Here is a 57671-nt window from a genome sequence, read left to right on the forward strand (position 1 = left end):
TTCGAACCCCTGTTACCTCCGTGAAAGGGAGGTGTCTTAACCCCTTGACCAACGGGCCTTATAAACAAGTTGTCTTTCTTGGCGACAAGAATGAGTATATCATAGGCGAACTGAAATGTGCAACACTTTTTTTATATTTATTTCTCAGCTATTCTTTGCCCTATTTTTCAAGCCTCTCTCCCCCTTAATATTGATGATTTTCCCTTTCACATATTTATCACCGTTATCATCGTAAATTGTAAAATCAAGATAAAAAAACTTATATTCACTTATATTAACTTACAATATTGCATATTTCATTATTACTACTTATAATTGAATAATCAGTAAGTAAATAATAAGCACGGTTAGATATGAACAAGGAGGCGTCACGTTTGTTCCAGGAAGAACGAATGCAGCTGATCATCGAACATCTGCGCAAGCACGGTCGCATCTCGGCTGATGATATTGTATCCCTGTTTGATGTGTCCCGGGATACGGCCCGCAGAGATTTGATCAAACTTGAAGAACAAGATGCGATAATCCGAACCCGTGGCGGCGCCATTCTCCCCGTTCCACCCGTTGAGCATAGATCGTACAAAGATCGCCTGCTCCAGATTTCAGACGAAAAGAGAGCCATTGGCAAGCTAGCCGCCGCTATCGTCCGCCAAGGCGAACACATCATTCTGGATTCTTCCACTACAGTGCAGACATGTGCAGAAAATCTGAACGGCAAGTCCTGTACGGTCATCACCAATTCCATTTATTCCGCTGAACTTCTCTCCAATCACACAACTGTCGAGATTCGTTTGCTTGGTGGTAAAGTCGATAAGGAGCAGCGTTACGTCTACGGTACCTCTGTTATTGAAACGCTCTCCCATTATTATGTAGATAAAGCATTCATCGGCATTGGTGGAACTACAATGGACGGCTTCAGTGCCTCTGAAGAAGAAGGAAAGATTAAACACAAGATGATGCAGGCCGCCAAACAGGTTATCGTGCTTGCGGACCATTCCAAGTTTGATAAGCGTTATGGCTATCGTTTTGCCGACTGGTCACTCGTTGATGTGTTAATTACGGATCAGTGGCCTTCCCCCGATTGGCGAACCTTTCTAGCCGAGCAACAAGTCGAGATTCTCATCCCTGAACCTACAATCGATAAGGAGTTGTAATGATATGAAATTATTTGCTACGGATTTGGACGGAACGTTATTGAACAGAGACAGCCAGATCAGCCCGGAAAATGCAGCCGCCATCCATAAGGCACAACAAGAAGGATTGATGGTTACGATTGCTACTGGACGCGTCTATTCGGACGTATTAACGATAAGCAGCGAGGGCGGGATTAACACGCCCGTCATCGGCTCCAACGGCGCTACCATCCATAATGCCAACGGTGAACGCCTATTCCACCTTCCCCTTGAGCGTGAAACGGCTGCATCGGTAATGCAGTGGCTGGAAGATCATCATTGTTACTACGAAGCCTCTACACAACAGGGGATATATGCCCCGATCGGCAGCCATGACTCCATGCTCGCCGAGATGGACCGGATTCTTGGCTCAAGTCCTGGTGAGGACATTGAACGTCTCATACGAGCCGTTAAAAAGCACTATGAGAAGAAAGATTATCACCGCGTGAATTCCCATCAGGAAATCCCTTCCGAAGCTTACATTTACAATATTATGGCTTTTTCATTGAACCCGGATCAATTGCAACAAGGGCGTGAATACTTTGCCTCTCGCTCCGATGTAGCCATGGTGGTATCCTCTGAACACAACTTCGAGATGCAGCATCCTGATGTATCCAAAGGAAACGCCTTAACCAGATTGGCAGCTCATCTGAACATATCCATGGAAGATACAGCAGCCATTGGTGATAATTTCAACGATGTATCCATGCTCCAAATGGCAGGACTCGGCATTGCCATGGGCAATGCTGAACCGGAGATTAAGGCGATTGCCAAGGCTGTGTCATTGACCAATGTGGAACATGGTGTCGCACATGCCATTCATTGTGTTCTTGAAGGAAAGCCTGTTTCCCGTCCTGAGACCGTCAGTGAAGGCAATCAATAATCCTTTTCGTGCCGGTTCATCATTGTGGCATAGCCAAACGTTAATATCACCTCATTTCAACGGAACGAACATGAGGAATATCCTGCAATAAAAGTATCAATTGCTCTCCCCGGTATGAACCCGGCAGCTGCAACGTGAATTCGAGCACAGTCTCCTCTCCGAAGTCTGTGCTTATTTGCTGTTCCGTTTTGAAACCGATCACCGAGATTTTTTCCTGTCCAAGCAAAGCCAAAACGGTTTTCAGCGTATCTCCCTCCTGCAGCAAACGAATCGTCAACGTCTCTGTTCTCGCGGATACAAGCCAGCGTGTCGGCCGATGCAGCAGCATCTGTGCCAGAACAATAAGAAGCGTCACTCCCGCACCTGTCCAATACAATCCGGAACCAACGGCCAGTCCCATTCCGGCAGTCGCCCAGATCCCCGCAGCTGTCGTCAATCCACGAACGGTATGGCGCTGTGTGAAGATCATCCCGGCTCCAATGAAACCGACCCCACTGACCACCTGTGCAGCAATCCTGGAGGGGTCAAGCGACAGATTAGCCCAGCCTGCCTGATCCTGAAAGCCATACTTGGAAACAATCATCATCAACGCTGCACCCACAGCGACGACAAAATGAGTACGAATCCCTGCTTCCTTCATTCGGTTCTTGCGCTCATATCCGATCAACACGCCGCATATGCCAGCTATGAGTACACGCATCAAGTATTCCATCTCCATGTTCATCACCTCTCTTATGTATATGCTTACATGTATCTTTCTTTACTATTTACCCATTCTTTAACTAATACAATAATCATTCGTGGCATTCTTTCATCCATTTCAAAAGTACATGAAAAAAGTGAAGACCCAATGGCCCCCACTTATATATTCTGGATTACATAGGATGTATCTATGCTTTTAACTTATACTTATACTTATACCTATCCCTATTCAGCGCGGAAGTTCTCCCCTTGTCTCTCCCCCAATCCATAATAATGCCGAAAATTATAGATTAACGGGTGCCACTTCGCCGGATCAATTTTGTTCAATCCAGATATAAGCGTCTTATGTGCATGTACCTTCAGCGCTTTCACCTCAACAACAGCCATAAAAGGCGTATGCTCCGGTGTGCGGATGTGCTGCACGGAAGCCTCGATCTGAAGCGGACACTCCGCTATTTTCTCAGGTTGAACCAGAGCCGAACTTTGAGCTGTCAACCCAGCGGCTTCAAATTTTTCGGAACAAAATTTGTAGCCCATCTGTCTTTTCTCCTCGGGAACCGGATATGTACCCGTATAACGTCCCAAGGATTCCACCTGCCTCCACATGGAAGCGTCCGGCAAATTAATAACACATTCGGGGTGTCGGCTCAGATTCTCATAAGCCTTGCCCTGAACACCCAACCCAAGCACAAGACAATCTCCCAGCGCCCACGACGAGGACAATGGGGACAAGTTGGTCGATCCGTCTTCATTTAATGTGCTCAGTAACAATACGGGGGTGCCGTAATATAAAATACTTGGATTAATCGTTTCATGTTGATTCATCTCTTGCCCCTTGGCAGATCGTTCTCTACTGTGTTCGTGCTTCATGATTTGCTCCATCTCCTGTTTCCATTCATTCGGCTCCACAACTTGAATCTGACCCATGCGGATTAGCCTGACTCGATTGTAATATACTAATAGTTCAGGTATCATCGAAGTATGAATGCATATCCGAATATATCTGTTATTGCGTCGTTAATCGCTGATCCGAGTCGTGCTGTTTTTCTCGAAGCCCTACTAGATGGAAGAGCGCTGCCTGCCGGTGAGCTTGCTTATATGGCTGGTGTCACACCCCAAACGGCGAGCAACCATCTTGCCAAGCTGGTCGAAGGCGGGCTGCTAGTGGTTGAACGTCAAGGCAGGCATCGGTACTACCGTCTGGCGAGCAAGGAAATTGCTTTTTTGATCGAAACGATGGGCAGTATTGCCCCACCTGTACAGGTTAGGTCTCTCAAACAATCCAACCAGCTTCAGCAACTGAGTTTCGCTCGTACCTGTTATGGTCATCTGGCCGGGAAATTGGGGATCTCTTTGTGCGAAGCCTTATTGCGGGAAGGTTACCTGGTCGACCCGGAAGATGAGCAGGCCAAGGATTACCACATTACAGAGAGAGGATATCAATGGTTCACTTCATTTGGAATTGAACTTCAGGTGAAACCCGGATCACGCCGTGCCATCGCCCGCAAATGTCTGGACTGGAGCGAACGCCGCCATCACCTCTCCGGCTTGCTTGGAGAGCAACTGGAACGCAGGCTGTCCCATCTGGAATGGACTCGCCAGAAATCGGGGAGCCGTTCGGTTGAAGTGACGGAAGCAGGCAAGAAGGGTTTGTATGAGATGCTGGGCATTTCGCTGTAGGTTATGTAGGTTAAAAGCTGTCGATAACCGAATGAGCGCACATCAAAAATCCCCTTCACAACGAACCGTTAACGATTCATGGTGAAGGGGATTACTATTTCGTCGTGTTTTCAAAACGGAGAGAGAGGTATACTCTCACTTCGTTCGAGACTGCGATGTATTCCTTTCGAAGCTTATGCTCCGACGAACATTTTCGGTTCTCATCCCTTATACAGAGAAGTATATCAGAACGGAGAGAGAGGGATTCGAACCCTCGCACCGCTTACGCAGTCTAACCCCTTAGCAGAGGGTCCCCTTATAGCCACTTGGGTATCTCTCCAAGAAATGGCTCCCCGAACAGGACTCGAACCTGTGACAACTCGATTAACAGTCGAGTGCTCTACCAACTGAGCTATCAGGGAATATTAATCTTGAATAAATTTAATTTATCATGATTAATTAGCCAAGTCAACATGCCCGAGTTACTTTCTTAGAAGCCTTGCATCTTTCATTCGAGTGCATAGAAAAGTCGGTCACGATGATTATTTTATTGCTTCTGCTGAGTGCATTTTGGAAAATGGACCGTCACTTTAAACAGATCGCCATCTATCTTGATGTTCATTCTCCCTCCATGCAGCTCAACAATGCTTTTCGCAATGGATAAACCCAATCCCGATCCTTCCGCGCTCCGGGAACGGTCGCCCCTCTTGAAACGTTCAAAAATTTCATCTGCTGCAAACTGCATTTCATATGTAGAAACGTTTTTGATACACAATATCACATACGCATCATCTTCTGACAATTCAATAAACACCCTTGATTTCTTCATTCCATATTTAATGACATTACCAAGTAAATTCTCGAATACACGCCATGTACGTTTTCCATCCAACTCAGCGTACATCGGACCATCACTCCCACTTACTCTGAAAATCAAACCGGACTGTACGATAGACTCACTATATTCCGCCAAGGCTTGATGTAATAAGGCTGCAACATCGACCTGCTCCAGATGAAGCTCCACATCTCCACTGGCCATCTTGGCCGCCTCAAATAAATCTTCAACAAGTACACTCAGCCGCTTCGTCTTGCGCTGCAGTACCTCAATATATTCTGCCTTTTCCTCGGCAGTACCTTCATTACGTTTTAACAAATCCACATAAGTCACCAGCGAGGTCAGCGGCGTTTTTAAATCATGTGAGACATTGGTAATCAGCTCCGACTTCATTCGCTCACTTTTCACTCTTTTTTCGACGGTACTCTGAATTCCTTGTTTCATGCCGTTCATATGCATCGTCAGCTGGCCCAGCATACCGTTTGTCTGCTGGGGAAGCTGAACGTCCATACGTCCCAAAGCCATGGCCGAAGCTGCTTGTGTTAAGCCTTGCAAACCATGAATGCTTCGCACGATCTGACCCAGAAGAATCACACTGCACGCCACGAACAGCAGCAAGATTGGAAATCTAAATTCCTCTACCAAGAACGCAGTGATCAACAATACGAATTGAGATACAGACCAAACGATCAGTGTTTTGATGATCCTATTTTCAGGTGGGGTCGCATGTTTTAATTCATCCCGCAGCATAAAAATCGTCGTGCGTAACCATAATTCATTGATGGTCTGACGAAGCGCGGCTCGATCCGCGATGATCCGAATCCCCGCCCTACCATACTCTCCAGTAAAACAGAGCAGCACGGATGACAAAAGAAATCCAGATATATACATAACAATATCGTTGATCCACTCTTGTTGGCTAATCCGCACGCCATTCCCCTGCATGACAAGAACCGTTCCATAGAACAACGGTAGACCGATGATCAAAGAAAGCAATATTTGTACATCCATAGCCAATCTGACCGACAACCAATTCTTCATTTTCACATATTTACTCTCCGAAGGCAGTGGAAATCGGTTTCTATACACATATAAAACAGCGATCAGGAACAAACATATGATTAAAGATGGATCACTCTGAACACCCCAGCCCCAAAAAACATAGTCAATATTCTGGAAACTTCGTGAGATGACATAAAAAAACAGGAGAGTACTGCAGCTGATCAAAACAAATCGAATCATATAAGGGATCACATTAACCTTCCATCTTGTAGCCAATGCCCCACACCACCTTTACATATTTCGGTTCTCTTGGATTAAACTCAATCTTCTCCCTGATCCGGCGAATATGTACAGCCACCGTGTTTTCTGGCTGAAAGGCCGGCTCTTTCCAAACGCGTTCATAGATTTCATCAATCGCAAAAACACGTCCCTTATTCTCCATCAACAATTTCAAAATATGAAACTCCGTTGGAGTTAATCGAATCTCTTCACCCTCCAGCGTTACTTTCTTCCTTCTATTGTTAAGCACCAGTCCCCTGACCTCAATTTCTTGTTCATCATCCCTGTCGATTTGTTGTGTTCCGAGTCCTGTATATCGACGCAACTGGGACTTCACTCTGGCTACCAGTTCCAATGGATTGAAGGGTTTGGCTATGTAATCATCAGCTCCAATATTTAAACCAAGAATTTTGTCGTAGTCCTCGGTTTTGGCAGACAAAATAATAATCGGTACATTGCAGTTCTCGCGTATTTTGGAAGTTGCCTGTATACCGTCCAGATTAGGCATCATTACATCCATTACAATGAGGTGAACTTCTTCTTCCCTGACTTTTCTTATCGCTTCCTGCCCATCCGCAGCCTTACTCACCGAGATTCCTTCAAGGCGTAAATAAATCTCAATCGCATTGCGAATATCGGGATCGTCATCCACTACAAGCACCCTATACTCTGCCAATCTTCGTTCCTCCTTACGACATTACTTTTTTTGGTGATCCAACTACACCAGCTTACTATGAAATAATGACAATAAGGTCGCCAAAAAGATTACAACTTTCTTAAGATCGATATAAACTGGATCATAGATATAAAAGAACCATTCCAACTATGGCGTCACACCATTCTAGCAGATCCCATGTCGTCCTTTAGCTGATGCTAAATGCCCCACTCTATATTTCATGCAATAGCAACTTACCCGCACAACGACCACAGCGATACCGCTTTGGATCTATTTTCCGTTTACGTAAATATTCCGTACCACAGCTCTTGCACACCAGCTTATATCGATAAGGTAGAGGTTTTCTGCCCTTTCCATCAGGAAGGGACTGACAGAACCTCGAACCACCAACCTTCTGCAGCAATGCCTTGAATTCAGGATCACGGTGGCGGTAGCCGCGTCCACGAATGTGCAGATGGTAGTGACACAATTCATGCTTGATGATTTTCTCAACTTCATCCCGCCCATATACTTCGAGCTGATGGGGATTAATTTCGATGCGGTGACTCTTGAGCATATAACGCCCACCTGTAGTGGTCAGACGGCGGTTAAACAGCGCCTCGTGAGTGAACGGAACCCCGAAATGGTCCAGTGACACCTGCTCAATCCATTGTTGCAATTCCTCATTTTCCATCGGTTTCTTTCCTTTCACACCCTTTGGGCCATTTGTTTTTCCGCCATAATACTTGAATTTTAACCGTTTCGTAGGCTACACTGTCAAGTAGAATGTATGAGGGGAGATTATTACTCGCTATGCCTACAATGCGCTACGTCATCCTGCAGCAGGAACAGCAATTACAGTTTGTGGAGATGCCTGCCGATTATGCCTACCAACTCAGTGCGCTCAACCTGCGCCTGCACAAAGAGATTGATAAACTCACCGCAGCAGATGTACCTGCTCTGCCTTGGGCCATTGCTGAATGTGACAATCTTGATCTCCTGGACGAGAAACTCTCCATCATTGGCGGTCTGGATTATATCAATGCCCTTGAACAAAGTTTTGCAGCACTGCGCGAGACACACTACCCATTAATTTCGTTGCTCACTGAGATTCGGGCACTTCAGGCCCAATTGGAGCAATGGTATGAAGAAGAGATGGAATCGTTCTAATTCTTTATAGACTTTATTGATCCCAAACGGAACCAAAGCGCATCTCCCCAATCGGAGGTTGCGCTTTTTTCTATGGGTCGAATTTTCCAGTTCCTCACAGGTTAATCCGCACAGTCCAGGCTATTGCCACATATGCTAACGTACAGATGAATTATGCAAGAGGAGGAGATACCTTTGCCTCAATGGCTCTGCAATCAACTAATGCGTGCATTTCACAAAAAGGATAGCAGACAGATCAAGCTGCTGAACGAATGCTGGTTCTTTTACCGAAACAAACCGACAAGTGGCACCCCGCGCAGCGCGGACAGCGAACTATAAGGATCTTACGCCACTCTCTCCGTCCACCTCAACCTCTCACTTCATTCATACAATTTCTTCGAAGAATACAGTACGGGCAACAGTACTATTATAGCTGACAACAAACAGCCTTCCCAATACAGGGAAGGCTGTACTCCGATTCTTTATGTTGGATCAGGAAGACTGCTGAGCAGAAGCAGGCTTCTTCATGGTAAGGCCGACACGGCCCTTTTTGGTATCCACATTCATCACCCACACCGTTACATTATCCCCGACAGATACAACATCCATCGGATGTTTGACGTAACCGTTGCTCAGCTGTGAGATGTGGACAAGTCCGTCACTCTTGATGCCGATGTCAACAAAGGCACCAAAATCAATCACGTTACGAACCGTACCTTGAAGTTCCATGCCTTCCACCAAATCTTCAATTTTGAGCACATCCGTGCGGAAGATCGGAAGCGGCATTTCTTCACGTGGGTCACGACCCGGACGCTGCAAGCTGTCCAGAATGTCGCGCAGTGTTGGCACACCTACATCCAGCTTGACAGCCAGTTGCTCCGGTTGTTGTTCAGACAGGAGCACAGACAGTTCTTTGCTGCCCAGCTTGTCCAGCTCCACCTGAAGCTCCTTAAACAGCTGGTCAACGACCTTATACGATTCAGGGTGAATCGGTGTGCGATCCAGTGGATTCTCGCCTTCACCAATTCGCATGAAGCCTACGCATTGCTCATAGGTTTTGGCGCCAAGGCGCGGCACCTTCTGCAGCTGGCGACGGTTCGTGAAGCGGCCGTTCTCTTCGCGGTATTTCACAATATTTTTGGCAATGGTAGCATTTACACCCGCAACGTAGGACAGCAATGAAGGTGAAGCCGTGTTCACATCCACGCCCACGTGGTTAACTGCGGATTCTACAACAGCCTTCAAGCTTTCTTCCAAAATCTTTTGAGATACGTCATGTTGGTATTGACCTACACCAATGGCTTTTGGATCGATCTTAACCAGCTCAGCCAGCGGGTCCTGCACCCGGCGGGCAATCGAAGCAGCACTCCGCTCCGCAACGTCCAGATCCGGGAATTCTTCCTGGGCCAGCTTGGATGCAGAATACACACTCGCCCCAGCTTCATTGACGATCAGATACACGAGACTTTCGTCCCCGTTCTCCTGAATAATCTCGGCAACAAACTGTTCTGTTTCACGGGACCCGGTACCATTACCGATGACAATCAATCCGATGTCATATTGCTTAATCATCCGATGGAAAACCTCGGCTGCTTCACGTTTCTTGTTGTGTGGTGGCGTTGGATAGGTAACAGCCACTTCCAGCAGCTTGCCCGTATCGTCAACCACAGCCAGTTTACAACCAGTACGGTAGGCAGGATCGACACCAAGCACACGTTTGCCATGAATCGGCGGCTGAAGCAACAGGTTGCGAAGATTGGCTGAGAATACGGATATCGCCTGATTTTCGCCTTTTTCCGTCAATTCTGCACGAACCTCGCGCTCAATCGAAGGGGCAATCAATCGTTTGTAAGCATCTTCAATCACAGCACGCAAAATGTCCTGCACTGCAGATGCACCCTTAATAATTTGTCCTTCCATATGACGGTGAGCCGGTTCAGGCTGAACTTCCAGACCCACTTTCAAAATGTTTTCACGCTCACCGCGGTTAATGGCGAGAATACGGTGAGGAGGCATTTTTTTGGCTAATTCACGATAATCATAGTAGTTCTCATACACTGACTCCTGTTCGGCATCCTTCGCTTCCGAAGTCAGCATGCCATGATCCAATGAATATCGGCGAATCCAGGCACGAATAGCAGCATCATCTGCAATATTCTCAGCCAGAATGTCTTTGGCTCCCTGAAGTGCAGCCTCTGTATCCTCTACCCCAAGTTCAGCATTAATATAACGCGCAGCTTCCTCTAGGGCATTCCCTTGCTTCGGTTGACCCCAGATCCATACAGCGAGTGGCTCGAGCCCTTTCTCCTTCGCTACACTGGCCCGCGTTTTCCGCTTCTGACGAAACGGACGGTACAAGTCCTCCACTTCCTGCAGCTTGACTGCCTGAGTGATCGACTGTTTCAATTCTCCGGTCAACTTGCCTTGTTCCTCTATAATACGGATGACTTCCACTTTGCGGTCTTCCAGATTGCGCAAGTAAACGATGCGTTCTTCAATGAGCCGCAGCTGGTTCTCATCCAGCTCTCCAGTCATTTCCTTACGGTAGCGGGCGATAAATGGAATCGTATTGCCTTCGTCCAGAAGCTCCGACGTGGTGCGGACCTGCTTCAAGGACAGTGACAGTTCCTTGGCTACCTGTTTGATGATTCGTTCATGGCGTTCCGCCTTTATTGTTTCTTCATTGGGTTCCAGAACCGTTTCCTGTTCAGACAAAATAAATCCCTCTTTCCTTCCTGAATCATTCGTTACAATCATTTCAGGGCAGCTTTGCTGCTGTAATTACATTTGGATTGAACCATTTGGTTCAACCACTCTACCCTATATTATCACAAAATCACGTCCAGATTTCCATCATTCCGCTGGCATACAAGTTCTGACAAAATTACGTCCCCCTCCAGCCTTCCCCATTACGTCAAAAAAAGACCGAATAACGTCATCACAACGCTCCTCGGTCCTCCTTTGTTTAAAACTTTAAATACAATAGCAATCTAATAAGTGAAACTGCTCATTTACACGATAACGGAGAGGACAGAAAAAAACCTGAAAAAGCGAAGCGTTCGGCTAAAAGCTTTCTGAAAGAAAGCTACATCGGAAGCATACGCTATCTCCGGATTTTCCCTTTGAGAAAAGGGAATCGAAAAATCTGGGGATAACAGCGATTGGAAGGTTGTTCTGTCATCGTAGTATCCGTGTAAATAAAATGTAGTTCACTTATCTAGACGCGTTCAAAGCGGAACAATTCACTCAGATAGTCTCCCGATGCACGGCCTACAGAGATCCCGCCATACATCAACGCATCCCCGGTAAATGTCTCAGAGCCGCCTTTCAGGCGGTAATCCGCATCAGGGTCCAGGCCCTTCAGCTTCAGACGCTGGAGCGGTGCATTCGGTTCGGACAGCACACGGAAGTAGAATACAACGGCTTCACTGCCATCCGGTGCAATAAACATCCACGCCGTTTCATTTCCCTCAAATGGACTTAGCAAACGACGGAACGTTCCGTATTGGATCGTTCCCCGAATTTCCTTGTACAGCTCAACCTGAGCCTTTACGAGGGCATTCTCTTCCTCGGTGAAACGGGTCAAATCCAGCTCGTATCCAAAGTTACCAGACATCGCGACATGTCCACGAATTTCGAGAGACGTTATTCGATTAACCTGATGATTTGGAACCGCAGAAATGTGTGACCCCATTGAACTTACTGGGTATACCAGACTTGTACCATACTGAATCCGCAGGCGGGATATCGCGTCCGTATTATCACTGGTCCACGTTTGCGGCATGTAGTACAGCATACCTGGATCAAAGCGACCGCCACCACCTGAACAGCTCTCGAACAGGATATTCGGGAACGCTGATGTGATACGCTCCATCACTTCGTACAATCCAAGCATATAGCGATGCGCCGTCTCACGCTGTCTGTCTGCTGGCAGCAGGGCAGAACCCACTTCCGTCATGTTTCGGTTCATATCCCATTTCACATAAGAAATCGGTGCGGAACCAAGCACGTCGCTAATCATTCGTACGATTTCATCTCGCACATCCTGACGTGAGAAATCCAGTACCAGCTGTTGTCTGCCTTCGGTCCGACGTCGATCGGGCACATGCAGGCACCAATCCGGGTGTGCACGATACAAATCACTGTCCGGCGAGATCATCTCAGGCTCGAACCATAGACCGAACTGCATGTCCAGTTTGGTTACACGGTTCGCCAGATCCTCAATACCCTGTGGCAGTTTGTTCTTGTCCACAATCCAGTCACCGAGTGATGAGTTATCGCTATCCCGGTGGCCGAACCATCCGTCATCCAGTACGAACAGTTCGATACCAAGATTCTTCCCTGCTTGAGCAATCTGTTCGATCTTATCCGCATTGAAGCCAAAATAAGTCGCTTCCCAGTTATTCACCAGCACCGGACGTTCCGCATTACGGAATGTTCCGCGTGCCAGTCGCTCCCGGTACAATTCATGATACGACTGGGACATGCCATCGAGACCTGCATCCGAATAAACCATAACCGCCTCAGGTGTCTGGAACGCTTCACCTGATTCCAGTTTCCAACTGAAATCAAACGGGTTAATCCCCAGCGAAACACGTGTGGTGTGGAACTGATCCACTTCCGCCTGTGCTGTAAAACTGCCACTGTACACAAGACTGAAGCCATAGACTTGCCCCTGATCCTCATCCGTACCTGGAGACAACAAGGCAATAAACGGGTTTTGCTGGTGTCCACTGGCTCCGCGACGACTCTCCACACCTTGCATTCCCGAGGATAATGGTCTGCGTACGATATCACGCTCTCGTGTCCATGCACCAGACAACTGCAACAGCTCATAATTGGCATGCGGGAAATCCACGGATGTGCTGAGTGCGCGCACAATATCCACTGCGGTAGCGCTCTCATTAATGACACGCATTGAACGGGTAATGGCATTAAAAGAATCATATGCTGTATAAGAAAGCTCAATTCGAATACCGGCAATAGGGTCTTCGAGCTCGATAATCAGGGTGTCCGCTTCTTCCTCGGCTTCTACATAGGTTGCCGGCAAGCCTTCCAGTACAGGTTTCCCTGCCTCCAGACGATGTCCTTTATACGTGAATTCCGTAATCATGGACCCATTGGCTAATTGGAGTTGTACCGCCGGATGACGGAAATCGCTTGTACCGTATACAGGCAGTTCCTGTGCAAGTGTATCGAAGGAGATCGTCCGGTCTTCCGGCACCGGATTCGGACTGAACGAGGCACGCTCCGTGCGCACGTGAAGCCAGCTCAAATCGGTGTCACGTAATCTTTTGCCATAATACAAATGTACCAAATATCCTGAAGGCAGCACCTGGAATACGTAGCTTGCTTTTTGAGTCTGCAGATGAAATTGAAGTTTCTCCTGGTCAATATAAATGCTCATATTTCTCCTCCACCTCTATATATGTCGATTGGCGTAAACGGTTTCTCAGGTATCATTATAACGAAAAGCTTCTCAATGTTCTACGCTTTCATGGAGCTTTAATCAAAAGAGCGCACCACAGCCGTGAGGCTGTAGTACGCTCCTGTGATTGCGTTCTGAAATTGTGTGCTCCTGTGAAGGAGCGCCCATTGTCTACGGTTAGCACGGCAGAACAAAAAATAACTGCCTGATGCCTTAAAAATCGATTAAGCCCAAGCTGATCTGTAAGGCTTCGTTGACCAGTTTCATGGTCTCCTCGTCCAGATGGGTAATCTTGTCGGTCAGCCTTTGCTTATCAATGGTCCGTATTTGTTCGAGCAAAATAACCGAGTCCCGGTCAAAGCCATGTGCCGCCGCATCAATCTCCACATGCGTCGGCAGCTTTGCCTTTTGGATCTGGGCGGTGATCGCCGCCACAATACAAGTAGGACTAAACCGGTTGCCGATATCATTCTGGATGACCAGAACCGGCCTGACTCCACCTTGCTCGGAACCGACAACGGGAGAAAGATCCGCAAAAAAAACGTCACCGCGTTTTACGATCAATGTCTACACCCCGCTAACTAAGCGGTCCAGAGTGCTGTCCGCATCTTCCTCCGCGTGAAAGGCCTCGGATGCCATGGTGAGGTTAATCTTCGCCATCTCCATGTACCCTCGCTGCATCGATTCACGGATGTAACGTTTCTTACGCTCCGTCAAATACAGCTTCATGGCCTGCCTAATCAATTCGCTGCGGTTGGAATTCTCCAGCGCTACGATGCCATCCACTTCCTGCAAAAGATAATCAGGCAAACTGATCATGATCCGCTTGGTGTTCTGCAAGTTGGCCACCTTTCTTCCACCCCCACAAACCTTTCGCCATTGTGAACCAGTATTACGTTTTTCCAGAACTTTTATACAAAGGAATATATATGCCCCGAGTATATCAAGTATGCTGTACTCCATTATAAACACGGGGAACAATATTCGTACAGAGCAAACATCTCTTTTCAGGATTTTTCATCCCAGTCCACATTCATAATTCGAGATGCTCCGACAGTTTTCCTTCTGTTCTGAAAAAAAGTTTCCTGGAAATAGCGTCCAGTCGACCTGTCAGGATGTCAAAAGAGGATTGATCCTGGCGATTACTGCTCCACCCCGGGTATAGACCCGCGGGATTCGATGCGCCATCATGCAGATCACCTCGTAGGGAATCGTACCGAGTTGAGATGCCACCTCGTCTGCAGTGATCACTGCACCCGACTGGTGACCGATGAGAACAACCTCTTCGCCGGCTTGAATTTCTTCTGCTTCTTCTGCAAAAGATTGTAGCGACACCATACACTGATCCATGCAGATCGTACCGACGACGGGAACGCGGCGGCCGCGTACAAGCACTTGTGCTTTACCTGTCAGCATTCTTGAAAAGCCATCTGCATAGCCGATAGGCAACGTCGCTATTCGTTCATTCCCTTGAGTTACATACCGGGTTCCGTAACTGATACCCCAGTGGGGCGGCAGTGTTTTGACCAGAACCGCCTTTGTCTTCAGTGTCAATACCGGGGACAGCTTCACCACCTGATGATTCACCTCTGGCGAAGGATACAGTCCGTATAGGCTGATCCCCACGCGTACCATATCATAGGACAATTCCGGTGTATCAATGGCGGCGGCACTGTTCGCCGTATGTATAATCGGGATGACACATCCCTGATCCCGCAGCGCTTCAACCACGCCCCGGAACCGTCGATACTGCTCCAGTGTATAGGTCTTGTCTTCTTCATCCGCTTTGGCAAAATGAGTAAACATGCCTTCCAGCATCACCTGATCCAGCGCCGCGGCTTCCTGTATGAAAGCCAGGGCTTCGTCGCCAGGCAGCAGGCCAAGTCTGCCCATGCCGCTGTCGATTTTGATATGAACCTTTAGCTTGCGCTGGGATGTACCTGTCTCCAAATGGTGGATTGCTTCGAGTACTTCCCTGCTGAACAGCGTAATGGTTACATCATGTTTCCAGGCTTCAGCGATGCCTTCAGGCGGCGTGTAACCCAATACCAGAATCGGAAGCGTAATTCCGTGTTGTCGCAATTCCAGCGCTTCGTCAAGAAAGGCTACACTTAAGTAATCCACGCCAACTCGTTCGAGTTCTCTGGCCGTTTCCACTGCTCCATGCCCATAGGCATTTGCCTTCACACAAGCGAGCAGTTTCATGCCTTGCGGCAATGCTTCGCGGAAAGCGTCTACGTTGTTGCACAAATGATCCAAATTGATTTCCGCTTGGGTCGGCCGATATTGTTCTTGCACGTTAAGTCACCTTCTCTAGTCATCTTAATCCGGCTCACGTCAGACTCCATCGTAATGCTCAAGCATGTGACTGTCAAATGAGCAGAAGTTCCGCAGTCCAAAACACATACAGGAACGTTATCCTGAAGTTCGGAGCAAACACAGAATAAGACCTATAAGCCAGACAAATGAAGAGATATTCACCTCTCCCTAACATGACTAATCTGCTTATACGGTATTATTTACCCGGTTCCCCCTGCGTAGAAGCGTGTTTTGCATTATTGAGGGCATGCAGATTAATTCTTATTCATCTTACGCGTGATTGTTGCATGTTGATACACGTTTAATCGACGAAACGTAAATGTCACAAAACACGGATAAATTACAGCGAAGATCCCTTCATATACATTAAAGCACCGGAGATTATATCTCCGATGCTTCTTAGCATTCCTTATGTTAGGACGACTATACTTTTCAAATCATTTCCCTGACTCTTCCTGCATCGAAGTCGCAATCTGTACCATTTCATTCACAGGCAGATCTGCACTGGTAATTCGGTACTCTATCCCATCCGTCATCCATGTCAGTGTCTGCAAGGCATCTCCGCTCAACATCCCAAAAGTGAATCCAAGATCAACCAGACTCGATGGGGCAAGCGATACGGCTCTGTCCTGCGGCCTTGCTTCGAAAATCGTGTAGTTATATGTCCCTTCGTACCGAAGCATTACCGAATAGTCTCCAGATCCTTCCACGATCTGATCGTCTTTAAGTTTGACTCCTTCCGGTGCATAGGTCGGCTGAATAACCCCAAAGCTGTCTGAACCTTCCGGCTCGGCCGAAGTCGGTTCTTCCGTACCCTGACCACTGGCCGGATCTTCTGAATCTGGCTGTTCCGTGTTACCACTCACACCCGTCTGTCCATCACTGACTGTTCCGCTCGGATTCGATTCGGAATCTTTCTCCGGTGCACCTTGAGGATTGGCAGGTTCTTTACCATCCGTCTCTCCTGTCTGTTCAGCAGGAGCAGCACCGGAGTCCGTACCAGCCTTGCTACCATCCTGGGCAGCAGCTGTCATGTTACGCTGCATGTCAAAAGCGTCTTTCTCAAATGCGGTGCCGAATTTGAAACTATCGAACTTCACATCAACAACCACATTGGCATTCGAATCGGAAACTTCTACCTGTTTCGGTGCATAATCGCTTTTGTTCAGCCATATTTTCTGTCTGACCAATGCATGTGTATTATAGTTGGCAGCTACGTCGAATACATAGCTCTCCTTCTCATCTGCGAACTGGCGGGTTGAATCACCTGTTATGCTGCGGATCAGCGTCTCATAGAGGTAAACCTGGCCCTGGTTATCCGGCCAGTTGCTCTGGAAACGGAAGCTTTTGTTCTGACTCGGCGTGAGGACAAATACACCCTCATCATTGCGCAGTACAATTTGCGTTACATCCTTTTTGGCATTGGTTAACGCGATACGATAATACGAAGGCTTCTGATGCCATACCTCGACCTTGTACTGCTGCGGCGTATCTCCGGTATGGAGCGTCATGATGCCAGCCCCCTGATAACTTTCCATCTCTCCTACGACTTCGTTCAGATCTTTGACCACGGCTGCCGCATCCTTCTTCCCGCACGCAGCAAGTAAGGCCGATAAGACCAATACCATGGCAAGCATCCATGATATTCGGCGCATGACATCATCCCCTTTAGCACATGTTTTCACTTCAGGATTGTGCGTACAGCAGAACCCCTACTTGATTAGTACATGTTATGAGGGACTTGTTCGATATATGCGGACTAGTTTGACAAGCATTCCATTCTCCATGCTGTGAGCACTCCGTTGTAAGACAAAATCAGTCTCGGGTAGGATGTAAAATCCAACCCGCTTCTTCATAGTAAGTACAGATAACAACAACTCAAACCATGTAATTACATATTACGATTATGCAGCTCAATTGATGTACAACTCTATTTTATATTGGAGGTAAACGATGAACACGACCTATCTTCACACCATGCTGGATGGACTGGATGATTTCGCGGAAGAGCAGCTTCAACGATGGAAAGGTGTAGGTTTGGCGGTAGCGGTCATCCACAAGGATGAAGTCATTTGGCAGAAAGGATACGGTTATCGCGATCTGGAGTCCAAACTCGAAGTTACACCCCATACCCTATTCGCGATCGGTTCAAGTACCAAAGCCTTCACGGCATCAACCGCTGCCCTGCTCGTCGATCAGAATATTCTGAAGTGGGACACACCTGTTAGGTCGTATTTGAAGGATTTCAAAATGTTTGATCCGGTAGCAACCGAACGTCTGACCATCCGGGATATGCTATGTCATCGCTCTGGACTGCCGAGGCACGAGATGGTGTGGTACAACTCACCACGGAGCAGAGAAGAACTCGTGAACGCGCTTCAGTATCTGGAGCCCAATGAGGACTTTCGGAACAAGTGGCAGTACCAGAACCTGATGTATATGGCGGCTGGTTATCTGGTCGGTCAACTAAAAGGAACTTCATGGGAGAATGTGGTTCAGGAGTCCCTGTTTAACCCTCTCGGAATGAATTCAAGTGTCTTCTCTGTCGATGAGATGCAGCTTCAACCCGATTTCGCCTTCCCTTATATGGAAAAGGACGGACAGAACATAAGAATACCTTTTCGAAAAATAGATGCCGTAGGCCCTGCTGGCTCGATTAACAGCAATCTGGTTGATATGATTGCCTGGGTGCAATTTCACTTGAATCAAGGGCAGCAGGCCGGGAAACAACTGATTTCCAAAGAACAGTTGGCTGTCATGCATAGCCCGCAAATGGTTTGTGATTCACTTTTCCACTGCAAAGAGCTGCCTGTCAGCACATACGGTCTAGGCTGGATGATTGATTCTTATCGTGGACACGCCATGATTCATCACGGCGGAGCCATCGATGGATTCGCTTCACAAGTCGCCTTTTTGCCTGAAGAGCAGATTGGTGTCGTGGTCCTTTGTAATACGAATGGGAGCGTAGTTCCCTATACAACCACTTTTAACATTATGGATCGCCTGCTTGGATTGGAACCCTTAGACTGGAGCGGAAAATTAACCAAATTAATGAATGGAGAATCGCCTGAATCTGAAATTACTGCATCGGCTTCCGAAAACCCTGGAGAATTAGAAGCCACAGAAGCTACAGAAACCGCAGCAGCTGGGGATAAAACGGAGGAGCCTCAAGTTCATCCTCATGATCGTCCTGTAACTGCATATACGGGCATTTACACCCATCCGGGTTATGGCGAATTAACCATTGAACAGACGAATGAAGGATTACAGACCATCTTTAATGCGATTGAAATGCCTATGGAATACACCGGGAAAGATACTTTTGCGGTGGAACTCGTCCTGTTTGGCCTGAAGCTTACGTTTACGTTTAAGACGGATGAGCAAGATAGCATTAACGCTTTATCCATCCCGCTGCTGCTCGAGCCAGGTACAAAGCCCATTGAATTCATCAAATCACCTATAGTATAAAAGCTAAAAGCATCCCCTTACCGGCTATCCCATTGTAGTTAAACTAAACACTTACCACAATGGGATATACGCCGGATAACTCGCAGTATCCCCGTTCGCATTCGAACTGCGCTTCACCCATAATCGACGCAGATCAGGCATGCCGAAAGAAAGGATACGGTAATCCTGAAGCGAAGCATGATGGGCATGCTCTTCCCTGAAGCTGTAGGCAGGCAGGAGCAAAGCCTCTTGAATGAGCCTCTTCTCCAACGCTATTAGCATACGCAATCGCTCAGCACTATCCTGAATCATAACGACATGTCTGCATTCGTTCTCCAGTTGGCTTTTTCGTTGGTCATCAAGTGCAATGAGAAGCAACGTATTCTGGAACGTATACATCGTTAGCATGCTCAGTGTGGGATGTTCGTCGAACACCTCACCCGTGTAGATCAGATCGAAGGAAGCAAACTCATCATGGTATACGGCGTTTACCGGATTACCTGGCATAACATGCACCTTCAGTCCAATCCGTTCACAGCGCTGTGCAAACCAGACCATGTCTGCCTCCATTTTCTCACCCTCCTCTACCCATACCTTCATGATCTGACCAGCATAACAGCTGCGTTGTAACAGCTTATTAGCTCGGACGAGTGAAGTATCCATAGACGGTCCAGATGGCTTCCTTGCTTCCTGTGGAAGAAACAGAGGGTCGTCCTCTGATTGCTCTAGGAAGTTCAGGCGTTCACATTGTTGCGATGGTTCATTTTTTTCTGTTTGTGCAGTCCGCCACTGTTCCCCGGGCTTGTCTCGAACCAGGCTATAGGCAGCCTGTACACTTGTGCGTGCCAAGGCCTCCACCATCTCCTGTGAGTTCATGAGCTGCTGAACAGCCTGGCGAAAGTATAGATCCTGCTGCGGCCCTTCTTTTCGCATATTAAACGTCATGTATATACCGCCCTGAACCTCATGCTGTACCAAACGAGCTTGTCCGTCCGGAAACAGATTCTGTTTGATCACCGACTCCACCAGACCCGACTGGGGAAGCTGCCATATTTCAACCCGATCAATGAACGCCCGCCCCCTGAAATAGGAAGGGAACACGTCCAGCACGAGCAGCTTGGGATGATTGCGCGTCAATCGATAAGGTCCCGTACCAATTGGATGCATCGGATCCACCTCTATATCACAGGGCAAGATGGATGCATTCATACTGCTCATCAGATCCGGAAACATATAGTTGGGGAACCGTAATACAAAGCGCACCGTAAGCTCATCCAATGTCTCTACCCGAAGAATGGAGCCAAAAAGCGGCCGGCAAGGGCTCTCCTGATCTGAAAGAATCCGTTCAAACGTATATCTAACGTCCTCTGCATCAAGTATCTTGCCATGGTGAAACCGTATGCCCTTGTGCAAATAAAATGTCCACACCGTTCCCTCCTGGCTACTCTCCCATGCAACAGCAAGGCTCGGTTCACAAACCAGGCGCTCAGCGTTGTACTGTACCAAGCGATCAAAGACCTCCGCAATAATTCCAACTTCTCCCCACATGGCAGCTTGTGTTGGGTCCAATGTCTCAAAGGGAGTTTCCTGTGGAATACGGAGCGTATCCAATCTTCCACGAGCACTTTGATCAGAACGCAGACCGAACTGGCCCTGCAATCCTTGCATCAGCATGTCTCTCATCGAGAATGGCAGTGCTGAAACGAGCATATAGGCCTCCTCCAGCTTGTTCCCCTGCAAGAGTTGGTCTAATCGTTCCTGAGCAGCCTGAAGCAGGGGCAGGCAAAAGATTAGCACTGATTTTCTTCCTCTGCCGCGTTGTGGACTCCAATTGATCCAGCCATGATTCATGAATTTATTCATGATCAGATTCATATTGCGCATTGTACAACACAAATGTTCTGCAAGTTCACCAATCGTTGTATGTATTTCTTCCTCCTCACCTGCGTTCGGAAAGGCCATACGCAACTGCATGTAATGTTCAATAACCTCCACCAATCTCCCACCTTTCCTTGCACTGGTTAAAATACGAAATACACACCTGTGCGTTTACAGTTTTTCTTCAGGTTTTCCTCCATTATACTCAGGTACATCGACAAGACCAGCAGGAAGGGAAGAACATTACACATGAAATACACGGATTTGCACCGCAACATCAAGATTCGCATCATTACTGATTTTTTTACGGATCTGACTCAGAAATCCATTATTCCTTTTATGGCGATTTATCTGAGTGTCCAGGTTGGTGCAGGCTGGGCAGGTATGCTGTTAACCGTTAATATCGTGGCCTCCATGATCGTTGGTTTGGGCGCAGGATACGGGTCTGACCAAGTCGGACGCAAGAAACTGATGGTCATCGCCCAAATGTTGCAGGTATTCGCCCTTTTCTGGCTGGCTGCCGCCAACTCCCCATGGATGGACTCCGTTCCTTTAACTTGTGCGATGTTTCTGCTTAGCAGTATCAGTTCGGGTATCACCGGGCCCATTGCCAATGCCATGATTGTGGACGTGAGCAGTGAACATGAACGTCAGTATGTGTATGGACTGCAATATTGGACTACCAACGTCGCCGTTACGATTGGTGCGCTGATGGGCGGGTTATTATTCGAGTCCTTCCGCTTCATTTTGTTCAGTCTGGTATGCATGGAGAGCGTGGTTACACTATTTATTCTCTTGTTCTATATTCATGAAACAATGGATAAGAAACACTCCAATCAGCTTGATGCCCCGATAAAAAGGAATATATTGAACACTTATGGCGGTGTATTTAGAGACAAACGTTTTATGGTGTTTTTCACCGCAACGGTCCTGGCTGTCTCTCTGGAGTTCCAATTGGATAAATACATCGCCGTTCGTCTGAAAAGTGACTTCAATGCCCAACTGTTCAGTTGGAACATTACAGGACTACAGATGTTCAGTCTGATCATGGCCATCAACACTGTACTCGTCGCCTTGGTGGCCATTCCATTTTCCAAATGGATGGGGCGTTTCCAATCCAGATTTATCATGACCGTCGGCATGTGTCTGTACACGACTGGTTTTGCCGTGCTCGCTTTCAGCAACTGGGCCTGGCTGCTTATTACATCGGCTGTACTGCTAACCATTGGTGAGCTCATGTATGCGCCTGTCCGTCAGGTCATGCTTGCTGGCATGATTCCTGATTCAGACCGTGCTGCCTATATGGCTGCCGATGGGATGAGTTATAACGCGGCTGCTCTGCTGGGTAGTTTTGGCCTAACGATTGGGGCCTTTCTGCCTTCATATGCAATGGCAGGCCTGTATGTATTGATGGGTATCGGTGCTCTCGTATTTTTCCGGCAATCGCTCCGGCCGTCAACGGTTCAAAGTGAACCACAGCCCTGTGCAGATGCCTCCTGAATTCCCGGCTCCTCGAAGCTGTATTTCGTTCATGGTTGTTGTGAGTTTAATTTGGAATGTATACATCACAATCTACTATCTTGAAACCTATCGTGCCAGTAATCAGTAATAAACAGGAGAGTCCTTTTACCAAATTTTCCTTTGAAGGAGTGTTTGCATGCATCTATCCAATCGAAGCACCCGCTTCAGGCTCACCTCCCTAACGGGGGCGTTCATGGCTTTTGTTCTGTCCCTCAGTCTATGGGCACCCGCTGTGCAGGCGGAGACTGCACCAGCTACAGTTAATGAGAAGGGGGAAACAAAAGCTCTGACGAGCGAATCAGCTGCAGCTTTTCTCGATACATTTTTTGATTCCCCCGAAGCCAAAGCCCAATATGTTGGCGCTTCCGTCGTCGTTGTCAAAGATGGAAAGGTCGTGGCAGAAAAAGGGTATGGATATTCCGATCTCGAGAGTAAAACGCCCGTTGATCCGAAAAATACCATCTTTCGTATCGCTTCGGTCTCCAAAACATTTACGTCAGCTGCTGTCATGCAGCTTGTAGAGCAAGGCAAGGTAGATTTAAAAGCTGATTTTCAGACCTATGTGAAAGGGCTGGAATTCGATAATCCTTTTGACAAACCAGTAACGGTGGAGAACCTGCTTACACATACCACTGGATTCGAGGTTCGCGATCCGCAGCAGGAAGACATCCATGATGACTTCGACAAGAGCGTATCGATGGAGGATTATGCAAAATTACATATGCCCCCTGTCGTTCGAGAGCCTGGCACCGCCTACATGTACGACAACTTCTCCTTCCTGCTGCTTGGCATGATTGTGGAGAATGTGAGCGGCGAGCCGTTTGAATCGTATATGCAGCATCATATCTTCAAACCTTTGGGTATGGATAACAGCAGCTTTATGCTGAACGACAAGTTTAAAAACCAACTTGCAACAGCCTATGATGCGGGCCATAATCCACTCGACCTGTACACCCTTACCCCAACGCCTATGCCTCATGGCGGCATGCTCTCAACGGCAGAGGATATCGGGAATTTCATGATCGCTTTCCTGAATGATGGTGTGAAGGATAACGAACGTATTTGGAAAGAATCTACGATAAAAAGCATGGAACAATACCGCTCGTCCATTCATCCACTGTTACCGGACACTACTTATGGATTCGAGGCTGCTTTTCAGCTTCCGGGTGCAGGCAGCAGTTCCAAAATTATTACCAAAGCAGGCGACCTGATTGGATTCAGCTCTTATCTCTTCCTTATTCCTGAGCAAAATACAGGTGTCTTCCTTACCTACAACCAGACGGGAGCACTTCGCAATCTCTTCTACCCGGCCTTTATCCAGACGTTCTTCCCGCAATATGCGGAGCCGGTCAAATTCAAGGAATATACGCCTCAATCTGCGGATGAACTGCAGCGCTTCGCTGGGCTTTACGCAGATCTGCGACTAAGCACCATTGTCAGCTCCCTGAAAGAAGGCGGCAAAGAGCCAGGACAATTGAGTATTTCAGATGTTTTTCTGGGCTCACGTAACCTGATTCAGATCGAAGATCTTCTCTTCAAGGATGAATTAACAGGCCAGTTCACAGCGTTCAAGGAAAATGCTGATGGAACCATCTACATGAAAGAACCCTACCTCAATCCATTGGGATATGAGAAAAAAGGGCAGAAACCTCAAGGCTTCCGGGATGTTCATGAGAACAGCCCATATGCTGAAGCCATCTATGGATTACAATCGCTTGGATACTATCCCAATGATGCAAGTGAAGCATTTCAACCCAAAAATGCTGTTACACGGGCTGAATTTATTGAGGACGTCCTTAAAATGAGCGGGTTGAAAGCCAGCAAAACGACACCACCTGCGGATACCGACTGGGCAACCCACCCTGCAGCCGGTTACATTCAGCTGGGTTATGAATCCGGCATGATCACGGGTGCGGATGAGAAACAATTCAAGCCAGATCAGGTCATTACTCGCCAGGAAGCGATGGTGATGGTCTGGAGAACTCTCCAGCTGCAATACCCGAACGAACTGTTCGCGGATGTGAAGCTGGCCGGGCAGACAGATGCGTGGGCTGTGCCTGCGATCCAGATGATGGTTAAGCTAGGCATCCACGGCCCAGAGGTGAAGGTGCTGGAGGACGGATCGGTTGATTTCCTCTCCCGCAAACCGCTGATCCGTCAGGAAGAAGCAGCAATAATGTACCAATTGTTTACACAGCCTACCGACAAGATCGTAGCTGACCTGATGACAACGCAGCCGCCAGTGGAAGCTTCCTCAGATGAGGAACTTGCCGAAGATACAACCGCGCCTGCAGCCGTGACTCCTGAATAACCTGAATAACAATCTCATATTCTCGGTATAAAAAAACGGTAAACAGGCTTGTTCGCAGAAGGATAACCCTTCTGCTGAACAAGCCTGTTTTGGTTAAAGCGGTGACCTTTTGGAGTGTCATACGATATATCCGCCATGGATTACAAGGCAGCTGAAATTCGTTACACTTCAAATTCTGCATACTACTGTCTAATCAGATTTGCTGAGTTCGTTTAAGAATGGTTCTGACTATACCTCGCTTAACATCGAGGAGACATGTTGATTGCCATTACGCTGATCGTATTTCTCAGCAGATGCTTTGGCATAGGCTGCAAAATAATCGGCCAGTTTACGTAAATCTCCCGGATCTCCTTCATAGGGGAATGAAGCAGGCAGCCGCAGGCGGTATCCTGGAGATTCGTCGGCCCAGCGGTGCAGCAGCTGTGCAGCTCTGGCATAGAACATCATTTTGGCAAACGGATCTTCATGATCCATCGCGAGCACCAGACTTTCTTCCAATACATCGATGCCCTTCGCCGGGTTCGTGCGTGCAAGATAATCCATTTGCTCGGCAAAGCTTTGCACAAAATCATTATGTCCTTTGATCATGCGATAACCTTTGGCCTGATGTTTATCAGCTTCATCCATCTTCCCAAGTCGGTATAGGGGCATCAGAATCTCCGATAAGGTCAGGTGCGGAATTTCGGCACAGCTCATTCTCCCTTTCAAAATGGGCTTCGCCGCTTCCAATACTTTCTCATCATTACCTAGCAGTAGCCAGTAACGCATAATCTCATCCTGCTCACAGGCTTCACAATCACTCATAAAGTCACGGTCCATGCTTCTGAACTTGGTATAGCTGTTTCCAGCCTCCTCCAGCTCCCCAAGATCCATGGATATGCGGAAACGGTAATACCAATACGAACGTTCGCTGTATCCAAATGACTTGAAGCGACGTCCGAAGTCCTCCAGCAGTTCCATCATTTTCTCGCGAGACACTTCCGGGAAGCTGGATAATTCGCCCAAAATCCATTTGTACGACCACATTAACGTTTCTTCGTCATATCGTTCAGGCTGTTGATCAAACTTGCCCAGCTGCCAGGAAAAAGCAATCAGTGCTTTCATCGGATAACCGCAAAATGTCGCCGTCTCCACGATCTCCGAACGCGCCTCGTACGCTTCTTCCTCCATGCCATTCACATCGGCTACTCTTGCCGCTTCCTCCAGCATACCCAGCTTGGCTGTTCCATTTGGCAAGCCATAGGCCTCTTCCATCAGATCCTCAAAATCCAACTCTGTCTTCATCAGGCATCCCCCTTACTACGATCTGTATTCGCACGCAATCCCCAATCTATAAACCGAACGATGCCCTGATTCAGCACCTCAAGCTCCTGCCGATTCATCGCATAATGACCCATCATTAGCGCGTTAACATACAACATCTCTATGGCAATCGGGGTCATTTGGGGATCCGGAGACGTCAGCACCCGCTGAATAATGGGATTGTTAATGTTCAGGTACAGGGTGGAATACCCTGCCGAACCAATCCCTGAAGACAATGAACCAAGGACGGAAGAGAACAGCTCCGTACTCTCCTCGCTTGCTTTTTCCAGTGCACGGAGTGTGGAAGACTCCTGCGAGAGCGTGAACAGCACAGGCAGATCTGCTGGCTTAAACCCTTTGACCTCTGCACGGCAGCGGAAACGTTGCAATGCAGAATCAGCGAGGCGCAACGCATCATAATACTGATTTCGTTCAGCTGGCGGCACATCAGTGAAACTCATGGATACTTCATCCGGCTGTAATCGTTCCGTCTTTACATGCTGTACAGCGAGTGGAAGCATCGCCATCAAATCGCTGTCGTAAATGTACCCGCCGTTAATAACGAGCATCGATTGTGCGGAAGCGACATGATGAATCTGACGATACTCATCTACCGATGCAGTAAAGTACAACGTCTCTCCCTCATCCATCAGTTCGCCCAGTTCCCGATGACCCCGGGTGCTCTCAAACGGAAGCCAGCGGTGAATCATCGCGTAAAATTCCTGATCCTGCACAGCCAGTGCCTTCATCGACAGTGCATGCAGACGAATCAGCTTCTGCAGCCGCTCCGTCTGACTCTCTGCCATGTCGGCCAAGCCCTTACGAAGAGCATCTCCGAGTTCGGAGCGTACCTCTTCCAGCTTTTCATTTTCATAAAAATGTTCCCGTGAAGCCGTCGGTTGAAGCTCATCTGTCCAGATCAGACATTTCACGAAGAAAGCCCAATCCGGTAAAATATTCTCCGCCTTCTCCGAGATCAACATTCTCTTCAGATACACACGATGGGAACGCTTGGCATTCAGATTAACGGCATGGGGCAGCACATAAGCAATGCCTCCTGTACGGCCAGAAGCTGTCGTCAGTGGAATGTAATCCTGAAACTTCTCTCCAAGCAAGCGTTCACCAAAAGCCAGTACTTCTGTTCTGCGTCCACGTGCGAGTTCAGGCTCCATCAGCCAGCTCGGCGACTGGCTATTTACAATATGTTGAACCCCCTCACTATGAAGGGTAACCGGATACGGCAGCAGCGCTCCATAATAGAACAAGGCTTCCTTCACATATTCCGCTTCAAAATAATGGGCTGCCTCCGGCGTACAACGCAGATACACTTTCGTACCCGGGGACAGCTGCACGTCTAGTTGCCGAATCGTATAGGTGCCGTCCGGCTTGCCTCTCCACTCCATCGAAGGTCCACCCTTCGCAGATTGCGTCAGCATGACGATTTCATGACTCACCATGAAACAGGACAACAATCCGATTCCAAAGCGTCCGATGAAAGATGTCTCTCCATCCAGCAGGGCCTGCTGTCCTCGTTTCGAGGATTGACCTATCATCGCCAGGAACTCATGTATATCCGCTTCCGTCAAGCCAATGCCGTTGTCCTCCACCATCATCGTGCGCTGCTCACCCGTTCCCGTCAGTTCCACGCGAACTTCGCTCTGGAACCCAGGCTCTGCCTCTGTTCGGGCTGTAATGGCATCGGTTGCGTTCTGCATGAGTTCACGTAAAAATACTTTGGGACTGCTGTATAGATGGTTCGATAGAATCTGGATCATACCGCTCAGGTTCACCTGGAAACGATATTCGTTGGATGCTGTCATTTCGCTCACCTTCCTCATGGTCCAATACATCAAATACCCAGAATATATGTGTGCATATGATGTGTTAGACGAAATAGATATGTATTGCTTAGAAACGGGCGTTCCTCGAATGGATACGCCAAGTGACGACATCAAACCGGCCCTGGTTAACCAAGACCGGTTTCGATGGATATTCAGGCATTCACGTATGTAAGAGGCCTTAGGTCTAATTACCACGTTATGGATGGCAATGAAACGGGATATTGCATCCTTTTAACCAGAATACATGGTAATGACCAGAGTGGAAACAAACCTGAGACCCGATTTCGCCGGACTTTAGGGTGAAGTTGGTGCCTGGGTTTGGGACTTAAGAAGGAGAACACTTTAATTTTGAACTTCATTTGAACGATAGGAGCGGGTTGGACGTATAATCTCCAAACTCAGATCGGACGGTGAATATATATGATTGAAGTTCGTAACATTTCCAAGCAATTCAAAGTGCATCAGGCACTGAACGATGTCAGCTTTAAGGTTGAAAAAGGTAGCGTTACCGGGCTAATTGGGCCCAATGGTTCGGGCAAAACCACCTTGATCCGCATCATGAATGGTGTTCTTGGCGCTTCGGGTGGGCAAGTGAGCATTAACGGCCTTGATCCCTTCCGCGAGACGGAGAACGTACTAGCCTTATGCGGCACACTTACCGAACAGAGTGGACTGTATGAAAATATGAGCGGACGTGACAACCTGATCTTCTTCGCTGAAGCATTCGGTGTGCCGCATGCCAAAGCACGAATCGATGAACTCGTAGCTCTGTTTGAATTGCAGGATTATCAACATCGAAAAGTGGGCACCTACAGCACAGGCATGAAAAAACGCGTAGGTCTTGCTCGTGTGCTGCTGCATCGCCCTTCCGTCCTCTTTCTGGATGAGCCGACCAACGGACTTGACCCTGACGGAATCCAGATGGTACTTCGTATCATTCGTCGACTGAACCAGGAGGAAAACATGACCATCCTCGTTTCATCTCATGTGCTGTCCCAGCTTTCGGCCGTATGTGATCGGTATATTTTTATGGAAAAGGGTCGCAAAGTGGAAGAAGGTACGGAGCAGGAGATTGTGAACCGTTATCTGACCACACCACGAATCGAAGTTGAAGCGACCATGCCGGACGGATGGATGGCCTTAAAAGAATACAAGCCGGAAGTGATTTCAGCATATAAAGCCATATTTCAACTCCAATCCAGGGATGAGATTCCAGTTCTGCTGCGGAGATTAACAGCGTATGGACAAGTCTATCAGGCACGCATCTTGGGCAGTGATCTGGAAAGTATTTATTTTGCCATTAGGGAGGCACACCATCATGAATAATCGCCAAGCCATACGTGCACTTGTACGCAAAGACATTCAAGCCATCACAGCCAGTGTTCAGCTCTGGTTGCCAATGTTGATCGTTCCATTGATTATCGGAATTATCATGCCCGCGGTACTCATATGGACAGCCTCAAGGATGGAGCTTCAATCCCTGGGCAATATGAGCTTCCTGCTTGATACGCTAAATACCTTAACCGATTCCGGCCAGATCCCCCAGCTCGCTTCCATGCCTACGGATAACCATCGTATTGTCTATTATCTGGCCTTGTACATGTTTGCCCCGTTGTTTCTGATCATTCCGGTGATGGCATCCAGCATTCTGACGGCGAACAGCTTTGCAGGTGAAAAGGAGCGAAAGACACTGGAAGGTCTTCTTTTCACGCCGATGAGTATGGATACGTTGTTTAAGGGAAAGGTGCTGGCTGCTCTTATTCCTTCCCTGTTGTTATCCTGGACTACATTCATCATCTACGGAATCATTGCCAATATCCTGATGTATCCGATGTTTGGGAAATGGATGTTTCCCAATCTGAACTGGATCATTCTTATTCTCTGGGTGGTTCCGGCATGCAGTCTTGTGGTCATTCTGTTTAATGTATTGATTTCGGCCAAGGTACGGGGATTTCAGGAAGCTTATCAACTGGGTGGATTAGTAGTCATTCCATTGCTTGCACTGATTGCCGGTCAGGCGAGCGGCATGCTGCTAATTAGTCCATTCATGCTGCTCCTGATCGGAGCGGTGCTTCTGCTCATCAGTTTCGCTCTGCTTCGCCTGATCACCCTGTGGAACAGTCGACAGCAGCTGGCAGAGAGCCAGATTTAAGCGGAATAGGTTACAGTTTACATTTTATTATTTTATATTTTATTAAGGGGCTGTCCCATAAGTCATGAACATGACGGTGGACGCCCTTGTTCGCGTTAATTTGCTCTAACGAATCTGACAAACGTTATTCGCTGCCATTTACACCGTTCTGAGATGTAACGAATTCCAGAGAAGTTACTTCATCGATGGGGTAAATTTTTAGGCTCTGATGCCGAGTTTGCAGCTAAATAACGCTATTCATTTTTGTACATTCCCCCAAATAGGATCTATAACATATTTTCCATAGTTTACCGATATAACTAAAGGTGTTAACTGTATATATAATGAAGAAGGGTGATGATTGATTCATGAACAAATGGTCCTCACGTGTGCAACGTACCCTCTGCGCCATGCTGCTGTTTATATTGATGGCAGCAGCGACACTGGGAGGCGGGAACGGTGCGCAAGCAGCCTCACTCAACCAATCCACCGTCTATTATGATTCCGATGGTGTATTGTACAAAGTATCCGGTGACGGAAGCAGCACAACTGAGGTTTTACTGGATTTCGAAGGGGTTGACCTTGTCGAGGCAGGCTCCTACCTCTACTACACGCAGTCCAAATCGTCCACAACATTGCTTCGCGTCCCAAATGATGGTTCACGTGATTCAGCAGAAATTTATGCTACAGACGTATTAAACTACTTTTCAGACAACGGGTTCATCTATTATATGGATGCCAAAGGTGCAATCTATCGTGCGAACGGTAATAGCGAAGCCTCGACTGTCAAAAAAATTGCTGACAATGCGGATACCGATTTCCCGCTCCTCACTGTAACGAAAAGTCGCGTGTACTATAACGCGCTCGTTAACGGAAATACCTGGATCGTTTCCAAAGCATCCAATGGCAGCGGAGCCGTACAACGGATTGCCGCAGGCGCAGTAGAAGGTCGTTATTTTATGCATCCAGCCAAAAATGAACTTCAACTCATGGTCAATACCAACCCGTATGAACAGGTATATTCCACCAATGCGGTTGTGATGTATAAGGTTAATTACAGCACAGGCAAAGCCACAGCTGTTAACCCAAAAGCAAAGCTCGATGTCAATGCAGTATATTCTGGCGGCTGGGGTAATAACCTTTATGTGTATAATCAAGGCATCAAGTTGGACAGCAACAAGGACTACAACTATGCGATCGGCAAAGCTTTTGCATTGACTACTTCTGGCAAGACCCTTCAGGTCCACAGCAAAAGCATTCGAGAGGTGGACGCATTAGGTACAGATAAAATGATTATTGTGGATGCAGATAAAAAGGCTTACGCCAAAACCATCTCCGGCAACAAAATATCCAAATCTGCCAATCTGAATCTAAGTAACGTCACCTATGTGGCCAATCAATTCAACAACGGCACACCAACGCTTGCATACATATCAGGCAGCAATGGACTATATTCCGTTACCACTGCTCTTAAAGTAACCAAACTTGCCGGAGATGAATGGGATACATTCCAGTTCATAGCTGATGTTCCGGGAATGTTCTACATCAACGCCAATGATCTGTACCGTTTGTACCACGTGCAAGCGAGCGGTACAGGCAAAAAGTCGTTAAGCGACGTTTTCCTGGACGATATCCTGTTGGTAACCCCTAACTAAAATCATATATATCCAAGGAAGAGGATCACCTTACAGCCTTTAACGGCTCGAGGTATCCTCTTTTTTTCATGTCACAAACTATTTTTCAAAAACACCTTCCATATGAGAATGATAATTGTTATCATTAAGAAAATAAGACAAAAGGATGGTCCGTATGACTGAACAGCTGCCCTTCATTTCTGAAGCCTCATCTCTACCGCTCCTCTCTTCCATGTGCCGCGTACGCCGCGAGGAGCATTTTCGTGTGCAAGGCAAGACGGTGTCCCGGCCCATGCTCTGTCTTATTTTGAAAGGCGACGGTGTCCTGGTCCTCAATGATCAGGTTTATACAGCTCAAGCCAATCATCTGTTCTTTCTGCAACCTGGAACGATCATGGAGGCGGCTGCACGCTCGGCTGTCACAGAGTTTCTATTGCTCAGCATGGATACCGTTCGTTTGCAGCAGGTGCACGGTGAATGGAAGATGACTTCCGCTCCCGGCTTCCCGCTCGGTTGGCAAACCGGCCGATTACTGGTTCGTCATGAACGACAGGCCGTGTCACGATGTGAACAATTGTATGAAACCTATCGCGGTGCTCAACCGGATCACTTCATTAGCATACATAGCCAACTGCAGGATCTGTTGCAGTATCTATCCGAGAATCGGCTTGAAGAAAACTATGAAAGAGTCGATCCTGCGCTGGAACGCAGCATTATGTATATGCGTCAGTTCATGAGTGAGGGTATCAGCATGGATCAACTCGCCAAAATTGCCGGACTGACAGCAAGTTCATATTCTCGAAGTTTCAAAAAAACCAAAGGCATGTCACCGACCGATTATCTGAACCGATTACGGATTGACGAAGCCAAAAAACAGCTCCAACAGGAATATTGTGTACTCAAAGACGTCGCCGAGTCTGTCGGTTATGGCAATGAATATTATTTCAGCCGCAAATTCAAACAATCCGTTGGGATTGCACCCAGCCTATATATGAAAAGAGACCAGCTGCGCGTGGCTACGGCGTCCATAACAGGACTTCATGAGAATCTCTCTTCTCTTGGACTGTACCCGGTAGCAGTGATGGATGAATTCCGTGATCGGGAACAGAATGAGGCTGAACAACATCAGCAGCTAATTCAACAATTGGATAGGCTGCGGCAGGCAAAGCCAGACCTGATTATCGCTGACTTCTACCATAAGACCCATTACGATAGGTTAAGAGGTATCGCCCCAACCGTCGTACTTGATCCGCCCTCGGATTGGAAAGAATATCATTTTCGTTTGGCTGAGCTGGTTGGACGGGATAAGCAGGCTTTGCAAAATGTAAAACAACTGGAGCTACGCAGCCTTGAAGCTGGCCTTCACTTGCAGCACCATTTCGGACAAGAGCGTATCATGCTTATGCAGGTTACAACCCAGTCCATTCGAATTCATGAATATGCCACGCATCCATTAGACCACCTTTTATACGGTGAATTGGGACTACATCCTGGACAGATCATATCTACAGATGTAATGACCGGCGAATATTCAGCTGATAGCATCCCTCTGCTGGACACGGACCACCTCTTCATTCATCGCATCTCCAATCAGCCTGCCAGCGAGAAGCTGCTCCGGCGCATGAAGCAAACCGCCGCCTGGAATCGCTCAGCTGCCGTATTGAAGGGTAACGTACACGATATCTCTGATTGGCCGCTAATGTGCTGGAATCCGTTCGGACGCTATCAGATTATAGACGAACTGGAACAGATCGTTCAGCAGCATAGATCCTTATCACGTGCGGGATTAATCGGGCAATTGTAGACGATAATATTCAAACACAAAAGAACCCTATCCAATCTGGAAAGGGCTCTTTGCTTTGTTGTTATTAGTGTTCCTTGATTTCTTCCTTCGGAACCAGCTTGTATATTTCTTCATCTTCCATTGTATCAATCAATCGGTCCAACCATTTGTAATAGGCTTCTGCTTGGAGGACCTTATGCTTGTCCCCCATAAGAATGTGAAGAAGTTCGGCATCTGCTTGTTCATCCAGGTCAGAAATCAAACGATTCAATTCATCAACGGATTTGCGCAGTACCTGCAGGTTACTCTCCACGGCTTTTCTCCATTTAATCACGAAATAATCCGTAAACGTCTGATGCCAGTCATACTCCACTTCATATAGGTCTTTCCGGGAGCCTTTGCTCCATACTTTATTCACCATTTTTAGATCCAGCAGTGTGCGTACGCCGGTACTCATGCTCGTTTTGCTCATTTCCATTTCCCGGCCCATATCGTCAAGGGTCATTGGTTTGTCAGCAAAAAAAAGCAATCCATATAAGTGTCCCGTGGACAGCGTTACTCCGTAGAGATCCATATTACGTCCAATGGCTTCAATGACGCGTTTACGGATTCTAAGAACGGTTGCTTGCTGTTCCTCTTCTAAATGGTCCAAGCCCATGCTTGCAACCTCCATTCTGAACATTCCCAGTCTTGGCAAAAAAAATTGCAACGGTTTAGACCCTGCTTACATGGGAAAGTATCCTGCAGGACATCCTATATGCCAGAAGGCATTAGGCTACCCAATGTATTTAATGGGAACTTTACCAGGTTGCATCTGCCTACGACTATCTTTTAACCAATAAAAACAGCTTCAATTCAGCTCATTTTCTATTGTAGGAAAAGCGATATCAAATGTAAAGGTGCCTTATTAGCCAAAATAAGGAGGATGACAGAGCATATGGACGGAAAACTTTGTACAGTTTTTACTGTACAAACATTATGTACTGTTTATTCAGTTGCTATACAGGTTAAGTATTGTTAGAATACAAAACGTTACCCAGAAAGACGGGAAGCGAAGCAATTACCGGATTTCGTGGCTGGGCGCACAAGTGTATGGGCTTGTGGATGCTGAAAGCCGTTCGAAGTGCACAACACATCAGAAGGGGTGAAAACATGACCATACTTGAAGTTAAGAATGTAAGTAAACTGTTTGGCCCCCAAACCGAGCAAGGTATTCAATTATTGGAGCAAGGTTGGGGTAAAGAGAAGTTGGCCAAAGAAAAACAGATAACGGTTGGTGTCAACCGGGTCAACATGGAAATTAAAGAAGGCGAAATTTTCGTCATCATGGGACTGTCAGGGAGTGGTAAGTCTACACTGGTTCGGATGTTCAATCGTCTGATTGAACCGACCTCGGGAGAGATTCTCGTCCATGGCAAGGATCTGCGTAAGATGAACAAAGAACAATTGCGCGAAGTGCGTCGGAAAACGATTAGCATGGTGTTCCAGAAGTTTGCGTTATTCCCGCACCGTACCGTTCTCGATAATGTGGAGTATGGACTGGAGATTCAAAAGGTAGATAAAGATAAACGTCGGGAAAAAGCGAAAACCTCGCTTGAACTGGTTGGCCTTAAGGGCTGGGAAGACAAAATGCCGGATGAGCTGAGTGGCGGGATGCAGCAGCGTGTAGGTTTGGCTCGTGCGCTGGCAAATGATCCGGAAGTCCTATTAATGGATGAAGCATTCAGTGCACTTGATCCGTTGATTCGTCGTGATATGCAGGATGAGTTGATTGAGCTTCAGGATAAAATGAAAAAGACCATTATTTTCATTACCCATGACTTGGACGAAGCGCTGCGCATCGGCGATCGTATTGCCCTCATGAAAGACGGCGCAGTCGTGCAGATCGGTACTCCGGAAGAAATCATGATTCAACCGGCCAACTCATATGTGGCCCGCTTCGTCGAAGACGTGGACTTGTCCAAGGTCCTTACTGCATCTCATGTTATGCGACGTCCTGAAACGATTACGCTTGACCGTGGCCCTCGTGTTGCCCTCGAATTAATGCGCGAACGTGGTATTTCCAACCTGTTTGTCATTGACCGTTCGAAAAAACTGCTTGGTGTCATTACAGCAGAAGATGCAACCCGAGCGATGCGCGAAAACAAAGTATTGAATGATATTCTGATCACGGATGGGCCGACGGTGTCGCCTGAAACCCTGATTCATGAATTGTTCGAGATTGTAAGTTCAGCCCATGTGCCACTCGCTGTCGTTGGCGAAAATGGCCGTCTGCAAGGTGTTATCGTCCGCGGTGCCCTGCTTGGCGCACTAAGCGGTGAAGTTGCAGTAAAGGAGGAACTTGCAAATGATTCCCAAAATACCACTAGCATCGTGGATTGAAGCCATTGTTGACTGGATGAGCTCTTCGCTCTCCGGATTATTTAAAGTTATTTCTATCGTGATTCAGGAGGTTGTCGGATTTTTCTCCGGGTTGTTCATGCTTCCCCATCCGCTCCTGTTCATTGTAATACTTGGGATACTGGCATATCTCGTTGGGCGGTTACCGTTAACCCTGTTTACGGTGATTGGATTCCTGCTCGTAGATAACCTCGGATATTGGTCCCAATCGATGGACACATTGGGCCTTGTTATTACGTCAGGATTAATCTCCATTCTGCTTGGTGTTCCCATCGGAATCTGGCTCGCATACAGCAGAACCGCAGCCCGGATTATTACACCATTGCTTGACTTTATGCAGACCATGCCTGCATTTGTCTACTTGCTGCCAGCTGTAACTTTCTTCAGCCTCGGTGTGGTTCCGGGTGTTATCGCGTCCGTAATATTTGCGATTCCACCTACGATTCGCCTGACTCACCTTGGAATTAAGCAGGTATCTGGCGAACTGGTTGAAGCAGCTGACGCATTTGGTTCCACATCCATGCAAAAGTTGTTCAAAGTACAGCTTCCTCTTGCATTGCCTACCGTAATGTCAGGGATTAACCAAACCATCATGCTGTCGCTGTCCATGGTTGTTATTGCTTCCATGATTGGTGCACAGGGTATTGGTGCGGAAGTTTATCGTGCGGTAACGCAGTTGCAGATCGGTAAAGGATTTGAAGCGGGTCTAGCTGTCGTAGTACTCGCGATTGTTCTCGACCGCTTCACGCAAAATCTGTTTATGCCAGGTCGCAAGAAGACCTCCCGCATCTCGTCGAAACAAAAAGCCTGGATTACGGCTGCGGCAACACTGGTTGTACTCGTAGCTGGTTTCTCACAATACTTTATCGGTGGGAATAGCAGCTCTGCCGGTGGTAACAACACTTCAGCTAATGCTATAGGTGAAGAAGTCAATTATCAGATCATTGGTATTGACCCGGGTGCAGGTATCATGAAATCCGCCGCGAAAGCCATCGATGATTATCACCTGAGCGATTGGACACTCATTGAAGGCTCAGGTGCAGCGATGACGGCCACACTGGACAAAGCTATTAAAAACGAACAGCCGATCATCATTACAGGCTGGACTCCACACTGGATGTTCAACAAGTATGATCTGAAATATCTGGATGACCCGGAAAAATCTTTCGGTGATGCAGAAGAAATTCATACCATCGCACGTAAAGGCTTGAAAAAGGATCACCCGGTTGCTTATGAGTTCCTGTCCCGTTTCCAATGGACTTCTGATGAAATGGGCGAGATGATGAGCGCCATCCAAAACGGAACATCTGCAGAAGATGCTGCTAAAGACTACGCTGGGAAACACGCTGACCAGATTAACGAATGGACCAAAGGTCTGACGCCAGTTAACGGTGATGCATTTACACTTAGCTATGTAGCCTGGGATTCCGAAATAGCAAGTACCAACTTGCTGAAATATGTTATGGAAAACAAGCTTGGCTATAAAGTTAACGCCCTGCAAGTTGAAGCTGGACCGATGTGGACGGGTGTCGCCTCAGGCGACGTAGATGCCTCTCCAGCAGCCTGGCTGCCATTGACTCACGCTGACTACTGGGAACGTTACAAAGACCAGGTGGATGATCTGGGTGCCAACATGACCGGTGTACGCACAGGGCTCGTTGTTCCTGCATACATGACAGACGTTAATTCGATTGCAGACCTGGAAACAGGCGCTTCTTCCCCTGCTCCATCGGCGAATGCCAATGTGGGAAATGAAGTAAATCATCAAATTATCGGTATCGATCCAGGTGCCGGAATTATGAAATCCACAGCGAGTGCCATTGAGAAATACGGTTTATCTGACTGGAAACTGGTTGAGGGTTCAGGAGCCGCAATGACAGCTACACTGGATAAAGCCGTTAAGAATAAAGAACCCGTTATTGTTACGGGGTGGACTCCACACTGGATGTTCAACGCTTATGATCTGAAATATCTCGACGATCCGGAAGGGGTCTACGGTGAAGCTGAACAAATTCATACCATTGCCCGTAAAGGGTTAAAGGAAGACAAACCTGTCGCTTATGAATTCCTGGATCGCTTCTCCTGGACACCTGAGGATATGGGTGAAATCATGGTCGCCATTCAGAACGGAGAGGATCCCCAAAAAGCCGCAGCGTCTTTTGCCGAGAAGCATAGCGATAAAGTGGCTGAATGGACCAAAGGTCTGTCCCCGGTGAATGGAGATCCCATTAAACTCAGTTACGTAGCATGGGACTCCGAGATTGCAAGTACCAACTTGCTGGAGTACATTCTGAAAGAAAAACTGGGTTACAAGGTAACCTCCCTTCAGGTAGAGATTGGTCCAATGTGGACCGGTATCGCCAACGGTGATGTGGATGCAACTCCAGCCGCATGGCTGCCGCTCACCTCTGCAGATTATTACAACAAGTACAAAGATCAGATCGATGATCTCGGTCCAAATATGGACGGTGCCAAAACGGGTCTGGTTGTGCCAACCTATATGGACATCAATTCCATTGAAGATTTAAAAGATAATTAAACCAGATTAAGATGGATAAACCTGAATTTGGTAAAAAGACCGCCGAATTTTTTCGGTGGTCTTTTTTGTGTAACTTTTTTCTCGCCTCACTCTGGTGAAAATGAACTTTAATAAAAACAGCTTACAGATGAAGGTCTGCAAGCTGTTTTCGATATCTATTGATAGAACTCCCTATACACAATGCGACTTAAAGCGATTTTGGTCATAGCTCTTTTCACAGCAAAACGAAGCGACAGTCAGGATTGACCATCGCATACGTCCTACTCTTTATGACATTCCAAGTTAAGTCATCCATTTCAACTTTGCTATACCCAGCTTGAAGTTTGTCCTACTGCAAGCAATAAGTTACTTCTTCACCGTACTGTTATACTGCCCGATCTTGTCTGTAATTTGCTTCGCTGCTGCATCCAATACGTCTTGCGGCGTACCTTGTCCATTCAGGACCGTTTCGATCGCTCCTTCGACAATTTGACGGGCTTCGGGGAATACCCCCATAATGGCCCCGGATGTTGCTGTCGAATCCGCGGAAGCATGCAATTGGTCGACTGCTGTCTGGAATTGCGGGTACTTCGCCATATTATCCTTTAATACTTGCTCATTGTAGGCTGCTGTCGTAATCGGGAAGTATCCTGTCGCAACACTCCAGTTGGCTTGTACCTCAGGTGTAGCCAGATACTTGATGAATTCCCAAGCGGCTTGCTGCTCTGCTTCGGATTTGTTGTTCATGATATACAAGCTTGCGCCACCAACAACGACTCCGCCTTCTTTGGCATCTGCTGGACGCGGCAGGAAGCCTGTTCCCAGCTCAAACTTGCCACCAGCACCCTCTACAATTTTACGCAATCCAGCGGTGGAATCCAGTGTCATGCCGATTTGCTGTGCGGTGAATGCAGCGGTCGTATCGTCTGTGCTACGTCCCAGATTGGAAACGGTTTTCTCGTCCATCATCTTTTTCCACCATGTCAATGTCTTCACGCCAGCTTCAGAGTTCAGCATGGATTCTGTCGCCGCACCGTTTCTGCCATTACCATTGTTTACATAATCTGCATTCTGGTTCGCAAAGAACTGTTCCATAAACCAGCCATAGATGGCCATGGATGCGCCTGGTTTGCCGTCTTTCGCCAGCGCTTTGGCTGCTTGCTCAAACTCTTCGTAGGTCTTTGGCGGGTTCTCCGGGTCCAAGCCTGCAGCTTTGAACATATCTTTGTTGTAATACAAAATCGGGTTCGATGTGTTGAACGGCATCGCATTCAATTTGCCGTCGATGGTGTAATAACGGATGATATTCGGCTCCAGCTGGGACAGGTCGAACTTGTCTTTGTCGATGAATTGCTGCACCGGCGTAATCATGCCCGAATCGATCATGAACTTGCTTCCGATCTCGTACACCTGGATAATGTTCGGACCACTGTCCGAGCCCATGGAAGCTTTGAGTTTGTTCAGGCTCTCATCATATTTCCCCTGATAGATGGCCTTCACCTGAATATCCGGGTGACTTGCATTGAAATCGGAAGCGAGTTGGTTAATGGCTTTCTCCCCTGCACCCGACATCGAATGCCACCATGTCAGTTGTACCGATTCAGCAGCTGCGGCATCTGCCTGCGCTCCGCCCGTTGTGCTTGTCGTTTCGGTTTTTCCGCCACAAGCGGCCAATACCAACATAAGTGCAGCCAACATCAATGCCAATGTGCCTCTTTTTTTCAAACGAAATCCGATCATAATCGCTCTCCTTTTATATGGCTCACGTCACAATAAGTGCTTTACTTTCTGCATGGTGGCCGTTACGGATCCGAATCGTTCTTTCGATCGCTGTTATCCCCGGATTTTTTCACATTCCCGTTTCATAAGGGAAAATCCGGGGATAAAGGCGCACGCTTCGCTTCTACAGAATCGATTTCGTCCCCTCCACTACTTTTGCAGTCTGTAAAAGACTTATTTCAAGCGTGAGCCTTGTTTATTTGCTCCTGGGTATCCAAAACCGTAAACCTTGTACGACGATACAGGTTTTAATTTAATAGTTCTAATTCTTCAGCATCCATTCAAAAGCTTTAATCCTTAAAATCCAAACTACCCTTTCAGCGCTCCTGCAGCCATACCGCGTACCAGCTGTTTCAAACCGAACACCAGGAGCAGCAGCGATGGCAAAATAACAAGTGCCGTGCCGGCAAACACCAGATTCCATGCAGTGGATTCCTGGAACTCCAGCATCGAGATCCCGATCTGTACCGTCCTCATCTCTGGAGTATTTGTAACGAGCAGCGGCCACAGATAGGAGTTGTACATGCTCAGGAACGAGTATATTGCCAGTGTTCCAAGTGCCGGACGGGACAAGGGCAGGACATGGGATACAAAATACCGGATGTGCCCACAGCCATCGATCTTCGCTGCTTCAAACAGTTCCTTAGGCAGCTGCATAAAGAATTGTCTCAGCAGGAATGTGCCGAACGCTGTTGCCAGGAACGGAATGGTCAGCCCCTGATACGTATCGAGCCAGCCCCAACTGCGAACCGTCAGATAGTTCGGGATCATGGTGACTTCCCAAGGAATCATCATCGTTGCGACAAACATACTAAAGATGACGTTTTTGCCCTTAAACTCCATTTTCGCGAATGCATAAGCCGCCATGCTCGCTGTAACAAGCTGACCAAGCATCGTCAATCCTGCCACCAGGAACGTATTGCCGATAAACGAAACAATCGGAACGATATCGAATACTTCCGTGAAGTTGGACAGGTCTATGGATTGCGGGATGATATGAGGCGGATATGCACTGGCATCCTCTGGCGTCATGACCGCCATGAAAAAGGTGTACAGCACCGGATACAGTACGAGTGCCGCACAGATTGTAAGCAGCACATACAGCAATGTTTTGGTCCATGGTGTCCTCATTGGTAATGCACTTTCCTTTCCACCCATTTGAACTGAATCAGGGTCAGCAGCATAATGACTGCAAACAGGATAAGCGCTTGCGCACTGCCCGTCCCAAAGCGGAAATTAACAAAGGCCTCCTGATAGATGGAATATACGAATACATTGGTACTGTCCATCGGGCCACCACGGGTTAGAATGTTGATCTGACCAAAAGATTGGAATGCACCAATGATCGATACAACGGTGACGAAGAACAGGGTTGGCGACAATAGTGGCAGCGAGATTTTGCGAAACGTAAGCAACGGACCTGCGCCGTCAATCTTCGCGCTCTCATAAATTTCATCCGGGATGCCCTGTAATCCGCTGGACAGAATAATGTAATTGAATCCGAGATTCATCCAAATCGTCATGATGGAGATCGATATTAAGGCCCAATCCGGACTGGTCAGCCAGGGAATCGGGTCGATTCCAACTTTTCCTAATAAATAATTCAGCATACCCAAAGTCGGGTGGAACAGGAACTTCCAGATGACTGCCGACGAACCGACCGACAACACCACGGGCAGAGAGAAAACAAATTGGAACACACGCATTCCCTTGAACCGGTTGTGTGTAAGTGCCGCCAGAATCAGGGCAACCAGCATGCCGGTTGGCACAGTAAACAGGACAAACAGCAGCGTTACTTTCATGCCTTGCAGGAACAGTCCGGACTGGAATACCGCCTTGAAATTGTCCAATCCCACATAAGCTGCAATCTGGCCGGTAGGGTCCGTGGAATGCAGACTCAGGTACACCGACTTGAACATCGGATAAAACAGAAACACTGCAAATAAGAGCAGCGATGGTGCCAGGAAACCATAGGCCAACATATTCTCCCGCATTCGCTGCACACGCAGCGAAGCTGTCCGGCGCTGACTCATACCCCATACGCGCCGTCTGGCAGCGGGCAAGCCGATCCGGTTGTCAAGCTCACTCATCGGATTTTCTTCCCCCTTGATCTACGCATTAAGTGCGTGAACTTCATCACCCACGTTATCTAGTGTAAAAGCCAACTGTCACAGCAGAGTCGATTCTGAATCAACGCAGCGTTAATCATGGATAGATGAGTTTACCAAACAAGGGATGTTAAATAGACTTCAAACCAGGGTCAGTGAACAGCAAAAAAACCGCAAGAACTCCCTTGATTCGGGAAGGTTCATGCGGCTTTATGTGTTAAGGGAAGATGAACGCGATTAGATATACTACACTCCATACATTTAACAGAAAACTGGATATTTAACGTTAACGCCAAATGTTCGGTTGAGCATTCCGAAGCCTTTTAGCGATTGAGATGATACGGCACAGTCGTGACAATCACGTCTTTGTAATTGATCAGATAAGCACGGATCATGAAGCTGGTCTGGTTATGCAGTACATTTTGCCACCAATGCTTGGTGATGAACTGCGGGATCAGAATCGTGATATGGTCCGTTTCAGACGTCTTCCACTCGACGGTATCAATGAACTTCTTGAGCGGTCCCATAATGCTGCGGTATCTCGACTTGATCACAACCAGACGGACGCCAGGGTTCCACTCCTCCCACTTCTGCTCCATCTTGCGAATGGCTTCATCATCAAACCCGATATACAGGGCAACTACATGATCGGACATCGTCTGCGCGTAACTGATCGTATTCATCACGACACGGGTAATACCAGCCACCGGAATGATAATCGTATTGCCCTTTGTCACCGGTTTCTCCAGCTTGATGTCAATCCGCAATTCATCCGCGATGTTGCAGTAATGACGGTGAATGCGCATGAACACATAGACGACAAGTGGCAGGAAAATAAAGATAACCCATGTTTGCGTGAACTTGGTGAATATAAAAATCAATGTAATCGACAGTGTGGTCAGCATACCAATCGTATTGACGAGCAGCTTCACACCCCAGCCGGACGGTTTGACTTTGATCCAGCGAATCATCATGCCCAACTGCGACAGGGTGAATGGAATGAACACACCCACAGCGTAGAGCGGAATCAGGCTTTCCGTATTTCCTTTAAACCCCACCACCAGCAATGCGGACATGACACTAAGAAAAATAATACCGTTCGAGAAGCCCAGGCGGTCCCCTCTGACCATAAATGCATGCGGCATGTATTTGTCTTTCGCCATCATGAAGGATAGCAGCGGGAAAGCCGAATATGCCGTATTGGCTGCCAGGAACAGGATCAGTGCTGTTACGCCCTGAATAATAAAATACATCGTGCCCCTGCCAAACGTAGCTTCGGCAATTTGGGAAATGACTGTGGCTTTGGGATCAGGCTTTACCCCGTAACCATAGGCAAGCAATGTAATTCCGATAAACATGGCTCCCAGAATACAGCCCATCAGCATCAAGGTTCCTGCTGCATTTTTCTCGGCAGGCTGCTTGAAGTTTGGAATGGCGTTGCTAACCGCTTCGACCCCTGTCAGAGCCGAGCATCCCGAGCTGAATGCCTTCAATAGCAGAAACATGCTCACATGAGACATGCTCGTTCCGAACTCAGGCGCTGCGGCTTCCATCCCACCCGCAAGAAATTTGATTCCTCCGGATATAATCAGAATTGCAATCGAAAAGATAAATAAATATATGGGAATCGCCAGTACAGAGGCAGATTCCGTCACGCCCCGCAAGTTCATAATCGTCAGAAATACAATCATCACCAACGCAATCACTACGCTGTAATCGTGAAGCATGGGAAAAGCTGATGTAATCGCATCGGTTCCTGCGGACGAACTTACCGCGACAGTTAGAATATAATCGACCAGCAAAGATCCTCCGGCAATCAGGCTCGGAGCCGTACCCAGATTATCCTTGGCTACGATATACGCGCCGCCCCCGGTTGGATAAGCAAATATCGTCTGTCGGTAGGAAAATATTAAAATGACGAGTAACCCCAACACGGCGATGGAGATTGGAACAGAGTACCATAAGGCGGCAAATCCGGCCGCAACGAGCACCAGTAATATCTGCTCCGTACCATAGGCAACGGACGACAGGGCATCGGAAGATAGAATCGCGAGCGCCTTCCATTTCCCCAATTTTTCTGCATCCAATTCAGCCGATTTCATAGGCTTGCCTATTAAGATTCTCTTCATTTTGCCAAGCATGATCATAACTTCCTTCCATCCCTCATCTGTGAAGCATTGTTATTATGCAAAATCGCGGAGCCAATGACAATACGTCATTTCACCCGAAATTCGCCAGCGTGTGATAATGCATTCTACGATTCAATAATCGATAACAAAGCCAATCTTGTTCAGCATTTTGAACTTTTTTGAACCAAAACGGCGTTTGTTTGCCGAAAAAAAGAAAATGGCCTTCGGTTTATGAAACCAAAGACCATTCATATTAGGCTGTGTTGGAGCTCTTTCTTTTATACGATCTGATCCGTCAAACTTACATTCCCAAAATACCAGGACGCGGAGTAACACCGAACGCCTGAGCCAGGGTCGCCAGCTGCTCATCCGTAATTCGCTGCCGGACTTCGTGACCATGAATCAGCATATAAACCTGGGCTGCCTTCTCAATGGTCTCAATAAGACCAAACGCTTCATCAACCGTTGTCCCCGTTCCAAATATCCCATGCTGCGGCCAGATGACTGCGTGATATTCCTTCATTTTCTCCGCCGTTTCCCGTCCGATTTCATTCGATCCAGGCACCATCCATGGAATAATGCCCACACCGTCAGGAAATACAACCACACATTCCGTACACATCTGCCACAAGGTCTTTGTAAATTTCATCTCATCCAACTCATGGATAAACGTCATCGCCAGCACATGGGTCGCATGGTTATGCATCACAACCCGATGGTTCGGGTCGACTTTCAGACGTTCGATATGGCTCATAAAATGAGTAGGTAATTCACTGGTTGGATTCGCCCCCGACTTAAAACCCCATAACACTTCCAACTCCTGACCATCACTCGATACACGCAGCAACCCCAGATTGCTCTCTGGATCAGCCAGTACATTTTTGAAATATTTGCCCGAAGCAGTCACGATCAAATATTTCCCTGCCAGTTCATGCACCGAAAATGCGGGTTTAATCCTGCGAATGACATGGTTGATATCGATGTATTTAGCAACTTCCTCTTCCTCCAGCACATAACTGATGTTGCCGCCGTTACGTTCATCCCATCCATTTTTCCACATATGTTGAGTAATCTCCGCCATCTCACGGACAAATGGGATATTAAAGTCCGCAGCCTGTGTTACTTCATTGGTAAGGGTCACGTTCATCATCATTCTCTCCTCATGATAAAAAATAAAATGGCCGTCACGCACAGTAGTATGTTCCTTTTTTCACATTTATTATACCTTTGTTTATCTTTATAAGTCAATAAAAATCAAATACATTTTCTTTATTTATTTTTGTTTTAGTTTGTTTTTCACCGTATTAAATGTTTGTTCTGTGTCGTATTAAAGGTTGAAACAAAAAAATACCCCGCCGGCATCCGGTGGGGTCAGTCACACATCTATCTAACACGAGAAGGGGTTTACAAGAATTATCTTACCTCTGCTACCTTAATAGAAGCTGAAAATGAAATAAAAAAACGATGAAAAGCAAGTTCTCAAAAAATGAAGATTACTGGGACGCCCCTCCCTTTAAGGTATATATTTGAAGCTATGCGTAGTTCTAAATGGCGAGCGAGCAAGCAACGTATTTATCTCTTTTTCAGCAAATAGGACGGGTGCATCAGTCCTGTCGGTTCATAACGCTCGTCCCGTACATATTCGAAGCCCAGCTTGGACAGCATGTGACGTGACACTTCATTGTCCGGATGATGCCCGGCAAACAGCGCTTTGGCTTTCAATTCTCCAAACGCATAGTCAATTACCGCCCGTGCCGCCTCCATAGCGTAGCCTTTGCTCCAATGATCCCGGGTCAGATGAAATCCCAGTTCATATATCTCTTTTTCTGGAGAATATGGGCGCAAGCCACAGCAACCGACAAACACCTCCGAATCTTTATCAAAGAGGGGCCAATATTGCACGCCCGCTTCCTCTTGCCTTCTTATTTCCTGTGTCAGCCGGGCTTCCACTTCATCCTCACTCAGAAAACCCTTGCTGCTGATCCACTTTGTTACCTCATGATCTCCCCATAAGGCAAATGCCAGAGCACGATCCTCTTCCTTCCATGTGGAGAATACAAGCCGCTCGGTTTCAAGAAACGTTGTTCTGTTCATTATCCAATAACCTCCTGTTTCCCAACATCAGTCTACTGTTACTTCTATCTATAATAAATTACTCGAATAGCTGCCTTTGTAAACAAAAAAAGGGTTATACCCGCTACACCACTCAAAATTATCCCTATAACTGCTGAGCAAGCTTCTCGAATTGATTGATATGAGGCTTAATTTCTTTTTCTACACTCTTAACAAAAGAACTAAATTGCTTGGGATTATACTCATCCCCGACACCAACATCTTTGTATACTTTTCCTTTGTGATATGTAAATGAGAAGAAATAACCAGCTTTCAATCCATTTAATATATTTCCGGCATCACCCAGAATTTCAAGACTCATTTTCGAATCTTTATAAATAAAAGAATACGGAGGATCTGCTACTGTAATATGCCAAACATCATACCCGGTACTCCACTGATCTTTTGTAAAAGTTCCGGTTTGAATTCGCGCTTCCTGCATTTCACCTGTCAGTGAAGTTTCGGTAATTTGCAGTTCCCCTTTCCCTTCCTTTTTGTCGTTCTTCCAGAACCCATCATACTTAAGCACTGTAATGCTGGCCTCACCACGCGTAACTACTTTATAAACACCCTGACCTGAACGCTTGCCTGCAACCCAGTTTCCTTTGTAGGTTTTGCTCTTTCCCCAGCTCATTGTTCCATATCCGTGCGGTTTTCCATTTTGGGTTTCTCCATAGTACGTCGATCCGTTACTGTACTCGAGGGTACTCATGACAGAAGCAGCCTGAATAGCATGCGGAGACAGGAATAAAGACAATCCCAAGCTTACCCCCAATACGTAGATGAATATCTTCTTCAACATCAAATCTTCCTTTCCCGCTGTACAAGAATATTATTCCTATAACAACTACTTAAATTTTAATGACCCTAGTATAATATCACCTCCATCCCAGATACATCCATAAAATAAAAAAAACCTCCGCCGACATCTTGTCCAGCAAAGGCTGACAAAGCAAACTACATGAATTAGAAATCTGATGTTGCGATTTGAATCGTACCTGTTACAGCACCTGCAGACGCCTGCAAGGCCGCAACGAGCAACAATGCAACCTCCAACGTGATGCTGTTAAACGGTGGAATCACATACGTGATAACTGGGGCATTGACACGAGTTACAACCAGGTTTACCGGATTAGCTCCAGTGTTGTTAACCGTGATGGTAGCATTCGCGCCTCCTAAAAGATTCTCAAAATAAGATTTCCCTACGCCAGCAGCCAAGTTGTAAAACTGTTGTGGTAAAAGGATGGCCATCGAAATCACCTCCTTTTTGCTTTGATACGGTATTCTATGTTTGGAATCTATTAAAGTAACGGTGGATGGACTGTGTTATAACGTCCATTTTAATAGAAATGCTAGACTTCCTAATCAAAAAGGCCCCGCCAGATCATCCGGCGAAGCCCATTCCATACAACTCACATTCTATAGTTTTCAAGCATAAAGCATATAAAAGTTCAGTTCATGCCCTTGCTGTTTGAGATAGTTATACAGCTGTGAACGGTGGTGGAATACATGCGTTAACGTTTCAATCTGCCATTGGGCCTGTAAATGACCATGCTCCATATAGAACGCTTTGGTAGAACGGTTCAACAGATCCTCTTCGCTCAATGAAAGAATATACGCTTTGTAAGCCTCCAAATTACTCCAAAGGGTCGCTTCAAGCTTCTCAATGTCCTCGATCCCTGAAAGGCTATTCTCTACCAAACCCACTTCAGCTTCGTCTTTCTCCTGCATAATCGCAAGGTCGGATGCTGTGATCTGAATAAAATGGTGGACAAGCTCCACCAGTGAACGCATGTTCTCCTGCGGACGATAAGCCCAATCTTCCGGACGGATCAAGCGAATCAGACTAGCCCCCGTGCGTACTCCCGTCTCCAATTCATTCAATAGATGATCGCGAATTTGCAATGTTCCATTCATATATTATGTCTCCTTTATCTTTTATTCTCACGATTTCAGCATAACGGATCGGGCAGCCGATTTATTGTACAAATCGGACAACATCAGATGATGTTCTTTGGCAGCTGTCAGCGGGGTATCTCCATAGAACTTCCGAAATTGACGAATCAGATGGGCTTGGTCATAAAAACCATGATTCAGGGCCAGCTCTACCCCATCCGCCGTGTGCCCCTGATGAATACTGTCCAGGACACGGTGAAAACGAACAACTTCGCTGAATCGCTTAGGACTGATTCCAATCCATTCTGCAAATTTCCGATGCAACTGCCGTTCACTGATAACCTCTCGCATCGCCAGTTCACTGACACTCATGCGCCCTCCATCCACAAATACACGGTGCAGCACGTTTTTCATCATATCACTCTCATATGTATGGGCCTGCACGGACAACGGGCTCAAATAGGAATTCATCACCTGTACCCGTTCTTCAAAGCAACTTGTTTCAGCCATCCGCTCCTGAAGTCTCTCCAGCTTGGCTGGCCAACATTCCTCAAGCGGAATTCGCCTGTCCGTAAATTCTTCCAACGGCAAACCGTGAAAGACATATGCTCCCCCAGGGAAAAAGCGTACGCCAAATGTGTAATCGGCAGAAGCAGACACATTGGCTGACTCAGGTACAGCGAACGGATGTGTATAATTGCCACAGTACGCGTAAGAATGTACCGAACGGATCGAGTCGTATGTAATCAGCATATCCGTGCAGCCATCCGGCAATACCCGGGCAGGCACAGACATATAAGGCTGATCTGCTGTACCTTGATACTTTTCTGAATACGGAAGAGATCCCGACTCCCAGTAACAGGCCACATAAGCCAGCAGGGGAACAGATGGGGTTTGCTCAATATAATAGGTGTTCAAATCCGCTCCATTCAATTGAATGGGTCTGAACAGCGGGTGCAGGCTGGGGTCCACAAATCATCCCTCCGTTACTTGCGTATATGTATTTACCTATCATACCACCAACGGATGAAATGAAGAAAAAAAGTGTAACTCCATCAGTTCAATCCATGCAGTCTGCGAAAGCTCTCGGGACTCATGCCTGTATGTCTTTTGAACATGGCGCAAAAATAACTGGCATTCTCGTAACCAACCCGATCCGCAACTTCGTAGATTCGAAGTTCCTTCTCGCTGAACATCAGCTGCTTGCTCCGATTAATACGTTCCTGATTCACATAAAACAACGGTCTCGTATGAAGTGCCTTCTGAAACAGTCTGCACAGATATTGCGGAGATACCACAGCCACATCGGCCAGCTCCTTCAGCGACAGCGACTGATCCAAATGCTCTGCGATATAGCGCAGCACAGGCTTTAAGCGCTCCAGCTCATCTTTATGATTCGCAGGTACGATCAGCAAGGGCTTCAGATCCAGTAACAGAGCGTACAGCTGCTTGGAGCATTGAATGTCGTAATCGGTGTAATCCGCATCTGTTCGGTGCTCCTCTCTCACCAAAAGCTGCTCCAGTCCACGCAGCAGCTTGCTTGTTCTCAGCTTGCATACGCGTGAACTGGATATCCCTGCATACGATAACAGTTGGCTAGCCTCTCTCCCCTGAAATGATACCCATGCCAGCTCCCAGCGGTCGCTAATTGGCATATAACGATGCGGAATATCAGGATATAGAAAAAAAACGTCACCGGGTCCAACGACATACTCCTCTTCCTCTTGCAGGATCAGTCTCCCCTGACCATGAATGACCTGGTGGAGCTGATAATCCGGGAATCCCTGCGGGCGCTCAGTCTCCTTCTGGTGCTCCCAGTAACCAACCGTAGTCATAAAAATCGGCAGCCGGGAGGTTTCATCTGTTTTCCCAAAATAAATCCGGGTCTCCATCCAACACACCACTTTCTCCGGAATTGGTTTCATATTGTGATATATGTGGGCAATATTCTTTATTTTCTAAGTCCCCATTCAATTCTATAATGTTAATATTATAACATTACAGAAGGAGCTGCTGTTATGCGAAACAAACTGATCTACACCCCACCGGCCAATGGTTATCCGGAATGGAACAACAATCCTGAGCTTTTTCAACTTGGACGTTTACAAGCACACGCTACAATGATAGCGTTTCCATCTGTATCAGAAGCACTATCCAGTGAATCCAGTTCTTCCCCATGGGTTCAGTCCCTGAATGGGATGTGGAAGTTTGCTTTTGCAGAGACACCAGACAAACGAATTCAGACCTTTTTCCAGACCGATTATGATGACAGCAGCTGGGACGAGATCGCCGTTCCTTCCAACTGGCAGCTGCAGGGCTATGATTATCCCCATTATACAAATATGACGTATCCGTGGGTGGAGCGTGAGCCGGAATTGAAACCTCCTTTCGCACCCACGACCTACAATCCGGTTGGCTCATATATCCGTTCGTTTACCGTACCTTCCGATTGGAAAGATCGCCCTGTGCTGCTGCATTTCGAGGGCGTTGAATCGGCCTTTTATGTGTGGGTAAACGGAGAACTCGTCGGTTATAGTGAAGACACGTTCACCCCTTCGGAATTCGATATCACTCCGTATTTAGGCGAAGGTGAAAATAAGCTGGCTGTGGAGGTATACCGCTGGTGTGATGCGAGCTGGCTGGAGAATCAGGATTTCTGGCGGCTGAGCGGAATATTCCGTGGTGTATATCTGCACTCCCCTTCATCGGTTCAGATCGCTGATTTCTTTGTTCGTACCGAACTGGATGAAGCCTATCAGGATGCGGAGCTGCAACTGGATGTGAAACTGTATAATCATCAGGCCGGGCAAGCCACGACCGGATTGACTGTGCAGGCACAGCTCTATGATGCAGAGCAACAGATCGTCCTGAAACAACCGCTCGCGGCGACGGTTTCTTTTCAAAATGAAGAAGAATTAACCTTTCATTTCTCAGCCGAGGTTGCCAGCCCGCTCTTGTGGAGTGCGGAGTTCCCACATCTGTATACACTCGTGTTGTCCATTCAAAATGAATCCGGCGAAACGTTGGAGGCTGTTCGCAGCCGAATCGGCTTCCGCAAGTTCGAACTCCAGGACGGCCTGATGAAAATCAACGGCAAACGCATTGTATTCAAAGGTGTAAATCGGCATGAATTTTCCCCGGATACCGGGCGTGCAATAGGCCGGGAAGACATGATTCGTGACATTGAGTTAATGAAGGCTTTTAATATCAACGCAGTCCGCACATCCCACTATCCGAATCAGTCCCTCTGGTATGAGCTGTGCGACGAATATGGCCTCTATGTCATTGACGAGACGAATCTGGAGACACATGGCACTTGGTACTACGGACAAAAAGAAATGAATGAGGACAATATTCCAGCGAGCAAGCCGGAATGGCGTAACAATGTGCTGGATCGCTGTAACTCCATGTTCCAGCGGGACAAGAACCATCCGTCCGTGATCATCTGGTCCCTTGGCAATGAATCCTTCGGCGGCGATAACTTCATTGCCATGTATGATTATCTGAAGCAGGTCGATCCAACACGACTCGTTCATTATGAAGGTACCTACCATTATCGCCCTTCCGATTCGGCAAGCGATATTGAATCAACGATGTATATCAGCCCACAAGATGTGGAGCAATACGCGCGCATGAAGGGACCTAAGAAGCCTTATATCATCTGCGAATACAGCCATGCCATGGGTAACTCCTGCGGCGGTCTGCATCTATACTGGGAATTGTTCGATAAATATGATGTGTTACAGGGGGCATTCATCTGGGACTGGGTCGATCAATCGATTCGTACGACCACAGCGGACGGCGTAGAATATCTCGCCTATGGCGGCGATTTCGGTGAGTCCCCTCATGATGGGAATTTCTGCGGAAACGGACTGATTCTTGCCGACAAGACGGTTACACCGAAACTGGAAGAAGTGAAGAAATGTTACCAGAACGTTCGTATGGAAGCTGTTAACCTGCAGGATGGTCTGCTGCGCATCAGAAACCAATTCCTGTTTACAGACTTAAATGAATACACACTCGTATGGACGATAACACATGATGGCGTGTCCGTAGAGAGCGGCAATCTGGATCTCGCTGTGCAACCAGGCGAATCTGCCGACATCCGTGTCCCTTATACACCATCATCTGATTTATTCAAAGAATCGGTGCTGACTGTATCCCTGGTCACCAAAGTGGCTACCAAATGGGCAGGAACAGGTCATGAAATCGCTTGGGATCAGTTCGTGTTATCTCCACGATTGCGTCCATTCAAACCGGTACGCCAGGGGCAAGGCCATGCGCCACAGGTTCAGGAACTACAAGATGAATTAAAAGTGGCAACGGATAAAACGACCATTATCTTCAACAAGACTACTGGTTTGCTCACATCCTATCAGATTAATCATCAGGAGCAATTGCTGGCACCTGTTCGGCCGAATTTCTGGAGAGCGATGACCGACAACGATCTGGGCAGCGGCTTGAATGAACGTTCTGCGTTCTGGAGAGAGGCTCATGCCACCAGCCAATTAATTCGCTTCGAACACCGCTCGGACGAACAGGGCTGTCTTGTGACGACCGATTATACATGGTATGCACATCCGGGATGTACGCTGTCCATCATGTACCGAATCCAATCGGATGGTGAGTTGGAGATCAGTGAAACTCTCGTTCCAGGGGCTCGTTTGCCTGAGCTGCCCGAATTCGGTATGCTGCTTCAACTGAAAGACAGCCTGAGTACGATTTCCTGGTACGGCAGAGGCCCGCATGATAACTATGCAGACCGTCTGACCAGCGCTCGTCTCGGCTATTACACGGGTCGGGTCCGTGATCAATTTGTACCTTATTTGAAACCGCAGGAATGTGGCAACAAAACCGATGTGCGTTATGCTGAAATTACGTCAGCCGATGGTCGAAGTGGTCTGCACATTGAAGCCACAACACCATTCGAAATCAACGCACTGCCTTGGACACCTGAAGAGCTTGAAACACATGACCATGTGTACAATTTGCCGCAAAGCACACAAACCGTTGCCCGCATCAATTACAAGCAAATGGGTGTCGGCGGTGATGACAGCTGGGGAGCACGTACTCATACGGAGTACACTTTGCCAGCCAATCGTCCGTATCATTTCACCTTTACTTTAAGACCTGTATAAATGAGAGAAGCACTGCTGGCAGGATGCCGGTAGTGCTTTTTTTGGGTGATGAGTAGTACAGGTTTAAAGTTTCACGAAGGAACATTATAATGAATGTGGTACACAACTCGATGATGTGTGCAGGAACAACTTTATCTGAACATATTCTAAACTTTACATATTCTGAACGAAAATGAAGAAGTGGGACCTATGCTCACATGCAGCAGGCAAATGCTACGATATCGGATATTAATCCATGACGAGGTGAGAATTTGCATTATCTGTTTACCGTACTATTTATTGTAGGCTTTATGACTTTCTTCGTATTTCTTGTTTGGATGATCTTATCCATAAGAAAACATAACCGGATACCAATAAGTCTTATTATTCTATCCACATTATGTTTTGTCATTGCTTCCATAGGGATGTATGGCATGCTGACGTTATCTTCCCACTCTGCGCAATCAGGAACCGATGCGGCAGAGGAGCATGAATCCGGATTCGCTACAGTTAAAGCGAACCAAGATCACCCAAATCAGACTGATCTCCGTGAATTCCAAATGACAACGGACGAATTTAAAAACAAATTCAATTCAATCGTAGGCAAATATCGATTAAATGGCTTGGGTATAACCGTCTTGAAGTTGAAGGAATCTCCAGAACTTGGTACTACCATTTTTGATTATGCCTTCAATGACCATTTACGTATGGTTGGAGTGTTAGATTTAGATCAAAGAGTGCAAGAAGTCAGGTTATACGAGACGGGTGATGTCAGCGAACCAACTGGCGGTATCCTTTTAACCGCTATAGCTGCACTCATTCTTACAACCAATAGCGACTACACCTATAATGATGCACAAGACGTGATTCAGGGTGTTGGCATATTGGATCGCGATGTAAGTCAGAGTGATTTTGATGGAGCGACTGTTCGAAATGGATTTGAATATCGCTTCAGCATTCAAGAGGATATTTCTACTTTTGAAATAACAACTGTTGAGTGAGTTGGAAATGTGCAAACAAGTCGTTCAGATAGGCACGACTCAACACCCCTTCTCCCTTCTGCAAAGGTATATTCAGTAATTACTACCTCGTGTATCGATCGATGTCATCGATCGCAGATTGATGCTCTCTTCTATGATGATCTTCATGCTGACGAACATCGTTCTTTAACTTGGCTAAAAATCCCCATGCCATAAATACAAGTAGAAGCACGGTAATCAACTGCCTCCCTCGATCTAATTCAATGAAAAAAGGCTCCCTTGAGGGAGCCTTTTTTCTATCGGCATTAAAAGGTTTGGACACCTTTATTACATCATGCCGCCCATTCCACCCATGCCGCCCATGTCTGGAACGCCGCCGCCAGCACCTGGAGGTTCTGGTTTGTCAGCGATAACTGCTTCGGTAGTCAGGAACATGGCTGCTACGGAAGCAGCATTTTGCAATGCATAACGTGTTACTTTCGCAGGGTCAACGATACCCGCTTCGATCATGTTAACCCACTCGCCAGTCGCAGCGTTGAAGCCTACGCCTGTTTGTTCTTTTTTCAGACGTTCCACGATAACGGAACCTTCTTCGCCAGCGTTAGCTGCGATTGTGCGGATTGGTGCTTCCAGAGCACGCAGGACGATGTTTACGCCTGTTTGCTCGTCGCCGGACAGGCTTACACCTGCAACCGCGTTGTATACGTTCATAAGCGCTGTACCACCACCGGATACGATACCTTCTTCAACCGCAGCGCGAGTTGCGTTCAGAGCATCTTCGATGCGCAGTTTGCGTTCTTTCAGTTCTGTTTCAGTAGCCGCACCGACTTTGATTACTGCTACGCCGCCGGACAATTTAGCCAGACGCTCTTGCAGTTTCTCTTTGTCGAACTCGGAAGTGGTTTCTTCCAGTTGTGTACGGATTTGGCTTACACGTGCATCGATATCGGATTTGTTACCCGCACCGTCAACGATGATTGTGTTTTCTTTGGTTACACGGATTTGACGAGCTGTACCCAGTTGTTCCACAACTGCAGATTTCAGGTCCAGACCCAGTTCTTCCGTGATCAATTGGCCACCAGTAAGGGCAGCGATATCTTGCAGCATTGCTTTACGACGGTCACCAAAGCCAGGAGCTTTAACAGCTACAGCATTGAATGTACCACGCAGTTTGTTCACAACCAGCATCGCCAGTGCTTCGCCTTCGATATCTTCAGCAATCAATACCAGCGGTTTGCCTTGTTGAACGATTTTCTCAAGCAATGGCAGGATTTCTTGCGTGTTGGAGATTTTTTTATCTGTGATCAGGATGTACGGGTTGTCCAGAACAGCTTCCATTTTGTCCGTATCCGTGATCATGTATGGAGAGATGTAACCGCGGTCGAATTGCATACCTTCAACCACTTCCAGCTCTGTAGCGAATCCACGGGATTCCTCAACCGTGATTACGCCGTCTTTACCCACTTTTTCCATAGCTTCAGCGATCAGTTCGCCTACTTCTTCGTCAGCTGCAGAGATCGCTGCAACTTGTGCGATGGATTGTTTCGTTTCAACTGGTTTGGAGATGGATTGCAGTTCAGCTACAGCCGCTTTAACCGCTTTGTCGATCCCTTTGCGGATACCGATTGGGCTAGCGCCTGCAGTTACGTTTTTCAACCCTTCTGTGATCAGCGCTTGAGCGAGTACAGTTGCAGTTGTTGTACCGTCACCGGCAACATCATTGGTTTTGGTTGCTACTTCTTTAACCAGTTGTGCACCCATGTTCTCGAATGCATCTTCCAGTTCGATTTCTTTAGCAATTGTTACACCATCATTCGTGATCAACGGGCTTCCGAACTTTTTCTCCAGAACCACGTTACGGCCTTTAGGACCGAGTGTTACTTTTACTGCGTTAGCCAATGCATCCACACCACGAAGCATGGAGCGACGAGCGTCTTCACTGAATTTAATGTCTTTAGCCATGTTAAGAAAACCTCCCTAGTTTTTGGTCTAAAATGGTGTTGCTATATGGTTCGGTTAACCGATTAAATTTGAAATTAGTCGAGAATCGCGTGAATATCGCTCTCTTTCATAATCAAATATTCTTTACCTTCGAATTTGATTTCTGTACCGGCATATTTGGAGAAAATAACACGATCTCCTTCTTTCACTTCCAGAGCTACACGTACTCCGTCTTTCAATACTCCAGCACCAACAGCAATAATTTTACCCTCTTGCGGTTTTTCTTTGGCGGAGTCCGGAAGTACGATCCCGAAAGAAGTGGTTTGTTCTTGCTCCAGTGGTTCTACCAATACGCGTTCACCTAAAGGTCTGATCATGAAAAATAGCCTCCTTTTGAAATTATATAACGTTGCATCATGGGTTGTAGCCATATGTATTAGCACTCGACAGTGTTCAGTGCTAACAACCAACTTTATGATACTCAACTTGAAGCATGATTTCAAGTCCTTTTGATGAATTCCTGTGAGATTTTACATCAGATTTACACCAACTCAGCCAAACAGCACTCATTTAGCCAACATATTTGTGGTCTTATGCTAATCTTATTCTACGGAATCCACTCGTCCTCCTGCAACGTTCTCAGGCAGTCCTTTTTCCATTGTATCCATTGTTGGTTAGAATATGCCTGCTTGTCCGGCTGCGTGTATGGGAAACCTACAGAAATAACCCGGAGCAGAACAGATCGTCTTCTCCGGGCCGGGCA

The 57671-nt window shown here is 47.2% G+C and carries 44 protein-coding genes and 2 tRNA genes; 16 read left to right on the plus strand and 30 right to left on the minus strand.

The genetic code is table 11. The annotated features are described in order from the left end of the window. Positions 1 to 374: 374 nt before the first annotated feature. On the plus strand, positions 375 to 1151 hold the full coding sequence (locus tag PPA03S_RS13390) for a DeoR/GlpR family DNA-binding transcription regulator (protein ID WP_062323645.1): 777 nt from the start codon (positions 375 to 377) through the stop codon (positions 1149 to 1151). A gap of 4 nt (positions 1152 to 1155) precedes the next feature. Next, entirely contained in the window at positions 1156 to 2052 is an 897-nt protein-coding gene (locus PPA03S_RS13395) for a Cof-type HAD-IIB family hydrolase (protein WP_062323647.1), read from the plus strand. A gap of 46 nt (positions 2053 to 2098) precedes the next feature. On the opposite strand, the gene PPA03S_RS13400 is transcribed toward PPA03S_RS13395, so the two are convergent. Both PPA03S_RS13400 and PPA03S_RS13405 read right to left on the minus strand, forming a co-directional pair. Further along, the gene (locus PPA03S_RS13400; protein WP_062323649.1) at positions 2099 to 2770 is read right to left on the minus strand and encodes an MgtC/SapB family protein; all 672 of its coding nucleotides are present in this window, start codon (positions 2768 to 2770) and stop codon (positions 2099 to 2101) included. A 209-nt stretch (positions 2771 to 2979) separates the two neighbouring features. Beyond that, entirely contained in the window at positions 2980 to 3579 is a 600-nt protein-coding gene (locus PPA03S_RS13405; RefSeq protein WP_062324012.1) for a flavin reductase family protein, read from the minus strand. A gap of 156 nt (positions 3580 to 3735) precedes the next feature. On the opposite strand from PPA03S_RS13405, the gene PPA03S_RS13410 reads away from it, so the two are divergent. Then, positions 3736 to 4434: an ArsR/SmtB family transcription factor gene (locus PPA03S_RS13410; RefSeq protein ID WP_062323651.1), complete on the plus strand. Its 699-nt coding sequence runs from the start codon at positions 3736 to 3738 to the stop codon at positions 4432 to 4434. A gap of 230 nt (positions 4435 to 4664) precedes the next feature. Here the strand turns inward: PPA03S_RS13410 and PPA03S_RS13415 are convergent. From PPA03S_RS13415 to PPA03S_RS13435, 5 genes are all read right to left on the minus strand, one after another. Next, positions 4665 to 4753: transfer RNA gene (locus tag PPA03S_RS13415), tRNA-Ser, on the minus strand. A 6-nt stretch (positions 4754 to 4759) separates the two neighbouring features. Beyond that, a tRNA-Asn gene (locus PPA03S_RS13420) sits at positions 4760 to 4835 on the minus strand. Between the two features lie 125 nt (positions 4836 to 4960). Next, positions 4961 to 6289, minus strand: coding sequence for a HAMP domain-containing sensor histidine kinase (locus PPA03S_RS13425; RefSeq protein ID WP_245683620.1), 1329 nt, complete (start codon positions 6287 to 6289; stop codon positions 4961 to 4963). Positions 6290 to 6503: 214 nt separating this feature from the next. Beyond that, entirely contained in the window at positions 6504 to 7205 is a 702-nt protein-coding gene (locus PPA03S_RS13430; RefSeq protein WP_062323655.1) for a response regulator transcription factor, read from the minus strand. A gap of 211 nt (positions 7206 to 7416) precedes the next feature. Continuing rightward, positions 7417 to 7878, minus strand: coding sequence for a SprT family protein (locus PPA03S_RS13435; protein ID WP_062323657.1), 462 nt, complete (start codon positions 7876 to 7878; stop codon positions 7417 to 7419). Between the two features lie 119 nt (positions 7879 to 7997). On the opposite strand from PPA03S_RS13435, the gene PPA03S_RS13440 reads away from it, so the two are divergent. Both PPA03S_RS13440 and cmpA read left to right on the plus strand, forming a co-directional pair. Then, on the plus strand, positions 7998 to 8354 hold the full coding sequence (locus PPA03S_RS13440; RefSeq protein WP_062323659.1) for a hypothetical protein: 357 nt from the start codon (positions 7998 to 8000) through the stop codon (positions 8352 to 8354). A 174-nt stretch (positions 8355 to 8528) separates the two neighbouring features. Further along, positions 8529 to 8672 (plus strand): cortex morphogenetic protein CmpA, encoded by a 144-nt coding sequence (gene cmpA / locus PPA03S_RS32860; protein ID WP_090808144.1) that lies wholly within the window; start codon positions 8529 to 8531, stop codon positions 8670 to 8672. Between the two features lie 153 nt (positions 8673 to 8825). On the opposite strand, the gene PPA03S_RS13445 is transcribed toward cmpA, so the two are convergent. From PPA03S_RS13445 to PPA03S_RS13470, 6 genes are all read right to left on the minus strand, one after another. After that, positions 8826 to 11048, minus strand: a complete 2223-nt coding sequence (locus PPA03S_RS13445; RefSeq protein ID WP_062323661.1) for a Tex family protein — start codon at positions 11046 to 11048, stop codon at positions 8826 to 8828. A gap of 502 nt (positions 11049 to 11550) precedes the next feature. Then, positions 11551 to 13740 carry an alpha-galactosidase gene (locus PPA03S_RS13450; protein WP_062323664.1) on the minus strand — a complete coding sequence of 730 codons (2190 nt, stop codon included), beginning with the start codon at positions 13738 to 13740 and terminating at the stop codon, positions 11551 to 11553. A gap of 234 nt (positions 13741 to 13974) precedes the next feature. After that, a complete protein-coding gene (locus PPA03S_RS13455; protein WP_024630714.1) occupies positions 13975 to 14325 on the minus strand; it encodes a type II toxin-antitoxin system PemK/MazF family toxin in 351 nt (116 codons plus the stop codon). A 3-nt stretch (positions 14326 to 14328) separates the two neighbouring features. Beyond that, on the minus strand, positions 14329 to 14610 hold the full coding sequence (locus PPA03S_RS13460; protein WP_024630715.1) for a CopG family ribbon-helix-helix protein: 282 nt from the start codon (positions 14608 to 14610) through the stop codon (positions 14329 to 14331). Between the two features lie 261 nt (positions 14611 to 14871). Next, positions 14872 to 16059 carry an alanine racemase gene (gene alr, locus PPA03S_RS13465; protein WP_062323666.1) on the minus strand — a complete coding sequence of 396 codons (1188 nt, stop codon included), beginning with the start codon at positions 16057 to 16059 and terminating at the stop codon, positions 14872 to 14874. Positions 16060 to 16517: 458 nt separating this feature from the next. Next, positions 16518 to 17735, minus strand: coding sequence for an outer membrane lipoprotein-sorting protein (locus tag PPA03S_RS13470; protein ID WP_062323668.1), 1218 nt, complete (start codon positions 17733 to 17735; stop codon positions 16518 to 16520). A 298-nt stretch (positions 17736 to 18033) separates the two neighbouring features. Here PPA03S_RS13470 and PPA03S_RS13475 point away from each other — a divergent pair, with 298 nt between their 5' ends. After that, positions 18034 to 19548, plus strand: coding sequence for a serine hydrolase (locus PPA03S_RS13475; RefSeq protein ID WP_062323671.1), 1515 nt, complete (start codon positions 18034 to 18036; stop codon positions 19546 to 19548). Positions 19549 to 19599: 51 nt separating this feature from the next. Here PPA03S_RS13475 and PPA03S_RS13480 read toward each other — a convergent pair whose 3' ends face one another. After that, positions 19600 to 21522 (minus strand): ABC transporter substrate-binding protein, encoded by a 1923-nt coding sequence (locus tag PPA03S_RS13480; RefSeq protein WP_062323674.1) that lies wholly within the window; start codon positions 21520 to 21522, stop codon positions 19600 to 19602. A 132-nt stretch (positions 21523 to 21654) separates the two neighbouring features. On the opposite strand from PPA03S_RS13480, the gene PPA03S_RS13485 reads away from it, so the two are divergent. Together PPA03S_RS13485 and PPA03S_RS13490 are read left to right on the plus strand one after the other, a co-directional pair. Then, complete coding sequence (locus PPA03S_RS13485) at positions 21655 to 22905, plus strand: MDR family MFS transporter (RefSeq protein ID WP_062323676.1); 1251 nt, start codon at positions 21655 to 21657, stop codon at positions 22903 to 22905. Positions 22906 to 23062: 157 nt separating this feature from the next. Continuing rightward, complete coding sequence (locus tag PPA03S_RS13490; RefSeq protein ID WP_062323678.1) at positions 23063 to 25237, plus strand: serine hydrolase domain-containing protein; 2175 nt, start codon at positions 23063 to 23065, stop codon at positions 25235 to 25237. Between the two features lie 228 nt (positions 25238 to 25465). Here the strand turns inward: PPA03S_RS13490 and PPA03S_RS13495 are convergent, their stop codons facing one another. Beyond that, positions 25466 to 26521, minus strand: coding sequence for a hypothetical protein (locus tag PPA03S_RS13495; protein ID WP_062323679.1), 1056 nt, complete (start codon positions 26519 to 26521; stop codon positions 25466 to 25468). Beyond that, positions 26521 to 28359, minus strand: a complete 1839-nt coding sequence (locus PPA03S_RS13500) for an HSP90 family protein (protein WP_062323681.1) — start codon at positions 28357 to 28359, stop codon at positions 26521 to 26523. The genes PPA03S_RS13495 and PPA03S_RS13500 overlap by 1 nt, the downstream gene beginning before the upstream one ends. 441 nt (positions 28360 to 28800) lie before the next feature. On the opposite strand from PPA03S_RS13500, the gene PPA03S_RS13505 reads away from it, so the two are divergent. The 4 genes from PPA03S_RS13505 to PPA03S_RS13520 all read left to right on the plus strand — a co-directional run bounded on the left by PPA03S_RS13505 (position 28801) and on the right by PPA03S_RS13520 (position 33949). Then, positions 28801 to 29706 (plus strand): ABC transporter ATP-binding protein, encoded by a 906-nt coding sequence (locus PPA03S_RS13505; RefSeq protein WP_062323684.1) that lies wholly within the window; start codon positions 28801 to 28803, stop codon positions 29704 to 29706. After that, positions 29699 to 30532 carry an ABC transporter permease subunit gene (locus tag PPA03S_RS13510; protein ID WP_062323686.1) on the plus strand — a complete coding sequence of 278 codons (834 nt, stop codon included), beginning with the start codon at positions 29699 to 29701 and terminating at the stop codon, positions 30530 to 30532. The genes PPA03S_RS13505 and PPA03S_RS13510 overlap by 8 nt, the downstream gene beginning before the upstream one ends. Positions 30533 to 30879: 347 nt before the next feature. Then, positions 30880 to 32166 (plus strand): DUF5050 domain-containing protein, encoded by a 1287-nt coding sequence (locus tag PPA03S_RS13515; protein WP_062323687.1) that lies wholly within the window; start codon positions 30880 to 30882, stop codon positions 32164 to 32166. A gap of 154 nt (positions 32167 to 32320) precedes the next feature. Continuing rightward, a complete protein-coding gene (locus PPA03S_RS13520; protein WP_062323690.1) occupies positions 32321 to 33949 on the plus strand; it encodes a helix-turn-helix domain-containing protein in 1629 nt (542 codons plus the stop codon). A 64-nt stretch (positions 33950 to 34013) separates the two neighbouring features. Here the strand turns inward: PPA03S_RS13520 and PPA03S_RS13525 are convergent, their stop codons facing one another. Next, complete coding sequence (locus tag PPA03S_RS13525) at positions 34014 to 34586, minus strand: GbsR/MarR family transcriptional regulator (RefSeq protein WP_062323692.1); 573 nt, start codon at positions 34584 to 34586, stop codon at positions 34014 to 34016. A gap of 494 nt (positions 34587 to 35080) precedes the next feature. Here PPA03S_RS13525 and PPA03S_RS13530 point away from each other — a divergent pair, with 494 nt between their 5' ends. Together PPA03S_RS13530 and PPA03S_RS13535 are read left to right on the plus strand one after the other, a co-directional pair. Then, on the plus strand, positions 35081 to 36310 hold the full coding sequence (locus tag PPA03S_RS13530) for a quaternary amine ABC transporter ATP-binding protein (RefSeq protein WP_062323694.1): 1230 nt from the start codon (positions 35081 to 35083) through the stop codon (positions 36308 to 36310). Further along, positions 36276 to 38867: a glycine betaine ABC transporter substrate-binding protein gene (locus tag PPA03S_RS13535; RefSeq protein ID WP_062323696.1), complete on the plus strand. Its 2592-nt coding sequence runs from the start codon at positions 36276 to 36278 to the stop codon at positions 38865 to 38867. The genes PPA03S_RS13530 and PPA03S_RS13535 overlap by 35 nt, the downstream gene beginning before the upstream one ends. Positions 38868 to 39212: 345 nt before the next feature. On the opposite strand, the gene PPA03S_RS13540 is transcribed toward PPA03S_RS13535, so the two are convergent. The 11 genes from PPA03S_RS13540 to PPA03S_RS13590 form a co-directional block, all read right to left on the minus strand. Continuing rightward, positions 39213 to 40586: an ABC transporter substrate-binding protein gene (locus tag PPA03S_RS13540; protein WP_062323698.1), complete on the minus strand. Its 1374-nt coding sequence runs from the start codon at positions 40584 to 40586 to the stop codon at positions 39213 to 39215. 348 nt (positions 40587 to 40934) lie between these two features. Further along, positions 40935 to 41756, minus strand: coding sequence for a carbohydrate ABC transporter permease (locus PPA03S_RS13545; protein WP_062323700.1), 822 nt, complete (start codon positions 41754 to 41756; stop codon positions 40935 to 40937). Then, the gene (locus tag PPA03S_RS13550) at positions 41753 to 42658 is read right to left on the minus strand and encodes a carbohydrate ABC transporter permease (protein WP_411835397.1); all 906 of its coding nucleotides are present in this window, start codon (positions 42656 to 42658) and stop codon (positions 41753 to 41755) included. The genes PPA03S_RS13545 and PPA03S_RS13550 overlap by 4 nt, the downstream gene beginning before the upstream one ends. Positions 42659 to 43056: 398 nt before the next feature. Further along, positions 43057 to 44874: a potassium transporter KimA gene (gene kimA / locus PPA03S_RS13555; RefSeq protein ID WP_062323704.1), complete on the minus strand. Its 1818-nt coding sequence runs from the start codon at positions 44872 to 44874 to the stop codon at positions 43057 to 43059. A gap of 289 nt (positions 44875 to 45163) precedes the next feature. Next, the gene (gene rhaD / locus PPA03S_RS13560) at positions 45164 to 46009 is read right to left on the minus strand and encodes a rhamnulose-1-phosphate aldolase (protein WP_062323706.1); all 846 of its coding nucleotides are present in this window, start codon (positions 46007 to 46009) and stop codon (positions 45164 to 45166) included. Between the two features lie 425 nt (positions 46010 to 46434). Continuing rightward, entirely contained in the window at positions 46435 to 46956 is a 522-nt protein-coding gene (locus PPA03S_RS13565) for a GNAT family N-acetyltransferase (protein ID WP_062323708.1), read from the minus strand. Between the two features lie 124 nt (positions 46957 to 47080). After that, positions 47081 to 47776 (minus strand): MORN repeat-containing protein, encoded by a 696-nt coding sequence (locus PPA03S_RS13570; protein ID WP_062323710.1) that lies wholly within the window; start codon positions 47774 to 47776, stop codon positions 47081 to 47083. Between the two features lie 164 nt (positions 47777 to 47940). Further along, positions 47941 to 48225 (minus strand): hypothetical protein, encoded by a 285-nt coding sequence (locus tag PPA03S_RS13575; RefSeq protein WP_062323712.1) that lies wholly within the window; start codon positions 48223 to 48225, stop codon positions 47941 to 47943. Between the two features lie 177 nt (positions 48226 to 48402). Beyond that, a complete protein-coding gene (locus tag PPA03S_RS13580) occupies positions 48403 to 48891 on the minus strand; it encodes a DinB family protein (protein WP_062323713.1) in 489 nt (162 codons plus the stop codon). A 27-nt stretch (positions 48892 to 48918) separates the two neighbouring features. Next, positions 48919 to 49842 carry an AraC family transcriptional regulator gene (locus PPA03S_RS13585; RefSeq protein ID WP_062323715.1) on the minus strand — a complete coding sequence of 308 codons (924 nt, stop codon included), beginning with the start codon at positions 49840 to 49842 and terminating at the stop codon, positions 48919 to 48921. Positions 49843 to 49925: 83 nt separating this feature from the next. After that, on the minus strand, positions 49926 to 50795 hold the full coding sequence (locus PPA03S_RS13590) for an AraC family transcriptional regulator (RefSeq protein WP_245683614.1): 870 nt from the start codon (positions 50793 to 50795) through the stop codon (positions 49926 to 49928). 93 nt (positions 50796 to 50888) lie between these two features. Between PPA03S_RS13590 and lacZ the strand changes: the two genes are divergently transcribed. Both lacZ and PPA03S_RS13600 read left to right on the plus strand, forming a co-directional pair. Further along, positions 50889 to 54008, plus strand: coding sequence for a beta-galactosidase, LacZ type (lacZ, locus tag PPA03S_RS13595; protein ID WP_062323719.1), 3120 nt, complete (start codon positions 50889 to 50891; stop codon positions 54006 to 54008). Between the two features lie 413 nt (positions 54009 to 54421). After that, on the plus strand, positions 54422 to 54988 hold the full coding sequence (locus PPA03S_RS13600) for a hypothetical protein (RefSeq protein ID WP_062323721.1): 567 nt from the start codon (positions 54422 to 54424) through the stop codon (positions 54986 to 54988). A gap of 306 nt (positions 54989 to 55294) precedes the next feature. On the opposite strand, the gene groL is transcribed toward PPA03S_RS13600, so the two are convergent. After that, positions 55295 to 56929 (minus strand): chaperonin GroEL, encoded by a 1635-nt coding sequence (gene groL, locus PPA03S_RS13610; RefSeq protein ID WP_062323725.1) that lies wholly within the window; start codon positions 56927 to 56929, stop codon positions 55295 to 55297. A 74-nt stretch (positions 56930 to 57003) separates the two neighbouring features. After that, positions 57004 to 57285 (minus strand): co-chaperone GroES, encoded by a 282-nt coding sequence (gene groES / locus PPA03S_RS13615; RefSeq protein ID WP_024630746.1) that lies wholly within the window; start codon positions 57283 to 57285, stop codon positions 57004 to 57006. Positions 57286 to 57671 lie beyond the last annotated feature (386 nt).

This window comes from Paenibacillus pabuli NBRC 13638 (assembly GCF_001514495.1).
Classification (GTDB): Bacteria; Bacillota; Bacilli; order Paenibacillales; family Paenibacillaceae; genus Paenibacillus; species Paenibacillus pabuli.

Bases quoted from the DNA above. Each gene is read 5' to 3' on its own strand.
- PPA03S_RS13395 (WP_062323647.1), top strand. From the start codon at position 1,156: ATGAAATTATTTGCTACGGATTTGGACGGAACGTTATTGAACAGAGAC.
- PPA03S_RS13400 (WP_062323649.1), bottom strand. From the start codon at position 2,770: ATGGAGATGGAATACTTGATGCGTGTACTCATAGCTGGCATATGCGGC.
- PPA03S_RS13405 (WP_062324012.1), bottom strand. From the start codon at position 3,579: ATGAATCAACATGAAACGATTAATCCAAGTATTTTATATTACGGCACC.
- PPA03S_RS13410 (WP_062323651.1), top strand. From the start codon at position 3,736: ATGAATGCATATCCGAATATATCTGTTATTGCGTCGTTAATCGCTGAT.
- PPA03S_RS13425 (WP_245683620.1), bottom strand. From the start codon at position 6,289: ATGAAGAATTGGTTGTCGGTCAGATTGGCTATGGATGTACAAATATTG.
- PPA03S_RS13435 (WP_062323657.1), bottom strand. From the start codon at position 7,878: ATGGAAAATGAGGAATTGCAACAATGGATTGAGCAGGTGTCACTGGAC.
- PPA03S_RS13440 (WP_062323659.1), top strand. From the start codon at position 7,998: ATGCCTACAATGCGCTACGTCATCCTGCAGCAGGAACAGCAATTACAG.
- PPA03S_RS13450 (WP_062323664.1), bottom strand. From the start codon at position 13,740: ATGAGCATTTATATTGACCAGGAGAAACTTCAATTTCATCTGCAGACT.
- PPA03S_RS13470 (WP_062323668.1), bottom strand. From the start codon at position 17,735: ATGCGCCGAATATCATGGATGCTTGCCATGGTATTGGTCTTATCGGCC.
- PPA03S_RS13475 (WP_062323671.1), top strand. From the start codon at position 18,034: ATGAACACGACCTATCTTCACACCATGCTGGATGGACTGGATGATTTC.
- PPA03S_RS13485 (WP_062323676.1), top strand. From the start codon at position 21,655: ATGAAATACACGGATTTGCACCGCAACATCAAGATTCGCATCATTACT.
- PPA03S_RS13490 (WP_062323678.1), top strand. From the start codon at position 23,063: ATGCATCTATCCAATCGAAGCACCCGCTTCAGGCTCACCTCCCTAACG.
- PPA03S_RS13495 (WP_062323679.1), bottom strand. From the start codon at position 26,521: ATGAAGACAGAGTTGGATTTTGAGGATCTGATGGAAGAGGCCTATGGC.
- PPA03S_RS13500 (WP_062323681.1), bottom strand. From the start codon at position 28,359: ATGACAGCATCCAACGAATATCGTTTCCAGGTGAACCTGAGCGGTATG.
- PPA03S_RS13505 (WP_062323684.1), top strand. From the start codon at position 28,801: ATGATTGAAGTTCGTAACATTTCCAAGCAATTCAAAGTGCATCAGGCA.
- PPA03S_RS13510 (WP_062323686.1), top strand. From the start codon at position 29,699: ATGAATAATCGCCAAGCCATACGTGCACTTGTACGCAAAGACATTCAA.
- PPA03S_RS13515 (WP_062323687.1), top strand. From the start codon at position 30,880: ATGAACAAATGGTCCTCACGTGTGCAACGTACCCTCTGCGCCATGCTG.
- PPA03S_RS13520 (WP_062323690.1), top strand. From the start codon at position 32,321: ATGACTGAACAGCTGCCCTTCATTTCTGAAGCCTCATCTCTACCGCTC.
- PPA03S_RS13525 (WP_062323692.1), bottom strand. From the start codon at position 34,586: ATGGGCTTGGACCATTTAGAAGAGGAACAGCAAGCAACCGTTCTTAGA.
- PPA03S_RS13530 (WP_062323694.1), top strand. From the start codon at position 35,081: ATGACCATACTTGAAGTTAAGAATGTAAGTAAACTGTTTGGCCCCCAA.
- PPA03S_RS13535 (WP_062323696.1), top strand. From the start codon at position 36,276: ATGATTCCCAAAATACCACTAGCATCGTGGATTGAAGCCATTGTTGAC.
- PPA03S_RS13540 (WP_062323698.1), bottom strand. From the start codon at position 40,586: ATGATCGGATTTCGTTTGAAAAAAAGAGGCACATTGGCATTGATGTTG.
- PPA03S_RS13545 (WP_062323700.1), bottom strand. From the start codon at position 41,756: ATGAGGACACCATGGACCAAAACATTGCTGTATGTGCTGCTTACAATC.
- PPA03S_RS13550 (WP_411835397.1), bottom strand. From the start codon at position 42,658: ATGAGTCAGCGCCGGACAGCTTCGCTGCGTGTGCAGCGAATGCGGGAG.
- kimA (WP_062323704.1), bottom strand. From the start codon at position 44,874: ATGCTTGGCAAAATGAAGAGAATCTTAATAGGCAAGCCTATGAAATCG.
- rhaD (WP_062323706.1), bottom strand. From the start codon at position 46,009: ATGAACGTGACCCTTACCAATGAAGTAACACAGGCTGCGGACTTTAAT.
- PPA03S_RS13565 (WP_062323708.1), bottom strand. From the start codon at position 46,956: ATGAACAGAACAACGTTTCTTGAAACCGAGCGGCTTGTATTCTCCACA.
- PPA03S_RS13570 (WP_062323710.1), bottom strand. From the start codon at position 47,776: ATGTTGAAGAAGATATTCATCTACGTATTGGGGGTAAGCTTGGGATTG.
- PPA03S_RS13575 (WP_062323712.1), bottom strand. From the start codon at position 48,225: ATGGCCATCCTTTTACCACAACAGTTTTACAACTTGGCTGCTGGCGTA.
- PPA03S_RS13580 (WP_062323713.1), bottom strand. From the start codon at position 48,891: ATGAATGGAACATTGCAAATTCGCGATCATCTATTGAATGAATTGGAG.
- PPA03S_RS13590 (WP_245683614.1), bottom strand. From the start codon at position 50,795: ATGAAACCAATTCCGGAGAAAGTGGTGTGTTGGATGGAGACCCGGATT.
- lacZ (WP_062323719.1), top strand. From the start codon at position 50,889: ATGCGAAACAAACTGATCTACACCCCACCGGCCAATGGTTATCCGGAA.
- PPA03S_RS13600 (WP_062323721.1), top strand. From the start codon at position 54,422: ATGCTGACGTTATCTTCCCACTCTGCGCAATCAGGAACCGATGCGGCA.
- groL (WP_062323725.1), bottom strand. From the start codon at position 56,929: ATGGCTAAAGACATTAAATTCAGTGAAGACGCTCGTCGCTCCATGCTT.
- groES (WP_024630746.1), bottom strand. From the start codon at position 57,285: ATGATCAGACCTTTAGGTGAACGCGTATTGGTAGAACCACTGGAGCAA.